The 55,322-nt window shown below is 67.8% G+C and carries 51 protein-coding genes and 1 riboswitch (2 of these 52 cut by a window edge); of the genes, 25 read left to right on the top strand and 26 right to left on the bottom strand.

Annotated features, from left to right (window positions below):
• The 3 genes from ACAW63_RS08875 to ACAW63_RS08865 form a co-directional block, all read left to right on the top strand.
• A protein-coding gene (locus ACAW63_RS08875) for a dihydrodipicolinate synthase family protein (protein WP_371233097.1) crosses the window boundary here: on the top strand, positions 1 to 848 show its 3' portion. It extends 70 nt beyond the left edge of the window; 848 of the gene's 918 nt are visible here — the last part of the coding sequence; its start codon lies off the left edge, out of view; it ends in the stop codon at positions 846 to 848.
• A gap of 149 nt (positions 849 to 997) precedes the next feature.
• The gene (abaF, locus tag ACAW63_RS08870; RefSeq protein WP_371233095.1) at positions 998 to 2,371 is read left to right on the top strand and encodes a fosfomycin efflux MFS transporter AbaF; all 1,374 of its coding nucleotides are present in this window, start codon (positions 998 to 1,000) and stop codon (positions 2,369 to 2,371) included.
• A 13-nt stretch (positions 2,372 to 2,384) separates the two neighbouring features.
• Complete coding sequence (locus ACAW63_RS08865; protein ID WP_371233092.1) at positions 2,385 to 3,971, top strand: aldehyde dehydrogenase (NADP(+)); 1,587 nt, start codon at positions 2,385 to 2,387, stop codon at positions 3,969 to 3,971.
• 176 nt (positions 3,972 to 4,147) lie between these two features.
• Here ACAW63_RS08865 and ACAW63_RS08860 read toward each other — a convergent pair whose 3' ends face one another.
• Positions 4,148 to 5,152, bottom strand: a complete 1,005-nt coding sequence (locus ACAW63_RS08860; RefSeq protein ID WP_371233090.1) for an Ldh family oxidoreductase — start codon at positions 5,150 to 5,152, stop codon at positions 4,148 to 4,150.
• A 254-nt stretch (positions 5,153 to 5,406) separates the two neighbouring features.
• On the opposite strand from ACAW63_RS08860, the gene dxs reads away from it, so the two are divergent.
• Positions 5,407 to 7,311: a 1-deoxy-D-xylulose-5-phosphate synthase gene (gene dxs, locus ACAW63_RS08855; RefSeq protein WP_371233088.1), complete on the top strand. Its 1,905-nt coding sequence runs from the start codon at positions 5,407 to 5,409 to the stop codon at positions 7,309 to 7,311.
• Between the two features lie 28 nt (positions 7,312 to 7,339).
• A riboswitch (cobalamin riboswitch) is annotated at positions 7,340 to 7,540 on the top strand.
• An 87-nt stretch (positions 7,541 to 7,627) separates the two neighbouring features.
• Positions 7,628 to 9,499, top strand: a complete 1,872-nt coding sequence (locus ACAW63_RS08850) for a TonB-dependent receptor domain-containing protein (RefSeq protein WP_371233086.1) — start codon at positions 7,628 to 7,630, stop codon at positions 9,497 to 9,499.
• A gap of 201 nt (positions 9,500 to 9,700) precedes the next feature.
• Here ACAW63_RS08850 and ACAW63_RS08845 read toward each other — a convergent pair whose 3' ends face one another.
• The 4 genes from ACAW63_RS08845 to ACAW63_RS08830 are packed head-to-tail and all read right to left on the bottom strand — an operon-like array spanning position 9,701 to position 13,344.
• The gene (locus ACAW63_RS08845) at positions 9,701 to 10,264 is read right to left on the bottom strand and encodes an HAD family hydrolase (protein ID WP_371234623.1); all 564 of its coding nucleotides are present in this window, start codon (positions 10,262 to 10,264) and stop codon (positions 9,701 to 9,703) included.
• Positions 10,265 to 10,296: 32 nt separating this feature from the next.
• A complete protein-coding gene (gene tesB, locus ACAW63_RS08840; RefSeq protein ID WP_275610116.1) occupies positions 10,297 to 11,166 on the bottom strand; it encodes an acyl-CoA thioesterase II in 870 nt (289 codons plus the stop codon).
• Between the two features lie 13 nt (positions 11,167 to 11,179).
• A complete protein-coding gene (locus ACAW63_RS08835) occupies positions 11,180 to 12,796 on the bottom strand; it encodes a nitroreductase family protein (protein WP_371233084.1) in 1,617 nt (538 codons plus the stop codon).
• Positions 12,793 to 13,344, bottom strand: a complete 552-nt coding sequence (locus ACAW63_RS08830) for a GNAT family N-acetyltransferase (RefSeq protein ID WP_371234621.1) — start codon at positions 13,342 to 13,344, stop codon at positions 12,793 to 12,795. The genes ACAW63_RS08835 and ACAW63_RS08830 overlap by 4 nt, the downstream gene beginning before the upstream one ends.
• 211 nt (positions 13,345 to 13,555) lie before the next feature.
• On the opposite strand from ACAW63_RS08830, the gene ACAW63_RS08825 reads away from it, so the two are divergent.
• Both ACAW63_RS08825 and ACAW63_RS08820 read left to right on the top strand, forming a co-directional pair.
• Positions 13,556 to 14,761 (top strand): MFS transporter, encoded by a 1,206-nt coding sequence (locus tag ACAW63_RS08825; RefSeq protein WP_371233083.1) that lies wholly within the window; start codon positions 13,556 to 13,558, stop codon positions 14,759 to 14,761.
• Between the two features lie 89 nt (positions 14,762 to 14,850).
• Positions 14,851 to 15,774 carry a histone deacetylase gene (locus tag ACAW63_RS08820; RefSeq protein ID WP_371234620.1) on the top strand — a complete coding sequence of 308 codons (924 nt, stop codon included), beginning with the start codon at positions 14,851 to 14,853 and terminating at the stop codon, positions 15,772 to 15,774.
• On the opposite strand, the gene ACAW63_RS08815 is transcribed toward ACAW63_RS08820, so the two are convergent.
• Positions 15,759 to 16,259 (bottom strand): hypothetical protein, encoded by a 501-nt coding sequence (locus tag ACAW63_RS08815; RefSeq protein WP_371233081.1) that lies wholly within the window; start codon positions 16,257 to 16,259, stop codon positions 15,759 to 15,761. The genes ACAW63_RS08820 and ACAW63_RS08815 overlap by 16 nt on opposite strands.
• Before the next feature lie 409 nt (positions 16,260 to 16,668).
• Between ACAW63_RS08815 and ACAW63_RS08810 the strand changes: the two genes are divergently transcribed.
• Both ACAW63_RS08810 and ACAW63_RS08805 read left to right on the top strand, forming a co-directional pair.
• Positions 16,669 to 17,844, top strand: a complete 1,176-nt coding sequence (locus ACAW63_RS08810; RefSeq protein ID WP_371234619.1) for a TIGR03862 family flavoprotein — start codon at positions 16,669 to 16,671, stop codon at positions 17,842 to 17,844.
• Positions 17,845 to 17,903: 59 nt separating this feature from the next.
• On the top strand, positions 17,904 to 18,509 hold the full coding sequence (locus tag ACAW63_RS08805; RefSeq protein ID WP_371233079.1) for a GNAT family N-acetyltransferase: 606 nt from the start codon (positions 17,904 to 17,906) through the stop codon (positions 18,507 to 18,509).
• A 420-nt stretch (positions 18,510 to 18,929) separates the two neighbouring features.
• On the opposite strand, the gene ACAW63_RS08800 is transcribed toward ACAW63_RS08805, so the two are convergent.
• The 9 genes from ACAW63_RS08800 to ACAW63_RS08760 all read right to left on the bottom strand — a co-directional run bounded on the left by ACAW63_RS08800 (position 18,930) and on the right by ACAW63_RS08760 (position 28,579).
• A complete protein-coding gene (locus ACAW63_RS08800; protein ID WP_371233078.1) occupies positions 18,930 to 20,402 on the bottom strand; it encodes an aldehyde dehydrogenase family protein in 1,473 nt (490 codons plus the stop codon).
• Positions 20,403 to 20,427: 25 nt separating this feature from the next.
• Positions 20,428 to 21,246: an ABC transporter permease gene (locus ACAW63_RS08795; RefSeq protein ID WP_371233077.1), complete on the bottom strand. Its 819-nt coding sequence runs from the start codon at positions 21,244 to 21,246 to the stop codon at positions 20,428 to 20,430.
• A 1-nt stretch (position 21,247) separates the two neighbouring features.
• A complete protein-coding gene (locus ACAW63_RS08790; protein ID WP_371233075.1) occupies positions 21,248 to 22,159 on the bottom strand; it encodes an ABC transporter permease in 912 nt (303 codons plus the stop codon).
• 120 nt (positions 22,160 to 22,279) lie between these two features.
• Positions 22,280 to 23,422 carry a PotD/PotF family extracellular solute-binding protein gene (locus ACAW63_RS08785; RefSeq protein WP_371233073.1) on the bottom strand — a complete coding sequence of 381 codons (1,143 nt, stop codon included), beginning with the start codon at positions 23,420 to 23,422 and terminating at the stop codon, positions 22,280 to 22,282.
• Positions 23,423 to 23,476: 54 nt separating this feature from the next.
• Positions 23,477 to 24,592 (bottom strand): ABC transporter ATP-binding protein, encoded by a 1,116-nt coding sequence (locus ACAW63_RS08780; protein ID WP_371233071.1) that lies wholly within the window; start codon positions 24,590 to 24,592, stop codon positions 23,477 to 23,479.
• A 334-nt stretch (positions 24,593 to 24,926) separates the two neighbouring features.
• Positions 24,927 to 25,745 carry a LuxR C-terminal-related transcriptional regulator gene (locus ACAW63_RS08775; RefSeq protein ID WP_331318432.1) on the bottom strand — a complete coding sequence of 273 codons (819 nt, stop codon included), beginning with the start codon at positions 25,743 to 25,745 and terminating at the stop codon, positions 24,927 to 24,929.
• 158 nt (positions 25,746 to 25,903) lie between these two features.
• Positions 25,904 to 27,274, bottom strand: coding sequence for a DEAD/DEAH box helicase (locus tag ACAW63_RS08770; RefSeq protein ID WP_371233069.1), 1,371 nt, complete (start codon positions 27,272 to 27,274; stop codon positions 25,904 to 25,906).
• Positions 27,275 to 27,324: 50 nt separating this feature from the next.
• Positions 27,325 to 27,801: an NYN domain-containing protein gene (locus ACAW63_RS08765; RefSeq protein WP_371233068.1), complete on the bottom strand. Its 477-nt coding sequence runs from the start codon at positions 27,799 to 27,801 to the stop codon at positions 27,325 to 27,327.
• A 91-nt stretch (positions 27,802 to 27,892) separates the two neighbouring features.
• On the bottom strand, positions 27,893 to 28,579 hold the full coding sequence (locus ACAW63_RS08760) for a DUF2076 domain-containing protein (RefSeq protein WP_371233067.1): 687 nt from the start codon (positions 28,577 to 28,579) through the stop codon (positions 27,893 to 27,895).
• Positions 28,580 to 28,722: 143 nt separating this feature from the next.
• Here ACAW63_RS08760 and ACAW63_RS08755 point away from each other — a divergent pair, with 143 nt between their 5' ends.
• Together ACAW63_RS08755 and ACAW63_RS08750 are read left to right on the top strand one after the other, a co-directional pair.
• Entirely contained in the window at positions 28,723 to 29,391 is a 669-nt protein-coding gene (locus ACAW63_RS08755; RefSeq protein ID WP_331318525.1) for a YciC family protein, read from the top strand.
• 90 nt (positions 29,392 to 29,481) lie between these two features.
• Complete coding sequence (locus ACAW63_RS08750) at positions 29,482 to 29,922, top strand: VOC family protein (RefSeq protein ID WP_371233066.1); 441 nt, start codon at positions 29,482 to 29,484, stop codon at positions 29,920 to 29,922.
• An 89-nt stretch (positions 29,923 to 30,011) separates the two neighbouring features.
• Here ACAW63_RS08750 and ACAW63_RS08745 read toward each other — a convergent pair whose 3' ends face one another.
• On the bottom strand, positions 30,012 to 30,848 hold the full coding sequence (locus ACAW63_RS08745) for an SDR family oxidoreductase (protein WP_371233064.1): 837 nt from the start codon (positions 30,846 to 30,848) through the stop codon (positions 30,012 to 30,014).
• 10 nt (positions 30,849 to 30,858) lie between these two features.
• Positions 30,859 to 31,098, bottom strand: a complete 240-nt coding sequence (locus tag ACAW63_RS08740) for a CDGSH iron-sulfur domain-containing protein (protein ID WP_371233063.1) — start codon at positions 31,096 to 31,098, stop codon at positions 30,859 to 30,861.
• Positions 31,099 to 31,221: 123 nt separating this feature from the next.
• Between ACAW63_RS08740 and ACAW63_RS08735 the strand changes: the two genes are divergently transcribed.
• The gene (locus ACAW63_RS08735; protein ID WP_371233062.1) at positions 31,222 to 32,304 is read left to right on the top strand and encodes an endonuclease/exonuclease/phosphatase family protein; all 1,083 of its coding nucleotides are present in this window, start codon (positions 31,222 to 31,224) and stop codon (positions 32,302 to 32,304) included.
• Positions 32,305 to 32,407: 103 nt separating this feature from the next.
• Entirely contained in the window at positions 32,408 to 33,172 is a 765-nt protein-coding gene (locus tag ACAW63_RS08730; RefSeq protein ID WP_371233060.1) for a substrate-binding periplasmic protein, read from the top strand.
• Between the two features lie 202 nt (positions 33,173 to 33,374).
• On the opposite strand, the gene hrpB is transcribed toward ACAW63_RS08730, so the two are convergent.
• The gene (hrpB, locus tag ACAW63_RS08725) at positions 33,375 to 35,906 is read right to left on the bottom strand and encodes an ATP-dependent helicase HrpB (RefSeq protein ID WP_371233059.1); all 2,532 of its coding nucleotides are present in this window, start codon (positions 35,904 to 35,906) and stop codon (positions 33,375 to 33,377) included.
• Positions 35,907 to 36,097: 191 nt separating this feature from the next.
• On the opposite strand from hrpB, the gene ACAW63_RS08720 reads away from it, so the two are divergent.
• The 3 genes from ACAW63_RS08720 to ACAW63_RS08710 are packed head-to-tail and all read left to right on the top strand — an operon-like array spanning position 36,098 to position 37,924.
• Positions 36,098 to 36,514: a polyribonucleotide nucleotidyltransferase gene (locus ACAW63_RS08720; protein ID WP_275610092.1), complete on the top strand. Its 417-nt coding sequence runs from the start codon at positions 36,098 to 36,100 to the stop codon at positions 36,512 to 36,514.
• A 1-nt stretch (position 36,515) separates the two neighbouring features.
• A complete protein-coding gene (locus tag ACAW63_RS08715; RefSeq protein WP_371233058.1) occupies positions 36,516 to 37,028 on the top strand; it encodes a DinB family protein in 513 nt (170 codons plus the stop codon).
• Positions 37,028 to 37,924: a cation diffusion facilitator family transporter gene (locus ACAW63_RS08710; protein ID WP_371233056.1), complete on the top strand. Its 897-nt coding sequence runs from the start codon at positions 37,028 to 37,030 to the stop codon at positions 37,922 to 37,924. Before ACAW63_RS08715 ends, ACAW63_RS08710 begins: the two co-directional genes overlap by 1 nt.
• On the opposite strand, the gene ACAW63_RS08705 is transcribed toward ACAW63_RS08710, so the two are convergent.
• A complete protein-coding gene (locus tag ACAW63_RS08705) occupies positions 37,917 to 39,071 on the bottom strand; it encodes a DUF6515 family protein (RefSeq protein ID WP_371233055.1) in 1,155 nt (384 codons plus the stop codon). The two genes, ACAW63_RS08710 and ACAW63_RS08705, sit on opposite strands and share 8 nt — an antisense overlap.
• A 439-nt stretch (positions 39,072 to 39,510) precedes the next feature.
• On the opposite strand from ACAW63_RS08705, the gene ACAW63_RS08700 reads away from it, so the two are divergent.
• On the top strand, positions 39,511 to 39,990 hold the full coding sequence (locus ACAW63_RS08700) for an Lrp/AsnC family transcriptional regulator (RefSeq protein ID WP_152220126.1): 480 nt from the start codon (positions 39,511 to 39,513) through the stop codon (positions 39,988 to 39,990).
• A 366-nt stretch (positions 39,991 to 40,356) separates the two neighbouring features.
• Complete coding sequence (locus tag ACAW63_RS08695) at positions 40,357 to 40,560, top strand: DUF2788 domain-containing protein (RefSeq protein WP_015475469.1); 204 nt, start codon at positions 40,357 to 40,359, stop codon at positions 40,558 to 40,560.
• 27 nt (positions 40,561 to 40,587) lie between these two features.
• Here the strand turns inward: ACAW63_RS08695 and ACAW63_RS08690 are convergent, their stop codons facing one another.
• On the bottom strand, positions 40,588 to 41,154 hold the full coding sequence (locus ACAW63_RS08690) for a pseudouridine synthase (RefSeq protein ID WP_371234617.1): 567 nt from the start codon (positions 41,152 to 41,154) through the stop codon (positions 40,588 to 40,590).
• Between the two features lie 147 nt (positions 41,155 to 41,301).
• On the opposite strand from ACAW63_RS08690, the gene ACAW63_RS08685 reads away from it, so the two are divergent.
• Positions 41,302 to 42,348, top strand: coding sequence for an MBL fold metallo-hydrolase (locus tag ACAW63_RS08685; RefSeq protein ID WP_371233052.1), 1,047 nt, complete (start codon positions 41,302 to 41,304; stop codon positions 42,346 to 42,348).
• A 98-nt stretch (positions 42,349 to 42,446) separates the two neighbouring features.
• Here ACAW63_RS08685 and ACAW63_RS08680 read toward each other — a convergent pair whose 3' ends face one another.
• The 3 genes from ACAW63_RS08680 to amn all read right to left on the bottom strand — a co-directional run bounded on the left by ACAW63_RS08680 (position 42,447) and on the right by amn (position 45,445).
• Positions 42,447 to 43,010 (bottom strand): hypothetical protein, encoded by a 564-nt coding sequence (locus ACAW63_RS08680; RefSeq protein WP_371233050.1) that lies wholly within the window; start codon positions 43,008 to 43,010, stop codon positions 42,447 to 42,449.
• A 115-nt stretch (positions 43,011 to 43,125) separates the two neighbouring features.
• Positions 43,126 to 43,902 (bottom strand): deoxyribose-phosphate aldolase, encoded by a 777-nt coding sequence (gene deoC / locus ACAW63_RS08675; RefSeq protein WP_371233049.1) that lies wholly within the window; start codon positions 43,900 to 43,902, stop codon positions 43,126 to 43,128.
• A gap of 58 nt (positions 43,903 to 43,960) precedes the next feature.
• Positions 43,961 to 45,445 (bottom strand): AMP nucleosidase, encoded by a 1,485-nt coding sequence (gene amn, locus ACAW63_RS08670; RefSeq protein WP_371233047.1) that lies wholly within the window; start codon positions 45,443 to 45,445, stop codon positions 43,961 to 43,963.
• 149 nt (positions 45,446 to 45,594) lie between these two features.
• Between amn and ACAW63_RS08665 the strand changes: the two genes are divergently transcribed.
• Positions 45,595 to 45,870, top strand: a complete 276-nt coding sequence (locus ACAW63_RS08665) for a type II toxin-antitoxin system Phd/YefM family antitoxin (protein ID WP_331318527.1) — start codon at positions 45,595 to 45,597, stop codon at positions 45,868 to 45,870.
• Complete coding sequence (locus tag ACAW63_RS08660) at positions 45,867 to 46,199, top strand: type II toxin-antitoxin system RelE/ParE family toxin (protein ID WP_371233044.1); 333 nt, start codon at positions 45,867 to 45,869, stop codon at positions 46,197 to 46,199. Before ACAW63_RS08665 ends, ACAW63_RS08660 begins: the two co-directional genes overlap by 4 nt.
• A gap of 35 nt (positions 46,200 to 46,234) precedes the next feature.
• Here ACAW63_RS08660 and ACAW63_RS08655 read toward each other — a convergent pair whose 3' ends face one another.
• Together ACAW63_RS08655 and ACAW63_RS08650 are read right to left on the bottom strand one after the other, a co-directional pair.
• Positions 46,235 to 47,884 (bottom strand): acyl-CoA dehydrogenase family protein, encoded by a 1,650-nt coding sequence (locus ACAW63_RS08655; protein WP_371233043.1) that lies wholly within the window; start codon positions 47,882 to 47,884, stop codon positions 46,235 to 46,237.
• A complete protein-coding gene (locus tag ACAW63_RS08650; protein ID WP_371233042.1) occupies positions 47,881 to 48,549 on the bottom strand; it encodes a TetR/AcrR family transcriptional regulator in 669 nt (222 codons plus the stop codon). Before ACAW63_RS08650 ends, ACAW63_RS08655 begins: the two co-directional genes overlap by 4 nt.
• Positions 48,550 to 48,931: 382 nt before the next feature.
• Here ACAW63_RS08650 and ACAW63_RS08645 point away from each other — a divergent pair, with 382 nt between their 5' ends.
• Positions 48,932 to 49,951 (top strand): branched-chain amino acid aminotransferase, encoded by a 1,020-nt coding sequence (locus ACAW63_RS08645; RefSeq protein ID WP_371233040.1) that lies wholly within the window; start codon positions 48,932 to 48,934, stop codon positions 49,949 to 49,951.
• Between the two features lie 67 nt (positions 49,952 to 50,018).
• Here ACAW63_RS08645 and ACAW63_RS08640 read toward each other — a convergent pair whose 3' ends face one another.
• The gene (locus ACAW63_RS08640) at positions 50,019 to 52,409 is read right to left on the bottom strand and encodes a 7TM diverse intracellular signaling domain-containing protein (RefSeq protein WP_371233038.1); all 2,391 of its coding nucleotides are present in this window, start codon (positions 52,407 to 52,409) and stop codon (positions 50,019 to 50,021) included.
• 208 nt (positions 52,410 to 52,617) lie between these two features.
• Here ACAW63_RS08640 and ACAW63_RS08635 point away from each other — a divergent pair, with 208 nt between their 5' ends.
• The 3 genes in view from ACAW63_RS08635 to hemL are tightly spaced (at most 46 nt apart) and all read left to right on the top strand, a layout consistent with a single transcriptional unit that may run on beyond the window.
• A complete protein-coding gene (locus ACAW63_RS08635; protein WP_371233036.1) occupies positions 52,618 to 53,415 on the top strand; it encodes a hydroxymethylpyrimidine/phosphomethylpyrimidine kinase in 798 nt (265 codons plus the stop codon).
• A gap of 28 nt (positions 53,416 to 53,443) precedes the next feature.
• Entirely contained in the window at positions 53,444 to 54,073 is a 630-nt protein-coding gene (gene thiE, locus ACAW63_RS08630) for a thiamine phosphate synthase (protein WP_371233035.1), read from the top strand.
• A 46-nt stretch (positions 54,074 to 54,119) separates the two neighbouring features.
• Positions 54,120 to 55,322 carry the 5' portion of a glutamate-1-semialdehyde 2,1-aminomutase gene (gene hemL / locus ACAW63_RS08625; RefSeq protein ID WP_371233034.1) on the top strand. It continues 84 nt past the right edge of the window, so only the first 1,203 of its 1,287 coding nucleotides appear in the window; it begins with the start codon at positions 54,120 to 54,122; its stop codon lies off the right edge, out of view.

The following is a 55,322-nucleotide window of genomic DNA, read 5'->3' as shown; positions in this document are numbered from 1 at the left end:
TCAACCTGGACGCCACCCACAAGGTGATCTCCAACCTGGTGCGCGACGGCGTGTCCGGGCTGGTGGTGTGCGGCAGCGTGGGCGAGAACACCTCGCTGACCATCGAGGAAAAGATGGCCGTGACCGAAGTTGCCAAGGATGCCTCCGGCGGTCGCGTGCCGGTGATCTGCGGTATCGCCGAGTTCACCAGCCAGGGCGCCTCCCAGGTGGCCAAGGCGGTGCAGAAGGTCGGCGTCGACGGCATCATGGTGATGCCGGCGCTGGTCTACTCCTCGAAGCCGCACGAGACCGCCGCGCACTTCCGCAGCGTGGCCACCAGCACCGACCTGCCGGTGATGGTCTACAACAACCCGCCGATCTACAAGAACGACGTCACCCCGGACATCCTCATCTCCCTGGCCGACTGCGAGAACATCGTCTGCTTCAAGGACAGCTCCGGCGACACCCGCCGCTTCATCGACGTGCGCAATGAAGTGGGCGATCGCTTCATCCTCTTCGCCGGCCTCGACGACGTGGTGCTGGAAAGCATCGCGGTGGGCGCCGAAGGCTGGATCTCCGGCATGTCCAACGTCTTCCCGCAGGAAGGCGAGACCATCTTCCGCCTGTGCAAGGCCGGTCGCTTCGAAGAGGCCATGCCGATCTACGAATGGCTGATGCCGATCCTCCACCTCGACGCCCGTCCGGACCTGGTGCAGTGCATCAAGCTCTGCGAAGAGATCGCCGGCCGCGGCACCGCCCTCACCCGCCCACCACGCCTGGCGCTTCAAGGCGCCGACCGCGAGCACGTCGAGCGGATCATGGCCAAGGCCCTGGCCACCCGGCCGAAGCTGCCTGACGTGGGCCTCTGAGTTCATTCGAGACAGCCCTCACCCTGGCCCTCTCCCAGAGGGAGAGGGGACTGTTCGTGCCGGCTTGGAGCCTTCACGAACACCCCCTCCCTCGGACAGGGCGAAGGAACCTCCCCTCTTCCACCGTGGACCAACGGAGCCCCACCGCCATGACCTCCACGACGACCGCCGCATCCCGTGATCTGCCCCGCGAAACCACCCACGCACCCGCCGGCCTGAAACGCGTGGTCGCCGCCGCCATGGCTGGCACCGTGGCCGAGTGGTACGAATTCTTCCTCTACGGCACCGCCTCGGCGCTGGTCTTCGGCCAGCTGTTCTTCCGCCAGACCGACAGCCCCATCGACGGCATCATCGCCGCGTTCGCCCTCTACGCCGTGGGCTTCCTCGCCCGCCCGCTCGGCGGCCTGGTGTTCGGCCACTACGGCGACAAGCTCGGTCGCAAGCACCTGTTGCAGATCAGCCTGATCGTGGTCGGCATCACCACCTTCCTCATGGGCTGCCTGCCCACCTTCGAGACCATCGGCTATGCCGCGCCGGTCCTGCTGGTGCTGCTGCGGCTGATCCAGGGCTTCGCCTTCGGCGGCGAATGGGGCGGCGCGATCCTGCTCGTCTCCGAACACAGCCCGGACGATCGCCGCGGCTTCTGGGCCAGTTGGCCGCAGGCCGGGGTGCCGGCCGGCAACCTGGTGGCGACCGTCGCCCTGTTATTGCTGTCCACCGGCCTGTCGGAACAGCAGTTCCTCGACTGGGGCTGGCGCGTGGCCTTCTGGTTCTCCGCGGTGGTGGTGCTGATCGGCTACTGGATTCGCAGCCGGGTCGACGACGCGCCGATCTTCAAGGAAGCCCAGGCACGCCAGCAGCACGTCCAGCAGGCCCAGCTGGGCGTGGTGGAAGTCGTCACCCGCCACTGGCGCGCCGTGCTGGTCGGCATCGGTGCGCGCTTCGCCGAGAACATCCTCTACTACACCGTGGTCACCTTCTCCATCACCTACCTGAAGCTGGTGGTGCACAAGGACACCTCGCAGATCCTCCTGCTGATGTTCGGCGCGCACCTGCTGCACTTCTTCATGATCCCGCTGATGGGCTACCTGTCCGACATCGTCGGGCGCAAACCGGTGTACCTGACCGGCGCGCTGCTCACCGCGCTGTGGGGCTTCGTCGGCTTCCCGCTGATGGACACCGGCAACGACTGGCTGATCATGGCCGCCATCGCCGTGGGCCTGGCCATCGAGTCGATGACCTACGCGCCCTACTCGGCGCTGATGGCCGAGCTGTTCCCCACCCACGTGCGCTACACCGCGCTGTCGCTGTGCTACCAGGTGGCGCCGATCTTCGCCGGCTCCCTGGCGCCGCTGATCGCCGTCAGCCTGCTCAAGCAATACAACAGTTCCACCCCGATCGCCTGGTACCTGGTCGGCGCCTCGCTCATCTCCCTGGTCGCCGTCGGCCTGACCCGCGAAACCCGCGGCAAGTCGCTGCGCGAAGTGGACGCCGAAGCCGCCGCCCGCCACGCCAAATCCTGATCCGGAGCACCCGATGACATCCGAACTCGCCCGCAACTTCATCGCCGGCCGCCGCAGCGGCGCCGGCAGCATCCGCCTGCAAAGCCTCGACGCCACCACCGGCGAAGCACTGCCCCGCGCCTTCCTGCAAGCCACACCCGAGGAAGTGGAAGCCGCCGCCCTCGCCGCCGAAGCCGCCTTCCCGCTCTACAGCAACCTGCCCGCCGAGCGCCGCGCCGCATTCCTCGACGCCATCGCCGGCGAACTGGAGGCGCTGGGGGACGACTTCATCGCCATCGTCTGCCGCGAGACCGCCCTGCCCGCCGCGCGCATCCAGGGCGAGCGCGGCCGCACCGCCAACCAGATGCGCCTGTTCGCCAGGGTGCTGCGCCGCGGCGACTTCCTCGGCGCCCGCATCGACCGCGCGCTGCCCGAGCGCCAGCCGCTGCCGCGCCCGGACCTGCGCCAGTACCGCACCGGCGTCGGCCCGGTGGCGGTATTCGGCGCCAGCAACTTCCCCCTGGCCTTCTCCACCGCCGGCGGCGACACCGCCGCCGCGCTGGCCGCCGGCTGCCCGGTGGTGGTGAAGGCCCACAGCGGCCATATGGCGACCGCCGAGCGGGTCGCCGAAGCGATCATTCGCGCGGCCGAAGCCACAGGGATGCCGGCCGGGGTATTCAACATGATCTATGGCGGTGGTGTCGGAGAGGCGCTGGTGAAGCACCCGGCGATCCAGGCCGTGGGCTTCACCGGCTCTCTGAAAGGTGGCCGCGCGCTCTGCGACCTGGCCGCCGCCCGCCCGCAGCCGATCCCGGTGTTCGCCGAGATGAGCAGCATCAACCCGGTGCTGGTCCTGCCAGCCGCACTGCAAGCGCGTGGCGAACAGGTCGCCCGTGAACTGGCAGACTCGGTGGTACTCGGCTGCGGCCAGTTCTGCACCAACCCCGGCCTGGTCATCGGCATCGCCTCGCCGGCCTTCAGCCTGTTCACCGCCCAGCTGATCGCCGAACTCGGCCAGCGCCCGGCGCAGACCATGCTCAACGCCGGCACCCTGAAGAGCTACGAGCAGGGCCTGGCGCGCCTGCACGCCCACCCCGGCGTGCGCCACCTCGCCGGACAGGCGCAGGAAGGCCGGCAGGCGCGGCCGCAATTGTTCCAGGCCGACGTCCGCCTGCTGCTGGAGGGCGACGAATTGCTGCAGGAGGAAGTCTTCGGCCCGACCACCGTGCTGGTGGAAGTCGCCGACGAGGCCGAACTGCGCCGCGCCCTGGCAGCCCTGCACGGCCAGCTCACGGCGACCCTGATCGCCGAGCCCGCCGACCTCGCGCACTTCGCCGCGCTGGTGCCGCTGCTGGAACGCAAGGCCGGCCGCCTGCTGCTCAACGGCTACCCAACGGGGGTGGAAGTCTGCGACGCGATGGTCCATGGCGGCCCCTACCCGGCCACCTCCGACGCTCGCGGCACTTCGGTGGGCAGCCTGGCCATAGACCGCTTCCTGCGTCCGGTGTGCTACCAGAACTACCCCGACGCGCTGCTGCCCGATGCGCTGAAGGACGCCAACCCGCTGGGCATCGCCCGGCTGGTGGATGGCGAGACGACACGGGAGCCGTTGTCCCGTTGAGGGTTCGTCGGTGAGGGAGTGAATGTCGGCCAGTCCCGCACCGACGATCAGCCCCGGCCTGGCGCCGGGGCTTTTTTATGCGTGGCTCTTTGTAGGAGCGAGCTTGCTCGCGAACCAACCACCGCTGCGGGCCCAGGTTCGCGAGCAAGCTCGCTCCTACGGAGAATGTACCCGCGTTACTCCAGCAGCCCGCGCAGATCGGCATACAGCGAATCGCTGATCGCCACACCCCCGGCCAAGCTGCGCTCACGCGCGGCGAAGCGGCGTTGCGAGGGCAGGCGCGCGCCCATGTCGACGATGGATTCGAACAGCGTCTCCGCCCGCGCCAGGTGCTGCGCGGCATCGGCGCCAAGGAAGCGCGTGGGGTCGATGGCGATCAGCAGTTCGCCGTGATAAGGCGACGACTTAGTCCCCGCATCGAAGACCGAGGACTCGGCACTGGTCAGGTCGCCAATCAAGGGCCCGGCGATCAGCTCGACCATGGTCGCCAACGCCGAGCCCTTGTGCCCGCCGAAGGTCAGCATGGCGCCCTCGAGCACGGCACCAGGGTCGGTGCTGGGGTTGCCGTCGGCGTCGATGCCCCAGCCCAGCGGAATCGCCTTGCCCTCGCGTTCATGCAACTGGATTTCCCCACGCGCCACGACCGTGGTGGCGAAATCGAAGACGTAAGGGTTCTGCCCGGCCCGCGGCCAGCCGAACGCGATGGGGTTGGTGCCGAACAACGGCCGCGTTCCACCCGCCGGCGCTACGTAGGCCTGGGCCGGCGTGACCGCCAGCGCCACCAGGCCGTGGGCGGTGATCCGCTCGATCTCCACCCAAAGCGCCGAGAAGTGCACGCAATGATTGATCGCCAGTGCGGCGATGCCCTGGCTGCGCGCCTTCTCCACCAGCTTCGGCAAGCCGAGATCGAAAGCGCACTGCGAGAAGCCGCCCTTGGCATCGACGCGCACCAGCGCCGGCGCGGGCTCCGACAGCTCCGGCACGGCATCGAGCGACACCTTGCCGGCGCGCGCCGTATGGATGCAGCCCAGCAACCGCCAGACGCCATGGGACGTACAGCCATCGCGCTCACCGGCCAGCACGGTGTCGGTCACTGCCTGCACGTGGGGTTCGCTGAAACCGTGGTGGCGCAGGATCGCCACCGACAGCTCGCGCAATTCTTCCAGGCTCAATCGGGTCACGCAGTCCTCCTCAATCCTTACCCGTCGTCTACGTCCGATGCGGCAATCCGCCGCCGGACCGTTCCGGCCTACAGTGGCCGCTCCGGCTTCCCACCGCTTGCGCACAATCGGCTAGCCCGACGACGATTTCGGCACAGTCCGCAACTGCGATCCGACCATCCGGTCAGCCGATGGATTGGCCCCACGTTGCTTGGGCCAATCCCAAGCATCAGGTAAACTCCCGCATCTTTTGCCTTCTCATAACGATCAGCCTGATGCCCACGACGTTCCACGAGATTCCCCGCGAGCGCCCCGCCACGCCCCTGCTCGACCGCGCCAGCACGCCGGTCGAACTGCGCCGGCTGGGCGAAGCGGAGCTGCTGACCCTCGCTGACGAACTGCGCCAGTACCTGCTGTACAGCGTTGGCCAGACTGGCGGCCATTTCGGCGCCGGGCTCGGCGTGATCGAGCTGACGGTCGCCCTGCACTACGTCTTCGACACCCCGGACGACCGCCTGGTGTGGGACGTCGGCCACCAGGCCTACCCGCACAAGATCCTCACCGGCCGCCGCGAGCGCATGGGCAGCCTGCGCCAGAAGGACGGCCTGGCCGCCTTCCCGCGCCGCTCGGAGAGCGAGTACGACACCTTCGGCGTCGGCCACTCCAGCACCTCCATCAGCGCTGCACTGGGCATGGCCATTGCCGCGCGCATGCAGGGCTCGAACCGCAAATCGGTGGCGGTGATCGGCGACGGCGCACTGACCGCCGGCATGGCCTTCGAGGCGCTGAACCACGCGTCGGACGTCAAGGCCAACATGCTGGTGATCCTCAACGACAACGACATGTCGATCTCCAAGAATGTCGGCGGCCTGTCCAACTACCTGGCCAAGATCATCTCCAGCCGCACCTATTCGAGCATGCGCGAGGGCAGCAAGAAGATCCTCTCGCGCCTGCCGGGCGCCTGGGAGATCGCGCGCAAGGTCGAGGAACATGCCAAGGGCATGCTGGTCCCCGGCACCCTGTTCGAGGAGCTGGGCTGGAACTACGTCGGCCCCATCGACGGCCACGACCTGCCGACCCTGATCGCCACCCTGCGCAACATGCGCGACCTGGACGGCCCGCAGTTCCTCCACGTGGTGACCAAGAAGGGCAAGGGCTTCGGCCCGGCCGAGATCGACCCCATCGGCTACCACGCCATTACCAAGCTGGAGCCGATCAAGGCCCCGGCGGAACCGAAGAAGCCCTCCGGGCCCAAGTACTCCAGCGTGTTCGGCCAGTGGCTGTGCGACATGGCAGCCCAGGACCCGCGCCTGGTCGGCATCACCCCGGCAATGAAGGAAGGCTCGGACCTGGTGGCCTTCGCGGATAAATTCCCGGACCGCTACTTCGACGTCGCCATCGCCGAGCAGCACGCCGTGACCCTGGCGGCCGGCATGGCCTGCGACGGCGCCAAGCCCGTGGTGGCGATCTACTCCACCTTCCTGCAGCGCGGCTACGACCAGCTGATCCATGACGTCGCGGTGCAGAACCTCGACGTGCTGTTCGCCATCGACCGCGCCGGTCTGGTGGGCGAAGACGGCCCGACCCACGCCGGCAGCTTCGACCTCTCCTACCTGCGCTGCATCCCCGGCATGCTGGTGATGACCCCCAGCGACGAGAACGAGCTGCGCAAGCTGCTCACCACCGGCCATCACTTCGAAGGCCCGGCGGCGGTGCGCTACCCGCGCGGCACCGGCCCCAACGCCCCCATCGAGGCGGCGCTGGAACCGGTCGAGATCGGCAAGGGCGTGCTGCGCCGCGAAGGCAAGGCCGGCAAGGTCGCCTTCCTGGTGTTCGGCGTGCAACTGGCCGAGGCGCTGAAAGTCGCCGAGCAGTTCGACGCCAGCGTCGCCGACATGCGCTTCGTCAAGCCGCTGGACGAGGAACTGGTGCGCCAGCTGGCCGCCAGCCACGACCTGCTGGTGACCCTCGAGGAAAACGCCGTGATGGGGGGCGCCGGTGCCGCCGTCAGCGAATTCCTCGCCCGCGAGAGCATCCTGCAGCCGATCCTGCACCTGGGCCTGCCGGACTACTACGTCGAGCACGCCAAGCCCGCGCAGATGCTCGCCGAGTGCGGTCTTGACGCTGCCGGCATCGAACGCTCGGTGAGCGCTCGCCTGGAGGCGCTCGGCAACCGCTGAGCGCATGCCTCTCCCGGAGTATTGCCAGTGACGGGCGCACCTACTAAGGTGCGCCCGTTTTCGTTCGAGGTAACGGGAAGCAGGTGAAAGACCTGCGCTGCCCCCGCAACGGTAACCGACCGCAGGCCCCGGCCTGCCGCGCTGCGAACCGCCACTGTGCATCCGCATGGGAAGGCCGCAGACGTGAGTGTCGGCAGCCCGGAGACCGCCCTCGTACGCCCCGACAGGTGTTGCGGAGGGCCGCACCGTCAAGTGCGGCCCGCCGCCCTTGCCACGCCCTCCTCGAAAGTCATCCGACCGCTTTTGAGGACGATCCATGAAACTGACCCGACTCGCCCTGGCCACCGGCCTGCTGCCCGGCCTGGCCTTCGCCGATGCCGCCGTTCCGACCGACGACGTCTACGCCCTGCCCGCCCTGGTGATCACCTCGGGCCGCCACGTCCAGCCGCGCGCCCAGGCCACCGCCGCCAACAGCGTATTCACCCGCAAGGACATCGAACGCCTGCAGGTACGCAGCGTGCCCGAACTGCTCAAGCGCGTGCCCGGTGTGCAGATGGGCAGCTCCGGCGGGGTGGTCTCCTACTCCGTTCGCGGCACCAGCACCGCGCAGACGCTGGTCCTGGTCGACGGCCAGCGCGTCGCCTCGGCCAGCACCGGCATCGCCCGCCTGGACTACCTGAGCATCGACAACATCGAACGCGTCGAAGTGACCCGCGGCCCGCGCTCGTCCCTGTACGGCGCCGACGCCATCGGCGGCGTGATCCAGATCTTCACTCGCCGTGGCGAGGCCGGGCTGCACCCGGAACTGCGCCTGGCGGCCGGCAGCCACGGCACCTTCGAACGCAGCGTGAATCTCTCCGGCGGCGACGAGCGCACCACCTTCAACCTGGGCGGCAGCCTCGACGAGAGTGATGGCTGGGACCGCACCAGCGACAACGTCGGCGCCGACAGCGACGACGACGCCCAGCGCAACAAGGCCGTACACCTGAACCTCGACCACCGCTTCAACGAGGACTGGAAGGCCGGCCTGAACCTCAACGACCAGCGCGGCAAGAACGAATACGACGACGCCTACAACTTCGAGCCGGGCCTGCCGCGCGACGAATTCCGCGTCAGCAGCTACAGCGGCTACCTCGAAGGACAGCTCACCGACATCTGGAACAGCCGCCTGGAACTGGGCCGCAGCTTCGACCGCAACAAGGCCGTGGGCGCCGCCGACAGCTGGAACAACGGCACCCTGGAAACCACCCGCCACTCGGCCGGCTGGATCAACCGCCTGCAACTGGACGCCGCCAACCAGCTCGCCCTGGGTGCCGACTGGTACGAAGACCGGGTCGAAGGCAGCACCGAGTTCGCCCAGGACCAGCGCGAGAACCACGCCTTCTTCGCCCAGCACAGCTTCAAGGGCGAACACTTCGGTACCGAACTTGGCCTGCGCCACGACGACAACCAGGTCTACGGCACCCAGAACAGCTGGAACGCCGCCTTCAGCCTGCCGGTGGGCGACAACCAGAGCTGGATCGCCAGCTACGGCGAAGGCTTCCGCGCGCCGACCTTCAGCGACCTCTACTACCCCGGTGCGGGCAACCCCAACCTCAAGCCCGAGACCTCGAAGACCTACGAGCTGCAATGGCGCGGCGACTTTTCCGGCACCCATCTGGAAGCCTCGCTGTACCGCACCGACGTCGACGACCTGATCGCCTGGGACAGCACCAGCAACCAGCCGGAAAACATCGCCAAGGCGCGCATCAATGGCTTCGAGGCCAGCGTCGCCCGCGAAGTGCTGGGCTGGCAGGCGAACCTGGGCCTGAGCCTGATCGACCCGCGCGACCGCGACACCGGCCACACCCTGCCCACCCGCGCGCGCCGCACCCTGAGCCTGGACCTCGACCGCCAGTTCGGCGCCTACGGCGTCGGCGGCTCCTGGCGCGCGGTCAGCCAGCGTTATGACGACGCCGCCAACACGCGCGAACTCGCAGGCTACGGCGTACTCGACCTGCGCACCAGCTGGCTGGCCAGCGATGAGATTCGCTTCGACCTGAAGCTGGATAACGCCCTGGACCGCAATTACGCCCTGGGCGACTACCTGCGCCCGACCAGCCCGATGGACTTCACGGGCGAAGCGAGCCCCTACCGCGAACCGGGACGCACCGCGCTGCTGGCGGTGACCTGGACGCCGGAGCTGTAAGGCGTAGTGCTTTTGTAGGATGGCGTGGAGCGAAGCGATACCCATCCTACGTTCGAGGCTCCCTGGATTTGCAGCAGCGGTGCCAATGGCTGTTCGCGAGCAAGCTCGCTCCTACGAAGAGCAGCCCGGCACACTCCGAAGCTTCAGTGTAAGCAAGACCTGTAGGAGCGAGCTTGCTCGCGAACCCGCACAACCACGGGCTTAGACCAGAACCCCCGCCATCCGCCCCAACTCCGCGCAATCCTGCGCGTGCCAGTCGCTCAGCTCGGGCCAGGGATTGTCCGGCAGGTTCACCAGCGCACTGTACGCACCAGCCGCGCGGGCGCAGTCGAGGTCGAAGCGGTAGTCGCCGACCATCAGCATCCGCTGCGGCGCCACATCCCAACGAGCGGCGAGACGCAGCAGACCATCCGGGCTCGGCTTGGGATCGGCCTCGCCGCGCCCGAGGATGTCCTCGGTGAGGAAGCAGTCACCAATGCCGATGGCGTCCAGGGTGATCAGCGCCAGCTCATGGGCGTTGCGGGTCAGGATACCCAGGCGATAGCCCGCGCCATGCAGCGCCCGCACCAGCGCCACCGCACCGGGCGCTGCGGTGGAGGCCACCGCCAGCTCGCGCTCGTGCTCCAGCAGCCAGGCATGCTTGGCTGCCGCCTCGTCCTCCGGCAGTGCCGCGAGATGGGAGAGGATGTCGTGCTCCTGGGGAATGCCCAGGGCCCGCTTGATCGCTGGAAAATCGTGAACCGCCAGGGTCAGGGTGCCGTCCATGTCGAACACCCAGTGGCGTATCTCGTCGAGTCTCACGACCAATCCTCGCGGTGGCGGATCAGGCCTTCCTGGGTCGCCGAAGCGACCAATTGGCCGTCACGGTTGAACACGCTGCCGCGCACGAAGCCACGGCCATTGCCGGCCCAGGGGCTGTCGATGGCGTAGAGCAGCCACTCGTCCGCGCGCAGGTCGCGGTGGAACCACACGGAATGGTCGATGGTGGCGACCTGCATGTCCTTCTGCCACACCGAGCGGCCATGGGGCAGCAGCGAGGTGGTGAGGAAGCCGAAGTCCGAGGCGTAGGCGAGGATGTACTTGTGCAGCGCCGGCACGTCCGGCAGCTTGCCGTCGGCACGCAGCCAGAGGTACTTGATCGGCTCGCCGACCACCGGGTCATAAGGGTCGTTCTGAGTGACCGGGCGGATTTCGATGGGCTTGGGGTACAGCAGCTTGTCGCGGATGCGCTCGGGGAACTGCTGGGCGCTGCGCTGCTTGAGCTCGAGGTCCGTCGGCAGGTTCTCCGGGCCGACCACGTCGGGCATGGTGATCTGGTGTTCGAAGCCCCCTTCGTCAGTCTGGAACGAGGTGCTCAGGGCAAAGATCGGCTGGCCCTTCTGGATCGCGGTGACGCGGCGGGTGCTGAAGGTGCCGCCGTCGCGCACGCGGTCGACCTGGTAGACGACCGGCTTGCTGGCATCGCCCGGACGCAGGAAGTAACCGTGCATCGAGTGTACGTGGCGCTCGGGATCGACGGTCTGGCTGGCCGCCGACAGCGCCTGGCCGAGCACCTGTCCGCCGTAGAGCTGGCGGAACCCGAGGTCCTGGCTCATGCCGCGGAACAGGTTCTCTTCGATCTGCTCCAGGCTCAGCAGAGCCACCAGGTTGTCCAGGATCTGGGTCATGCGCGTTGTTTCCTCAATTGCGGTCTTGCTGAAGTGGGAGTCGGCGCGGCGCGCTGTAGGCGGGAAGGCTGGTGAGGCGTTCGTCCCAGACCGCGCGGCCGATGGTGAAATGATAGAGGCTGACCGGGCAGTCCGGACCGCCACCGAGCAATTCGTCCAGCGCCGGATCGAAATAGCAGCCGATGCCGGTGCCCGACAGGCCCGCCGCCTCGGATTCCAGGTAGAGCAACTGGCCGACCTGCCCGGCTTCCCAGTACAGGCGCGGGTAGGTCCAGGCGCCCTCGGCCAGCGCGGCCTCGAGATCAGCGAGCATGGCGAAGGCAACGCAGCCGTCGCCAGCGATGTCCTGCCCGCAGGACAGGAAGGCCGACAGCCCGCGCGCATCGCCGGACAGCAGGCGGTACAGCAGCACACCGCTCTCCGTCACCGGCTGCCACAGGTAATCCTCACGCAACCCGCCTGGCGCGCGACCACTGCGGCCCAGCCAGTACAGCCCCGGCTCCAGGCCCTGGACGCGGTGGACGAAGATCAGCAGGTCGATGCGCGTCGGCTCTCCCGTGCAGGCGAAGGGCACCGGCGAGCGCTCCGGTAGCAGGCGGCGCAGCCAGGCATACAGCAGCTCGGCGTGAATGCCGCTGCGGCCGTCCATGGACTGCGCGCTGCGGCGGCGATGCAGGATCGGGCGCAGCGGCAGGCCGGGGTTATCCACAGCCGGATCGGCGTTCGCGGCGCGCCATTGGCGCGCGGGCAACATCGGCGCGCGACACAGCTGGTGCACGCGCTCCAGCTCCGGCCAGTGCCGATACTCCCGCGACAGGCGATTCGGCACGCCGGCCAGCGGCAGCTCGGCGAGGCCTTTAAGCAGGGCCTTGGGCAGCGGGAACTCGGCCGCCTGTGTCGGGCCGATCCACAACAGCGCGTCGGCGCATTCGCGTTCGCTGAAGCCTTCGCGGTCCAGGCCGATCAGCGCATCCAGCCGCGACTCGGCCATGCCTCGCAGCAGGCGAACCTCCCAGCCCTGGATCGCCGCGGCGATGCTCAGGCAGGCCAGCGCGTGGCCAAGGTCGTGATTGCAGTAGCGGTAGGCGCGCTCGCCGTACTTCCAGGCCTCGCGCCAGGGAATGCTGGCCAGCGCCAGCAGGAAACCGCCGGTGGGCAGCGCGGCCTCAAGTTGCTCGGCCAGGGGCGCGGGCAGCTCGGCGCGCACCTCCAGCACATGCTCGTCGGCGCTGTAGTGCGCCAGCAGCGCGGCGTTGTCCACAGCCCCGGAAGGCAGCAGCAGATAGGCTTCGGTCGGGTGCAGGTTGCCGCTGGACGGATTGACCCGCAGCGCCCAGCGACTGCCGCCGGCCTCTTTCCAGGCGGAGATCGCCAGGCTGTCGTAGAGCAGTTGCGAGACGCCCTGGAGACTCAGCGGCGCCGGCTGGCCGATGGGCCCGGCGAACACCTCGTCGTAGCCGGGCGATTCCTCCTGCGGCCGGTGCAGCAGTTCGATGAGGCGGGCTCCGGCATAGCGGCGAAACGGCGCCGGCTGGGTCGCCCAGTCGAGCTGGCCGGGGCCGGGGGCGAAGCGCTCCGGACGGTGCCGGCTCAGTTCGTGGTAGGCGCGCACGCCGTCTTCAGGAGTCATGCCGCATCTTCCCGGCGGATTCGGTACAGCACGTGCTGACGCAACGCGTGGCCTTCCGGCAGGCGCGGATGTTCGAAGTCACCGGCCTCATCGCGCTGCATGCCCAGGCGCTGCATCAGCCCCTGGGACGGCAGGTTGGCCGGCACGGTGAAGGCCACCACTTCCTCCAGCCCCAGTCGCTCGAAGGCGAACGCCAGCGCCGCGCGGGCCGCTTCCAGCGCGTACCCCTGACGCCAATAAGCGGCGTTGAAGCGCCAGCCGATTTCCACCGCCGGGGTGAAGGGTGCGTCGAAGGACACTCGCGCCAACCCGAGCACGCCGATGAAGGCGCCGTCCTCGCGGCGCTCGACGACCCACTGGCCAAAGCCGTGCTCGTCGAAGTGCAGCAGGATGCGCGCGGCCAGCAGGTCGCTGTCCTCGCGGCTCAGGCAGGCCGGGAAGTGCCGCATCACCTCGGCGTCGGCGTTCAGCGCGGCGAAAGCCGGCAGGTCGGCGGCGCGCCAGGGTCGCAGTAGCAGGCGCTCGGTGGTCAGGCTGGGAATATCCATCGACGGGCCTTCGGTTTTCATCGGGAGCCCCATGATACCCGCAGACATGTCTGACAGACGCAGTCCGTCCGGCCAGCGCAATCGATTCAGCACAGCCCCGCCCGCTTCTGGTATTTTTGTCGCACCCTCGCTGTCGGTCATTGCCTTGACCGTGCCCTGAGCAGACAGCCGCGCCGCCACGGCGCACCTCGAAAAAGACCAAGGAAACCCCATGACCACCTCCACCACCGGACTGCCTCGCAGTACGGCCCTGGTGCTTTTCGCCCTTGCCGTCGGCGGCTTCGCCATCGGCACCACCGAATTCGCCACCATGAGCCTGCTGCCCTACTTCGCCCCGGCCCTGGGCATCGATGCCCCGACCGCCGGCCATGTGATCAGCGCCTACGCCCTGGGCGTGGTGGTCGGCGCGCCGCTGCTGGCGGTGCTCGGCGCGCGCCTGCCGCGGCGCACCCTGCTGGTGCTGCTGATGGCGCTGTTCGCCCTCGGCAATGGCCTCAGCGCCCTGGCGCCGACCTACCACTGGATGCTGCTGTTCCGCTTCATCAGCGGCCTGCCCCACGGCGCCTACTTCGGCATCGCCGCGCTGGTCGCCGCCTCCGTGGTGCCGCCGCACCGGCGCACCGTGGCGGTCGGGCGGATGTTCCTCGGCCTCACCGTCGCCACCATCATCGGCGTGCCGCTGGCCAACTGGCTGAGCCAGGCCGTGGGCTGGCGCTGGAGCTTCGCCCTGGTCGCCGCCCTGGGCGTCGCCACCATGATCTGCGTGCGCCTGTTCGCCCCGTACTCGCCGGCCGAGCCAGACTCCAGCCCGCTGCGCGAGCTGGGTGCGCTCAAGCGCGGGCAGGTCTGGCTGACCCTGGGCATCGGCGCCATCGGCTTTGGCGGGCTGTTCGCGGTGTATACCTACCTGGCCGACATCCTCGGCGCCGTCACCCACGTCTCGCCGAGTGTCGTGCCGCTGGTGATGGCGGTGTTCGGCGTCGGCATGACCCTGGGCAACCTGTTCATCCCGGTGCTCGCCGACCGCGCCGTGATGCCCACCGCCGGCGGCCTGCTGGTGTGGAGCGCGGTGGTGCTGGCGATCTTCCCGTTCACCGCCGGCAACATCTGGACCATCGCCATCTGCGTGTTCTTCGTCGGCTTCGGCGGCGCCCTGGGCACCGTGCTGCAGACCCGCCTGATGGACGTTGCCGAAGACGCCCAGGGCCTGGCCGCGGCGCTGAACCACTCGGCGTTCAACTTCGCCAACGCCCTGGGCCCGTATCTGGGCGGCCTGGCCCTGGCCGCCGGCTATGGCTGGACCTCGCCGGGCTGGGTCGGCAGCCTGCTGGCGATTGGCGGCTTCGTCCTGTGGTCGGTCTCGGTGGCCACCAGCCGCAGTGCGCGCCGCAACACGGCGCTATCCAGCGAAGGCTGAAGGCAAGAGGGCCGGCGCTTCGCCGGCCCTTTCGTCTGCACACTCCGGCGACGTACCCTGTGACGCATCGCCCCTGCCCCACCGACGCCATGCCGCTGCCCCTGGTCTACCACGACGACTACAGTCCGCCCTTCCCGGACAACCACCGCTTCCCCATGGAGAAGTTCCGCCTGCTGCGCGACCACCTGGTGGACAGCGCGCTGGTGGAAGACTCGCAATTGCTGCGTCCGGAACTCTGCCCGGTGGACATCCTCGCCCTGGCCCACGACCGCGCCTACATCGAGCGCTATTGCAGTGGCGAGATGAGCCGTGAGGAGCTGCGCCGCCTCGGCCTGCCCTGGAGCGAGGCGTTGGCACGGCGCACCGTGCGCGCGGTCGGCGGCTCGCTGCTGAGCGCGGAGCTGGCCTTGCAGCACGGACTGGCCTGCCACCTCGCCGGCGGCACGCATCACGCGCACTACGACCACGCCTCGGGTTTCTGCATCTTCAACGACCTGGCGGTGATCAGCCTGTACCTGCTGGAAAGCGGCAAGGCCAACCGCGTGCTGATCTTCGACTGCGACGTGCACCAGGGCGATGGCACCGCGCGCATCCTGGAGAACGTGCCGGACGCGGTGACGGTGTCATTGCATTGCGAGAAGAACTTCCCCGCGCGCAAGGCGCAGAGCGACTGGGACATTCCCCTGCCGCTGCACCTGGGCGACGCCCAGTACCTGAAGGTGGTCGAGGAGGCGCTGGACTACCTGCTGCCGCTGTACCAGCCGGATATCGTGCTCTACGACGCCGGCGTGGACGTGCACAAGGACGACGCCCTGGGCTACCTGCAACTCACCGATGCCGGGCTGGCCGCGCGTGACGAGCACGTCATCCGCCGCTGTCTTTCCGGCGACATCCCGGTGGTCGGCGTGATCGGTGGTGGCTACGACAAGGACCGCCAGGCCCTGGCGCGGCGCCATGGCATCCTGCACCACAGCGCCAGCCGGGTGGCGGCGGAGTTTCAGCTCACGCGGTAGCGCGAGTTGTTGGTGCACATGCGCATGGGCAGGCGCTGCTGCTCCCAGCGCGTCAGCTCCTGCTCGGAGAACCCCAGCAGGACCGCCGCACGCTGCCGGGCATCCGCGCCAAAGACCTTCTCGCAGACGCCCAGCACCTGTTCCGGCACATGGTGCTTGAGCAGTTCCTGGGCCCGCAGCGGTCCGGCGTAATCCAGATAACGCGGCAGGAAACGGCTCCAGTTGGTGAACACATAGAGGTTGTGCAGCGCCACCTGCAGGGAGATACGTTCGAGCAGCTTCTGCTCGAACTTCAGCTTCGACGGCCGGATGTTCTTTTCCAGACGCACCAGCATGTGCGCCACGGCTTCGTTCAGCAGGCCGCGAATCTCATCGCTGGGCAGCCGTCGAATGACGATATCGACGCCATTGACGCGCACTCGGGTATCGTTGCCCTCACTCCACAGGTGAGCTTCATGGGAACGGAGGTAATCACGCACTTTCATCGACAGACAGGACCGTTTTTGCAACAGGCCGGCATGCTGATGGATTCACAAAAGCGCCAGAACTAGGCGCCCTCCCGATCCCTTGTAGGAATTCTCGTAATCACCTCCAACTGAGAACCACGGAACGGCGAAGCGCGCCACTTCCATGGATGATCCGCTTCCCTCCACACGCCCGTGGTTGTCCACGGCAACTGTGGAGCAGCCTGTGGATAAGCTGCGGGAAAGCGCGTGCAGCGCCGATGCGCCCGGCATTCGGCGGCACTGGCTGGAAAATGTTCAGCCGCCGGGCGAGGCCGCTGCGCTAGAATTGCGCCCCGATCGCACCTTCCCGCCTGGCCACCGCATGACCCACACCCCAGCCCCCGCTCCCCGCACCGCAGCCATCATCGGCGGAGGCCCCGCCGGCCTCATGGCCGCCGAAGTCCTGGCCGGCGCCGGCGTGAAGGTCGAGCTGTTCGATGCCATGCCGTCGGTCGGGCGCAAGTTCCTGCTGGCCGGCGTGGGCGGCATGAACATCACCCATTCGGAGGCGCGCGAGCCTTTCCTCTCGCGCTACGGGAAACGCGCGCAAACCCTCGCGCCGCTGATCGATGCCTTCGACAACCAGGCGCTGTGCGCGTGGATTCACGGCCTGGGCATCGACACCTTCGTCGGCACCTCGGGCCGCGTCTTCCCCACCGACATGAAAGCCGCGCCGCTGCTGCGCGCCTGGCTCAAGCGCCTGCGCGACGCCGGCGTGGTTATCCACACCCGCCACCGCTGGCTGGGCTGGGCTGCCGAGGGCGCCCTGCTGCTCGACAGCCCGGAAGGCCAGCGAAGTGTCAGCGCCGACGTCGTCGTGCTCGCCCTGGGCGGCGGCAGCTGGCAGCGCCTGGGCTCTGACGGCGCCTGGGTACCGCTGCTGGCCGAGCGCGCTGTGGATATCTCGCCGCTGCGCCCGACCAACTGCGGCTTCGAGGTGGAAGGCTGGAGCGAGTTCTTCCGCGACAAGTTCGCCGGCGCGCCGGTCAAACCGGTAGCCATGTCCATCGCCGGCAGCGAACCCCGCCAGGGCGAATTCGTGGTCACCGCCGGCGGCATCGAAGGCAGCCTGGTCTATGCACTGTCCGCCGCGATCCGCGAGCGCATCGAACAGCACGGCCGCGCCACGGTGCATCTCGACCTGCTGCCCAACCGCAGCCAGGAGCAGGTGGCGAAGGCAGTAGCGCAGCCGCGCGGCTCCAAGTCCATGGCCAACCACCTGCGTGGCCGCCTCGGCCTGGACGGCGTGCGCGCCGGGCTGCTGCGGGAGTTGTCCACAGCCGCCGACTATGCCGATCCGCAGCGCCTGGCCACGCTGATCAAGGCCCTGCCGCTGACCGTGGTTCGCCCCCGTCCGCTGGACGAGGCCATCAGCAGCGCCGGTGGGGTGACCTTCGAGGCGCTGGACGAAAACCTGATGCTCAAGGCACTGCCGGGCGTGTTCTGCGCCGGCGAAATGCTCGACTGGGAGGCGCCCACCGGCGGCTACCTGCTCACCGCCTGCTTCGCCAGCGGCCGCGCCGCCGGGCTCGGCGCCCTGCGCTGGTTGCAGCAGGAAAACTGAGCACTGCACAACTGGAACGATAGTGCTAGATTGCAGACTCCCACCCAGGAGTCGCCTGCATGCCACTGACCTTCCGCCGTGCCTGCCCTGCCGACGTCGACGCCGCCATCCCGTTGATCTACAGCTCCGGCCCCGACGCCTTCGACTACGCCTTCGCCCGCCCCGGCCGCAACAGTGCCCAGGACTTCCTGCGCTACGCCTTCCTCCAGGGCGGCGGCCAGTTCGGCTGGCGACAGCATTGGGTCGGCGAGCGCGACGGTGACGTGGTGGCGGCGGGGACGGTGTTCGGCGGCGAGGTGAACCTGGGCTACATGCTCGCGGCGACACGGCAGATATTCGGCTACTTCGGGCTGGGCGCGCCGAAGGTGATAGTGCGGGGCCTGCAACTGGAACGGATCATCTGCCCGCCACCCCGCAAGACGCTTTACCTCGCGCACCTGGGCGTCTCCGCAGGCTTGCGTGGCGAAGGGCTGGGCAGCCAATTGATCGATCACTTCCTGCAATGCGGCCGCCACGCCGGCCTGCCGACGGCAGCGCTGGATGTGTCGGTGGCCAACCCCAGGGCCCAGGCGCTCTACGAACGCTTTGGCTTCAGCGTGCAGGTGGAGCGCATCTCGACACTGCCGGGCGTTGCCAGCCATCGCTATATGCAACGGCCGCTGTAACAGCCCTATAACAGCAGAGGAATCTCAGGCGCGCGCAGAGTCCCGTCAGGAGGCCGAGTGGAGGTATTGCGCAGAGGGGCGAGCGGCATGGATGCCGCGAGAGGCGTAAAGGGCCAGGGATGGCCCTTGTACGCCGACCCTCGGAGCGATACCGGAAGGAGGGAAGTCTGAGCGAAGCGAAGACCCGGATGCCGGGACGGGCCCTTTTGGTTCCTTTTGGGGCCCCAAAAGGGACTCGCCCGAGGGGGCGAAACAAGAAATATCCGAGCACACCGAAGCGGCGCAGAAACACCGAACAAGACGGCGGATAACGCCTCAGGCGTTATTCGCCCTACGTTCGTGACCAAGGTCGACCGCGAGCGAGCCGTGGCCAAGGTCAAACGGCGTATAACGCGGAGCGTTATACGCCCTACGCTCGCCCTATTTCAGGTACCACCCCCACGGCTGGCCGGAGACGTACTCGGTCACCTGCTTCACCTCCAGGTAGTTCTCCAGCCCCCACACGCCCAGCTCGCGGCCGATGCCGCTCTGCTTCATGCCACCCCAGGGCGCCTGGGTGAAAGTCGGTTGCGAACAGTTGACCCAGACGATCCCCGCACGCAGCCCGTCGGCCACCCGCGCGGCACGCTGCGGGTCGCCCGACATCACCGCCCCGGCCAGGCCGAAGCGGCTGTCGTTGGCCAGGCGCAGGGCCTCGGCTTCGGTCTTGAAGCGCTTCACGCAGAGCACCGGGCCGAAGATTTCCTCGCGCCAGATCAGCGCGTCCTCCGCCGGCTCGTCGAAGATCGCAGGTTCCATGAACCAGCCCTGCTCCAGCCCCGTCGGGCGCTTGCCGCCGGTAAGCAGCCGGGCGCCACCGGCGCGGCCCTTCTCGACGAAGCCCAGCACCTTCTCATGCTGCCCCTGGCTGACCAGCGGGCCGAGCAATACGCCCGGCTCCAGGCCATTACCGATGGTGATGGCGCGGGTCGCCTCCACCAGACGCTCGATCAGGCGCGGGGCGATGCCCTCCTGCACCAGCAGGCGCGAGGTGGCGCTGCACACCTGGCCCTGGTTCCAGAAGATGCCGAACAGAATCCACTCCACCGCCGCTTCGACATCGCTGTCGTCGAAGACGATGAAGGCCGACTTGCCGCCCAGCTCCAGGCTGACGTTCTTGATGTCCTGGGCGGCCGCCGACATGATCCGCGAGCCGGTCGGCACGCTGCCGGTGAAGGCCAGCTTGTCCACGCCCGGATGCTGGCTGAGCGGCCCGCCGGCTTCCGCGCCGAGGCCCGGCAGCACGTTGAGCACGCCCGCCGGCAGGCCCACGGCATCCGCCGCAGCGGCCAGCTCCAGTGCGCTCAGCGGCGTCAGCTCAGAGGGTTTGAGCACGCAGGTGGCGCCCGCCGCCAGGGCCGGGGCGACCTTCCACGAAGCCATCAACAGCGGGTAGTTCCAGGGAATGATCTGCCCGGCCACGCCCACCGGTTCCTGACGAATACGGCAGCGGAAGCGCTCGTCGGGCAGCGCCAGCACCTGGTCCTGGCGCTGGTCCAGCTCCCGCGCCAACTCGGCGTAGTAGCGGAAGCAGCCGATGGCGTCGGCCACGTCCCATTGCGCCTCGGGCAGCGGCTTGCCGTTGTCGCGCACCTCCAGTTCGGCCAGCGAGTCCTGGTTGCGTTCCAGTTCAGCGGCGAGCGCTTCCAGCCATTCGGCGCGCTCGGCGCCACGGCTCTGGCCCCAGCCGCGATTGAACGCCGTGCGGGCCGCACGTACCGCGTGGTCGATGTCTTCCTCGGTCGCCGCCGGCACTTCCTGCAGGGGCTGGCCGGTGGCGGGGTCGAAGCTGGTGAAGCGGCCGCCCAGGTCCGGCCTGACCCATTGCCCGTTGATGTAGAGCTGGTCGCGCATCCTCGAGTCTCCTTGAAGTCGGCCCTCAGGCGGCCTGAACGCCGGTGCGGCGGTTCTGCAGGTAGCGGGAGGTGAACAGCAGCGCCAGCGAGGCGCAGATGATCACCGTGGAGATGGCGTTGATCTCCGGCGTGATGCCCCGGCGGATCGACGAGAAGATGTAGATCGGCAGCGTGGTCTCGGAGCCGGCGACGAAGAAGGCGATGATGAAATCGTCGAAGCTGAAGGTGAACGCCAGCAGGAAGCCGGCGAGGATGGCCGGGGCGATCTGCGGCAGGGTCACCCGCCAGAAGGTGTCCAGCGGCGGCGCGTAGAGGTCGGCGGAGGCTTCCAGCAGCGACTTGTCCATGGCCTCGACGCGGGTGCGGACGATCACCATCACCAGCGCCATGGTGAACAGCGAGTGCGCCGCCACCACGGTGCCGAAGCCCATGTTGAGTTTCGGCAGGCCGATGTCCAGCAGCGCCAGCAGCGGGTTGAGCACGTCGAACAGGGTGATGAAGGCGATCAGCGTGGCGATGCCGATGACGATGCCCGGCACGATGATCGCGCAGTAGGTCAGTGCGTCGAACAGCAGGCGCACGCGCTTGCCGACCCGCTGCAGGCCGAACACCGCGAGGGTGCCGAACAGCGTGGCGATCAGCGCCGAGCAGGTGGCGATCATCGCGCTGTTGCCCAGCGCTTCCATGATGAACGGGTTGCCGAAGGCGCGGCCGAACCACTGCACCGAGCAGCACTGGAAGCTCAGGCCGCTGCGCCCGGCGTTGAAGGCGAAGAGCATGATCAGCGCGATGGGCGCGTAGAGGAACAGGTAGACCGAGGTGGAGTAACTGCGCAGCCACATGTCAGAGCACCCCGTCGTTGCGCGATCCGCCGAAGCGGGCCACGAGTTTCAGGTAGACGCCGATGATCGCCAGCATCATCGCCACCAGGGTCATCGCCACCGCGCTGCCGAACGCCCAGTTGCGCGATTGCAGGAACAGGTCGACCAGGGCGTTACCGACGAAGAACACCTTGCCGCCGCCGAGGATCGCCGGGATCAGGAACTCGCCCATGAGCAGGATGAACACCAGCATCACGCCGGTGATCACCCCCGGTGCGGACAGCGGCAGGGTGACCCGGCGGAAGGTTTCGAAGGCGCTGGCGCCGAGGTCGCCGGAAGCCTCCAGCAGGCGTTTGTCGAGCTTCTCCAGGGTCACGTAGATGGGGAACACCATCAGCGGCAGGTAGCCGTAGACGATGCCGATCAGCACCGCGTAGGGCGTGTTGATCAGGCGCACGTCGGCGATGCCGAAGGTCTCCAGCAGCGCCGGGATGCCGCGGCCGCTGAGCAGGAAGATCCAGGCGTAGGTGCGGATCAGGAAGCTGGTCCAGAACGGCACGATGACCAGCGTGAGCAGCAGCGACTTGTTGCGCCGCACCTTCACCGCGAGGAAGTAGGCCAGCGGATAGGCCGCCAGCAGGCACGCCAGGGTGCCCAGTGGCGCCAGGGTCAGGGTGTTCCAGAAGGCCTGGGCGCGGGAGCCGAGATTCAGGTAGTTCTCCAGCGTCAGGCCTCCACCGTAGCCGCCCACGGCGCTGCGTTCGCCGAAGCTGAAGACCAGGATGATCACCAGCGGCATCAGCAGCAGTAGCAGGAACCATAGTGTGGACGGCAGGAGCAGCAGGAGCGTGACGCGGCGGCCGAGGCTTTTCGCACGCAAGGCCGTGGGCGTCGCCCGGGTCTGCGGCAACGGGGCGCTGACAGCGATGTTCATGTTCGATTCCCTACGCATGGGGTTACGCAGTTCCCCTGTAGGAGCGGGCCTGCTCGCGAACGCGTTCCCCGGCGGATCAGAGGCGGGGCGGGTTCGCGAGCAAGCTCGCTCCTACAGTTCTCAAGCGGCCTTGAACCGCGCCATCAGTTCGGCGCGCGCCGGGCTGGTGAGAGTCGCCGCGGCGCCGAATTCCAGCGGCGCCAGACGCTCGGCCGCCGGGTACATGATCGGGTCGTCGAGCATCGACTGGGACAGCAGCGCATCGACGCGCTTGTCCCCGCTCGGGTAGCCGTGGGCGAGCACCTCCAGCTTGTTGTGCTGCGGGTCGAGCAGGTAGTTGATGAACGCGTAGGCGGCGTCCTTGTGCTCGGCGCCCTTGGGAATGGCGAAGAAGTCGCTCCAGATCTCGCCGCCTTCCTTGCCCAGCACGAAGGTCATGTCCGGGTTGTCGCGGTGCAGTTGCGAGGCGTCGCCGGTCCAGGCCATGGCCATCCAGGCGTCGCCATTACGCAGCGAAGGCTGGATGTCGGAGTTGATCGCGAACAGGTGCGGCTTGGCCTGGATCAGCAGCTTCTCGGCTTCCGCCAGCTCCTTCGGGTCGAGCGAGTTGAAGCTGTAGCCGTAGTACTTGAGTGCGTTGCCGATGGCGGTGAGCTGGTAGTCGTGGACGATGGTGCGGCCGGAGGCGCTGGTCAGCGTCAGGTCCCAGAACTGCTTCCAGGAATCCGGAGCGCCCTTGACCTTGCTGGCGTCGTAGACGATGCCGGTGGTGCCCCAGTTCTTCGGCACCGCGTAGACCTTGCCGTCCACCGTGCCCTGGGCCATGAAGCGCTCCTGGAAGGCCTTGGGATCGAAGTTGGGGATGCGCGAGAGGTCCAGCGGCTCGATCAGCCCGAGCTTCACGTAGGTGCTGATGGTGTAGTTGGTCGGCACGAAGACGTCCCAGCCGCTGCCGCCGGCCTGCAGCTTGGCGAGCATCTCCTCGTTGGAGCCGAACACGTTCATCTGCACCCGCGCGCCGGTGGCCTTGGCGAAGGCGTCGAAATTTTCCTGGCTGTGGTAGTTCGGCCAGGTGGCCAGGGCCAGGCGGTCGCCGATGGCGGTGCTCTCGCCGGCATAGGCCTTGCCGGTCAGCAGACCGGGGGTGTTGGCGGCGACCACCGCCATCGCCAGCCCGAGGCCGGTCTTGCCGAGAAAGTCTCGCCGCGTGATGGAGCCGTTTTCCCAGCTGCGCATCGTCTTGATGAAGCTTTTCTTGTCCATCGTCACTCCCCGCCTGTCTGCTGATTTTTTGTCGTTAGGATTGGATCGTTGAACTCACAGGGCCATGGCCAGGCCGCTGGCCTGGTTCCAGCCGACCTGCACCGGCGCGCCATGTTCGAAGCCACCGCCAGCACCACCGGCCTGGCGCGGCACGCGCACGCAGACGATGCCGAAGGCGTCGGTGCGCACGCGGTATTCGGTGAGGTTGCCCAGGTAGATGCGGTCCTCGACACGGCCCTTCAGGCGTACCTCGCGCGGCAGGTCCGAATCGGCGGCGGCTATGCCGACCAGTTCGGGGCGCACCGCGATGCAGCCCTCGGCCTGGGGCGCCAGCGAGGGGCCGGTGGGTGTCGGTGGGCTGCTCAACTCCAGGCCAGCCGAGGTGCTAAGCACCACACGCTCGCCCTCGAAGCGGCGCACGGTGCCGGAGAACAGGTTGGATTCGCCGATGAAGTCGGCCACGTAGCGGCTCGCCGGGGTTTCGTAGAGCGCTTCGGGGGTGGCGGTCTGGATGATCAGGCCGTCCTTCATGATGCTGATGCTGTCGCTCATCGACAGCGCCTCTTCCTGGTCGTGGGTAACCAGCACGAAGGTGATGCCGACCTCGCGCTGCAAGCGCAGCAGCTCGGACTGCATCTCCTTGCGCAACTTGCGATCCAGCGCAGCCAGTGGCTCATCGAGCAGCAGTACGGTGGGCTTGTTCACCAGCGCGCGAGCCAGCGCCACGCGCTGCTGCTGACCGCCGGAAAGCTCGTGCGGCTTGCGCGTGCCGAAGCCGGACAGGCGCACCATCTCCAGCGCCTCGTCGGCCATGCGGCGCTGCTGCGTGCGGTCCGGGCGCGGCGTGCGGTAGCGCAGGCCGTAGGCGATGTTCTCCGCCACCGTCAGGTGCGGGAACAGCGCGTAATGCTGGAACACCATGTTCACCGGGCGCTGGTGCGCCGGGACGCCGGCCACCGCCTTGCCGGCCAGCAGCACCTCGCCTTCGCTGGGCTGCTCGAAGCCGGCGATCATCCGCAGGGTGGTGGTCTTGCCGCAGCCGGAGCTGCCGAGGAAGGAATGGAAGGCGCCGCGCTTCACCCTGAAGCTCAGCCCGTTGACCGCCGGCACGCTGCCGTAGCGCTTGACCACGTTACGGAATTCGATATCGAAGTCCTGACCGCTTTCCATCACTGCGCTCCCACTTTGTTCTTGTTGGTGGTCACGCTAGCAATGGGGCTTTCGGGGTGTATATATCCCTCGGGGGATAGATGGCGGGATTGGAGCTCCCATGGCAGATCAAACGCCCCTCTCCGGACAGAGCGAGCTGTGACAACGGCACGGGATATCCCTGTAGGAGCGAGCTTGCTCGCGAACGGAATCCCCGGCCGCTCCAGTGTTGAGCGGTTCGCGAGCAAGCTCGCTCCTACAAAAGATAGCCGTCGGCAGCTCGGGCGCTGGCCCGCCACGAGCAACGCAGCCAGAGGCAACGGCGGATAACCGCGAACGGTTATTCACCCCACGGTCAGCCGACCGCGCGCATCCCGCCCGCCCCATCCCGCCCCGCCAGCTCGCGGATGAACAGCCCGAGCAACTCGGACTGGCTGCCAATGCCGAGCTTGGCGTATATGTTCTTGCGGTGGATCTTCACCGTGCCGGGGCTGATGTCCAGTTGCTCGGCCACCGAGGCGCTGGAGTGGCCGCGCAGCAGCAGCTGGACGATTTCCTGCTCGCGGGCGGTGAGCACCTGGGCGCCGAACTGGTCGAAGGCCTCACGGATCTGGTAGTCCAGGTCCTGCGCCGGGCGCGGTTGCGCACGCCGCAGCTCCCAGGCCTCGCGCACCACCTGCTCGACCACCGGGCGCGCGCACTCCAGCAACTGCATCTCGTCGCGGCTGTAGGCGGGGCTGGAGGTCTTGCGCATCAGCGAGAGCACCGCCGTGGCGCCGTCGGCCAGATCGACGAAGAAGGCGATCTCCTCGGTCAGGCCGGTCTGCTGGTAGTAGGTCTGGTAGTACTCGCCCAGATAGAAGTGGTCCGGTGCGAACTGGCGCAGGCGCCATAGCCCCGGCGCCTGGTTGCGGGTGCAGGCGAGGTAGAAGGGATCGAGCAGGTAGGGGCCGACCTGGTAGTCCTCGACATAGACATGGCGAACATCGGCCGGGAAGGTGTCGAACAGGTCCAGCGGCCGGTGGTTGCCTTCGTAGACGAAGAGCACGAAATTATCCACCGCGCAGACCTGTTGCAGCCACTGGCTGAGGCCGAGCAGACGCGGGCGACCGGGGGCCAGCGGGAGCAGGTGGGCGACTCCGCCGGTCCAGGCTTTGAGTTCCTTGTGGCGCATGGGCTGTCGTTCTTGTTGTGTGCGCGATGGGCACACTATAGGCGTTCGGGATTCCACACGGAAATGCAGCTTTTGCGCCACACCACCGAACGCCACGAATTTCCCGGACTCAGCCCCCTGCTTCGCACCGCGATGGAGCAGGCGCGCGCCTTATCGGCTCACGGGCGGCGACCGCCCTTGCCGCCACCCGCTTTCCCGCCCGGCGCCTTGCCACCGGCAGGCTTGCCGCCCAGCCCGAACCCCGGCGCCTTGCGCACCGCCTTGACCTGCGGCTTGTCATCCAGCAGCGAGCCCAGGTGCACCTTGCCCGGCTTGCCGTCCGGCACCTTGGGTTGCTTGGGCTTCTTCGGCTTCTTCAGCACCTGGCCGCCCGGCGCGGTGACCGGCACCCGGTGGTCGGGCTCGAAGCCGTCCTCGCCGCGGCGCTGAAGGGTCTGGCCGATCAGCGTCTCGATGGCCGCCAGTTGCTGTACTTCGTCAGCACAGACCAGCGAGATCGCCTGCCCCGTGGCGCCGGCGCGGCCAGTACGGCCGATGCGGTGCACGTAGTCCTCGGGGACGATGGGCAGGTCGAAGTTGACCACCAGCGGCATCTCCTCGATGTCCAGGCCGCGGGCGGCGACGTCGGTGGCGATCAGGAAGTCCACCTCGCCGGCCTTGAACCGCGCCAGGGCGCGCAGGCGCGCCGGCTGCGGCTTGTCGCCGTGGATCGAGTCGGCGCGTATGCCCTCCTGCTGCAACAGGCCGACCAGTTCGTCGACGCCCTTGCGGGTCTTGGCGAACACCAGCGCCTGGCGCCAACCCTGCTCGCGCAGCAGGTGCAGGAACAGCTCGGCCTTGCGCTTCTTGTCCACCGTGACCAGATGCTGCTTCACCGTCCTGGCCGCCGTGTTGCGCGGCGCCACGTCGATGGTCAGCGGGTCGCGCAGCAGATTGCGCGCCATCTGGCGGATGGCGTCGGAGAAGGTCGCGGAGAACAGCAGCGTCTGCCGGCGCTTGGGCAGCGCGGCGAAGACTTCATCCAGTTCGCGGGCGAAGCCCAGGTCGAGCATGCGGTCGGCTTCGTCCAGCACCAGGGCCTGGAGCTGGGTGAACTTCAGGGCGTTCTGCCGATAGAGGTCGAGCAGGCGGCCGGGAGTCGCCACCAGCACATCGACGCCCTTGCGCAGCTTCATCATCTGCGGGTTGATGCTGACCCCGCCGTAGGCCACGGCGGTGCGCAGCGGCACGTGCTGGCCGTAGGCGCGGAAGCTCTCGTGCACCTGCTCCGCCAGCTCGCGGGTCGGCACCAGCACCAGCGCGCGGATCGAGTTGGCCGCCACCTGCGGGCCTTCCTGCAACAGCTTCTGCAGCAGCGGCAGGGCGAAACCGGCGGTCTTGCCGGTGCCGGTCTGGGCGGCGGCCAGCAGGTCGCGGCCCTTGAGCACGGCGGGGATGGCCTGGGCCTGCACCGCCGTCGGGTTCTGGTAACCGAGCCCGTCGAGGGCGCGCAGGAGGGGATCGATCAGGCCGAGGGTGGCGAAGGTCATGGAGCGCTCGAAAAAAATGTTCGGAATGGGCGGCATTGTAGCCGCAAGGGTCAGGAACGCAGCAGCAGCGCGCCTTCGATGGGCACGTAGCGGCTGGCCGCGCGGATCAACGCCTGGGCGGTGAGGCCCGGCACGCCGTAGGCGGTGGCGTCGGTGCCGCCGGCACGAACGCGGTCGAGCAGCAGGTCGAAATCGCCGTCGCCGGAGGCCAGGACGATCTCGTCCACGTTCGGCGCGGCATCCAGGATGTCGATGGTGATGCCTACGTCCCAGTCGCCCTTGGCCGAGCCGTCGGCGCGCTGGATGTAGGGCTTGAGCTTCACGGTGAAGCCGAGCTTGCGCAGGATCTGCTGGAACTGCTGCTGGCGCGCGTCGCCCCGGTCGATGGCGTAGGCGTAGGCCTGGACGATGTTGCCCTGGGCGCGCAGCTCGGCCCACAGCGCGGCGTAGTTGAAGTGGCAGCCGTAGGCCTGACGCACGGTGTAGTAGAGGTTCTGCACGTCGGCGAACAGGGCGATGGTCTTCAACGGTGACTCCGGGACACGAACAGCGGGGGCGCATTATCGGCACAGTGCGCGGCCCCCGCCAGTCCCGGCGGGCGGGACAGTTCAGTCCCGATCAGCTGAACATGTCGCCGTCGTCGTCGAAGAAGCTGGTGTCGTCGCCATCGTTGTAGTTGTCGCCGTTGTCCGCGTAGCGATCGCCTTCGCCCAGCGAGTCATCGAAGTTCGACGGCTCCGGCTGCACCGGCGCCTGCTCCTGGATCACCTCGACGATTTCCTGCGGCAGGTTGTGGTGGAACATGCTGGTCAGCAGGTCCGCCACCATCACGCCGCCGGCCACGCCAGCCGCGGTCTGCAGCGCGCCGCGCAGGAAGCCGCCGCCCTGGGGCGCGGCCTGGGCAGGCTGGGCCGGGCGGAAGTCGTTGGGGTTGCTGGCGTAGCTGGCGCTGCCGCCGGGCTGGGAGAAACGCGTCTGCCCCCAGCCGTCGGGTCGCTGCTGGGTTTGCGCCGGCCGCGGCTCCTGGCTCTGGCCACCGCCGAACAGGCCGGCGAGGAAGCCGCCGCTGCTCGGACGACTCTCCTTCGCCTGGGCTTCCAGCTCCTTGACGCGCTGGTCCAGGCGCTTGATTGCCGCTTCCTGGATCAGCATCGCCTGGGCCATGTAATAGGGCGCCGCCGGCTGCTGCACCAGATGCCGGTTGATCTGTGCCTCGGCCTGGGCGTCGCGCGGCGCGGTCTGCGCCTCGGCGTCGCGCAGGCGGGCGAACAGACCGTCGATCAGGGATTGCTCTTCGGAATTCATGGCGGGCCTCGAGTGAGCGGGGTGTTGAACAGAAGATTGGATCGGGACGGCAAAAAACAAGTTCCGGTGACGGAAATGTCCTACCTTCAACTGAAGGTTTGCTTAAGTTAGAGTCGAGGCCCGTCGATCCGTCTCCCATGCCGATGAATCCCATCTCAGTCCTGCGCGACACCTGGTTCTTCTTCTCCCGTCACATCGGCAAGCTGCTACCGCTGTGCCTGCCGTGGATCATCGTGGAAACGCTGGTCCAGCAGCAGATCGACGTCAACGTCGACTCGCAGAACTTCGCGCCCTGGGGCATGGCCGCCGGGCTGGTGTTCTATCCGCTGTACACGGCCAGCCTGATCCTCTTCATGATCGATGCCGGCGAGGGGCGCGAGCGGGGCGTCCGCGAGCTGTGGAATGCGGCGCTGCGGTTGTGGCCGGCGTTCGCCCTGCTCTCGGCGCTGAGCTCGCTGCTGATCCTGGTGGGCCTGGCGCTCTACGTGCTGCCGGGGCTGTTCTTCATGGTCAAGATGACCTTCTCCGAATTCCTCCTGGTGCAGCGCGGCAACTCGCCCATCGACGCCATGCGCGAGAGTTTCCGCCTGACCACCGGGCACTTCTTCCTGCTGCTCACCACCACCCTGGTGATCCTTGCGCCGGTCTGGATGGCGGAGGGCTGGATCAGCCAGGTCGCCCAGGACTCGCCCGGCCTGGGCGTGCTGTTGCACTCGCTCAGCGGCTTCTTCCAGCTGCTGGTGACGGTGGCGGCCTACCGCATCTTCATCCTCGGCCCCGGACGCGAGGAAAACGAAGGGCGCGAGGCCTGAGGCCCGCAGCAATCGGCAACACTTCCCCACGGCGAACGGTTCGTTCGCCTTCTACGCTGGAGCCTCCCGCCTTTTGACTGGAGACGCCCCGTGAGCGACCAACCGAGCTATCCGCCCAGCTGCCTTTCGCACATTTCCATCGGCACCAACGACTACGCCCGCGCCAAGGCGTTCTACGACGCGGTGCTGCCCAGCCTGGGCTGCCGGATCATCATGGAGCACCCCGGCGCCGTGGCCTACGGCCGCGAATTTCCGGAATTCTGGGTACAGACACCGATCGACGGACGCCCCGCCAGCGTCGGCAACGGCACCCACTTCGGTTTCATCGCCAATACCCGCGAGGCGGTGGACGCCTTCTACCAGGCCGCGCTGGCCGCCGGCGCCACCGGTGACGGTGCACCCGGCCCGCGCCCGCTCTATGGCGAGCCCTACTACGGCTGCTTCATCCGCGACCTGGACGGGCACAAGATCGAGGCGGCGTTCTGGGACATGGAACTGGCGGGCAACGCCCACGACTCGCACGCGCACTGAACGGCTCTACCTGTAGGAGCGAGCTTGCTCGCGAACAGCGCCAACAGGCGCTCCAAAAGCTTCGCGAGCAAGCTCGCTCCTACAAAGAGCTAATGCCCCGGCTTGAGCCCCGACATCTTCGGCACCAGCAGCTTCTCGAACAGCTGCGGGAAGAACCTGGCCAGCACCCGCGCCCGCCAGTTGACGTTGGACAGCACCAGCAGCCGCTTGCGGCGCAGCGCGCCCTGGTAGATCGCCTCGGCCACGTCGCGCGGCGAGGCCACTTCGGCGCCCAGCACCAGCGCCGGCTGGCGGATCACCGAGCCGTCGCCCACCAGCGCGTTCTTGCGCAGGTCGGTGGCGGTGAAGCCCGGGCACGCCAGGGTGATCGCCACGCCCGTGCCGTCGAGTTCCATGCGCAGCGTGTCGAACAGCCCATGCAGCGCATGCTTGCTGGCGTTGTAGGCGCTGCGGTAGAGCAGCGGCGCGAAGCCGGTCAGCGAGCTGAGCACGACGATCTGCCCGCGCCGCGCCAGCAGGCTGGGCAACGCCGCCTGGGTGCAATGCAGCGCCCCATAGAAATTCACCGCCATGACCCGCTGGAACACCGCCAGGTCCGTGTCGGCGAACTGGCTGCGATGGGTGATGCCGGCGTTGTTCACCAGCACGTCGATGCCGCCGAAGCGCTCGATGGCCAGCGCCACGCAGCGGCGCACCGCTTCGGCATCGGCAATGTCGCAACGCAGCCCGAGGGCCTCGACGTTGTGATGCTCGCGCAGGTGCTGGACCAGGCTGTCCAGCGCCGCCTGGTCGAGGTCGAGGATCACCAGGTGCGAGCCGGCCTGGGCGAAGCGCAACGCCAGGGCGCGGCCGATCCCCGAGCAGCCGCCGGTGACCAGCACCACCTTGTGCCGATAGGCCTGGTGGGTGAAGAGTTTGCGCGGCATGCCAGTCTCCTCAGAGGGATGCGTGGGTCCCATCGCAGCACGGCGGCGTACGGGTGTGCTTGCAGCCGCAGAAGAACAGCAGCTCGTCCCGCGGCGCGTGGTACTTCAGCGGAAACAGGCCGGTGCCCTTGTGCGAGCCGTCGCAGAACGGCTGGCTGGCGCTCCGGCCGCAGCGGCACCAGAAATAGTCTTCGCCGGCGTGGACTTCCACCGCATAGGGTCCGCGCTGGGCGATCAGCGCCTCGGTCATGGGACGAACCTCCCGGCGCTCTCGCGCCTCAAGGTACAGAATGCCTGGCGGAGGAAACGCGCAGGTGAAATGCGCGGTCACAAACACTATCCTCTCGCACATCAAGGATAGTCCCTAGGCTGTATGAACCTCTCGCTGCCGCGCCGCATCCTGCTCCTGCTGCTCATCCTCCTGCTGCTCGCCGCGACCGCCGGCGCCTGGCTGCTGGCCTGGCGTCCCGCCGAGCGAGAGACTGTCGCCGCGCAATGCCGCGCACCGGCGCCGCAGCTGCAACCGGGGCAGATGCTCAAGGTGATGACCTGGAACGTCCAGTACCTGGCCGGCAAGCGCTACATCTTCTGGGACGACCTGCCCGACACCGTCGGCCCGGACGACAAGCCCAGCGCCGAGGACATCGCCTACAGCCTCGACGAGGTGGTGCGGGTGATCCGCGAGGAGGCGCCGGACATCGTGCTGCTGCAGGAGGTCGACGACGGTGCGACGGCCACCGGCAAGCAGGACCAGCAGGCGCTGATCGGCGACCGCCTGACCGACCTCTACCCCTGTTCCACCGCCGCCTTCGACTGGAAGGCGCGCTTCGATCCCAACCCCCACGTATTCGGCAGCGCCGGGCGCAAGCTGGTGACCTTCAGCCGCTTCCAGATCGCCGGCGGCGAGCGCATCGCCCTGCCGCAGCGCTCGTCGATCCCTCTGCTACGCCTGTTCGCCCCGCAACCCGCGCTGCTGCAAAGCGCGCTGCCGATCCGTGGCGGCGGCCAGCTCACGGTGATCAATACCCGCCTGGAACGCCCCAACGGCGACGACACCCCGCAGCGCCAGGTCGAAGTCCTGGAAGCCCACCTCAACGCCCTGCAGACCACCGGCAACCCCTGGCTGCTGGGCGGCGACCTCGGCCTGCTGCCGCTGGGCCAGTACCCTTACCTGCCCGAGGTGCTGCGCGCGCCCTACCGCGCCAACAGCGAGCTGAACCTGCTGGCGGCGCGCTACCCGGTGATCCCGGCGGTGCAGGAATCCAGCGGCGCCGAGCAGGCGCAGTGGTACACCCACTTCCCCAACGACCCGCGCGTGCACAACCCCGACCGCACCCTCGACTACCTGTTCTACAGCCCCCGCCTGAGCCGCCTCGACGCCAGCGTGCGGCGCAACGACACCCTGCGCATCTCCAACCACCTGCCGCTCAACGGGCGCTTCCTGCTGCCGCACTGAGTGTTGCCGCACGCCCGCGCCGGCCGGTGCTGGACAGCGCGCCGGCACCGACGCATGCTGCGCCAGCCGCGCACAATAACGACAAGCCCCACCGCAGGTAGCCATGCTTTTTCGCCGTATCGCCTGGCTGTTCGCCATGCTGTTCTGCCTACACGCCAGCGCCAGTGGCCTTCCGACCCTGGCCGACCGCCTGCCGCGCCCACTGCCGGTGCTGGACGTCGGCTACTACGAATTCCCGCCCTACACCTACACCGCCCCGGACGGCAGCACCCGCGGCAGCGGCGCCGACCTGGTCCGGCGCATCCTGCTCAAGGCCGGCTACCGCGCCAACTTCCGCTCGCTGCCCAGCGCGCGCCTGTACCTCGGCCTGCAGGACGGCAGCGTGCAGCTGTGGGCCGGCGCCCCTGGCAAGCCCGAACTGGTCGGTAGCACGCTGGAGTGCGAGCGCACGCTCGGCCACGTCGACCTCAACCTCTACCGCCTGCCATCACACGCCGCACCGCAGCTGCCACAGGGGCTGACCGGCAGCCGGATCATCCTGATCGGCGGCTACAGCTACTGGAAGCCGATCACCGACCTGCTGGACGACCCACACCTGAAACTGGAGCTGCACCGCACCAGCACCCATGCGGCGGCGCTGCAGATGCTCGAGCGTGGCCGCGGCGACTACCTCATCGACTATCAGGCGCCGGTGGAGCAGGCCCGCCGGGGGCTGAACATGGCGCCGCTGGCCTTCGACACCCTGTACAGCGTGCCGACCAAGCTGATCGTGTCCCGCCACGCGCCCGATGCCGAACGGCTGCGCGAACAACTGGACCACGCCTACGACGAGTTGCAGGCAGCGGGTTATGAGATGCAGTTGCCGTAGGGCGTACAACCGTTCGCGGTTGTACGCCGATTCACCTTGTCCCGAGGCTGGTGCCGGGGCTGAACTCGGAGAGCCCTGATATCAAGGTCAAACGGCGTATAACGTCGAACGTTATACGCCCTGGCTTGAACCGCATCATCCGTCGGCACGGACAGCTCCCTCCGGGAGAGGGCTGGGGTGAGGGCAACCCCGTGCGCCAATCTCACCCCTTGCGCGGCTTCGCCCTTGCCGTCGGCTCGGCGATCAGCGGATCGTCCGGCCAGTAATGCTTCGGATAGCGTCCCTTCAGGTCCTTCTTCACCTCGGCATAGGTGCTGCGCCAGAAGTTGGCCAGGTCCTGGGTCACCTGCACCGGTCGCTGCGCCGGCGACAGCAGGTGCAGCTTCACCGCCACCCGGCCATTGGCGATGCGCGGCGTGTCGGCCAGGCCGAACAGCTCCTGCAATCGCACCGCGAGCACCGGCGGGAATTCGGTGTAGTCCAGGCGGATGTTCGACCCGGACGGCACCTGCAAGGTTCGCGGCGCCAGCTCGTCAAGGCGCTGTGGCAGTGGCCAGGGCAATACGCTGTGAAGAATCCCGGCCAGTTCCAGGTTGGCGAAGTGCGCCAGCCGCGAAACCTTGCCCAAATACGGCAACAGCCAATCCTCCAGCGAGTCCAGTAGCACGGCATCGCTGACGTCCGGCCACTCGCTCTCGCCCTTGCCTTCCATATCCAGTCGACGCAGCAGCCCGACCCGCGCCTGCCACTGGCGCAGCTCCGGCGTCCACGGCAGCAGTTCCAGACCCTTGCGCCGTACCAGTCCGAGCAGCGCACGACTGCGGGCCTCCTCGTCAAGCGAGGGCAAGGCTTCGCTGGCCAGCACCAGCTCGCCGACCTTGCGCTGGCGCTCGGCCCGCAGCACGCCTTCGCGCTCGTCCCAGTCCAGTTCGTCGTGGACGCTGACCTGCTCCGCGAGAATCGACTCGAACAGCGCCGGCTCCAGCGCCGCCGCCAGATAGATGCGCTCCTCGCGCTGCCCCTGGCGGCTGCCCAGGTCGGCGATCACCAGCCAGGGCTCCTTCATCAGCGCGTCCGGCTCGCCGAACTGCGCGGCGCGGCCGTTGGCCAGGCGGTATTCGCCACCGCCGGCGCGGCGCTGGCGGGCAATGCGGTCCGGGTAGGCGAAGGCCAACAGGCCGCCGAGCCAACGGGGATGATCGGGATCGCTCACCGGCTCGCGGGCCGGGCCACGCAGGTAGCCCTTGAACTGCCGAGACAGCTGCCGCACCCGCTGCACCGCACCGCGACTGGCGCGCGGGGCATTCTGCTCGCCGGCCAGCAGGGCGATGCGGTGGTGCAGGTCGGCGTCGTTGCCGCGCAGGATGTCACGCTCGCCGAGCAGCGCGGCGAGATCGCAGGCCAGCGCGCCCAGCCCCAGCGCATGGCCGCGCAGCAGCAGATGGGCGATGCGCGGGTGCGCCGGCACCTCGGCCATGGCCTGGCCGTGGGGCGTCAGGCTGCCGCCACCGGCGCAGGAGGCGAGCGCGCCCAGGCGCTCCAGCAGGTCGAGCGCCTGGGCATAAGCGGCCGCCGGCGGCAGGTCGAGCCAGGCCAGCTCCTGCGGGGCGACACCCCAGCGCACCAGTTGCAGGGCCAATCCGGCGAGGTCGGCCTGGAGGATTTCCGCCGTGCCATAGGCCGGCAGTTGCTCGTGCTGGGCTTCGGACCACAGCCGGTAGCAGGCGCCCGGTTCCAGTCGCCCGGCCCGGCCGGCACGCTGGGTGGCGGAGGCGCGGGAGATACGCTGGGTATCCAGGCGGGTCATGCCGCTGCCCGGGTCGAAGCGCGGCACCCGCGCCAGCCCCGCGTCCACCACCACGCGCACGCCGTCGATGGTCAGGCTGGTCTCGGCGATGTTGGTCGCCAGCACCACCTTGCGTTTGCCCGCCGGCGCGGGCTCGATGGCGGCGCGCTGGGCGTCGAGATCGAGCTCGCCATGCAGGGGACAGATCAGAGTTTCCGGGCGACCGGCCAGCGCCTCGCCCAGTTGCTCGGCCACCCGGCGAATCTCCGCCTGGCCGGGCAGGAACACCAGCAGGCTGCCGCTCTCGTCGGCCAGCGCCTGCTGCACCGTCTGCACCACGCGCGGCTCGATGAACTCGCCGGCCTGCCAGGGACGGCCCCAGCGGATATCCACCGGGAACATGCGGCCCTCGCTGCGCACCACCGGCGCGTCGTCGAGCAACGCGGACAACCGCTCGCCTTCGAGCGTCGCGGACATCACCAGCACCTTCAGCGCCGGCTCGTCGCGCAGCAGTGCGCGGCCGTTGAGGGTCAGCGCCAGGGCCAGGTCCGCGTCGAGGCTGCGTTCGTGGAATTCGTCGAAGATCACCAGGCCGACGCCGTCCAGCGCCGGATCGTCCTGCAGGCGGCGGGCGAGGATGCCTTCGGTGACCACTTCGATGCGCGTCTTCGGGCCGACCTTGCTGTCGAGGCGGATACGGTAGCCGACGGTCTCGCCGACCTTCTCGCCCAGCTCGGCGGCCAGGCGCTCGGCGGCGGCGCGGGCGGCCAGGCGGCGCGGCTCCAGCATCAGGATCGACTGCCCGGCCAGCCACGGCTCATCGAGCAGCGCCAGCGGCACGCGGGTGGTCTTGCCCGCGCCGGGTGGCGCTTCCAGCACCACCTCGTGGCGCGCGGCCAGTGCCTGGCGCAGCTCGGGGAGGACGCTGTCGATGGGAAGGGCGTTCATGCCGGCTCCTGATTCAAGCTTTCACGGTGCGGTAACCCGGCTGACGCGGGGGCCGGCGATTATACCGGGCGAACCGCAAGGTCGACTCGACAGTCTTAGAAGCAACGGGCCCGCCACAGCGTGCGAATCCACCAGCAATGGCCATGGGCTCGTTGATATAGTTATTCGCATCATCCTCCCGGAGGTTCTCCATGCGTCTCGCCACCCGTGTGTCCTGCGCGGTTCTTTGCGCCACCCTGTTCAGTCAGCTGACGGCCTGCGGCACCCTGTTCTACCCCGATCGCCGCGGCCAGATCGACGGTCGTGTCGACCCGGCCATCGTCGCCTTCGACGCCATCGGTCTGTTGTTCTACATCATCCCGGGCCTGATCGCCTTCGGCGTAGACTTCGCTACCGGCGCCATCTACCTGCCCGATGCCAAGTACTCGGTCGCGCCGGAAAAGCTCAAGGATGCCGTGAGTGAAGACGGCACCGTCGACAAGGCTAAACTCAAGGCGATCCTCGAGCGTGAAACCGGCCGCAGCCTGCCCCTGGACGACCCGCGTCTGATCCAGCGCAGCGGCAGCCTCCAACAACTCGCCAGCCTGGGTCTGCACCCGGAGGCCTGATATGCACGGCGCTCTCGCTTCACACCTTCGTCAACTCCTGGCGTACCACCAGTGGGCCTACGACCGCATCCTGGAGGCCGTCGCGTCCCTGGACGAGGCGGCCTACCGCGCGCCACGCGGGCTGTTCTTCGACAGCCTGCACGGCACCCTCAACCACCTGGCGGTGGTCGATCGCATCTGGTTCGCCCGTGTGCAGCGAGAGCCCTGGCAGTTCGAGCGGCTGGATGCCGAGGCGGCACCCGACCGCGACGGCCTTACGGCATTCCTCAAGGAAGGCGTCGACGCCTGGCGGCTGTGGCTCGACAAGCAGACCGACGCCACCCTCGGCAGCGCGCTGGACTACCGCAACATGGCCGGCCAGGCGCACCGCCAGAGCCTGGCCAACATCGTCCAGCACCTGGTCAACCACGGTACCCACCATCGCGGCCAGATGAGCGCGGCGCTGACCGCCATGGGCCAGAAGGCACCACTGCTCGATTACATCTATTTCCTGCCCAACCGTATGGACACCTGATGCTCAAGTACGCCAGCCACTCCCACCTCATGCGGCTGGCGACCTTTGCGTCGCTCGGCGTGGCCATCACCCTGGTGGTGGCCAAGGCCATCGCCTGGTGGTTCAGCGGCTCGGTCAGCCTGCTCGCCGGCCTGACCGACTCGCTGCTCGACGGCGCTGCCTCCTTCCTCAACCTGCTGGCGGTGCACTACGCCATCCGCCCGGCGGACGACGATCACCGCTACGGCCACGGCAAGGCCGAATCCCTTTCGGGGCTGGCCCAGGCACTGTTCATCGCGGTGAGCGCGGTGCTGGTCGGCACCCAGGCGATCGATCGCCTGCAACATCCGCAGCCGGTGGAAGCGGCCGGCTGGGGCATCGCGGTGATGCTGCTGTCCCTGGCGCTCACCGCCGCCCTGCTGATAGTGCAGGGGCATGTGGTGAAGATCACCGGCTCCAACGCCATCCGCGCGGACTCGCTGCACTACCGCTCGGACCTGCTGCTCAACGGCAGCATCCTGGTCGCCCTGCTGCTGGCGCAATTCGGCTGGCAGCAGATGGACGCGATCTTCGGCCTGGGCATTGCCCTGTACATCCTCTGGAGTTCCTTCCAGATCGCCCGCGAATCCGTTGCCGTGCTGATGGACGAGGAGCTGCCGCCGGATGTCAGCACGCGGATGCTCGAACTCGTGCGCGAAGTGCCCGGCGTGCTCGGCGCCCACGACCTGCGCACGCGGATTTCCGGCACCCACTGGTTCGTCCAGTTGCACCTGGAACTGCCCGGCGAGCTGACCCTGTCCAAGGCGCATCAGCTGTGCGACGAGGCGGTGCTGGCGATCCACAAGGAATTCCCGCGAGCCGAGGTGCTGGTGCACGCCGACCCGCAGGAAGTGGTGGGCAAGGAGACCATCAGTTGATGCTGTAGCCGCGCCCGCTCAGGCAGGCGCCCAGGGCGCGGCGGTAGTTGTCGGCGACATAGGCCGGCGGCGCGTAGGTCGCCGAGGCCGGGTCGAAGCCGCTCTGGCTGGCGGCCCACTGGTGGCATTCGTAGCGGTCGCGATTCTGCTGTTCCGGCCCCTGGCCATACAGCGGGTAGGCGATCACGTCGTAGGACGACTGCGCCACCAGCGGCTGCTCCATCGGCGGCGCCACCACCTCGTACTCCTGCGAACCGGCCTGCCACAGGTAATAGGTCCCCGCCACCAGGAAGTAGCCGATGCTGCCGATCCACACCTGCTCGGCGTAGGACGGCAGGTAGCGCACCCGCACCCCGTAGGGTGGCGTTACCACCACGTAGCGCGAGCCATAAGGGCGATACCAGTAGCCGTCGCCGAAGAAGTAGTCGGCACCGCGATAGGGCACCCGGTAATGCCCCGCCGGCACGCTGTTCACCACGTAGCCCGGACGCCAGTACGAGGGATGCGGGCCCCAGTTGCCATGGGACGGCGGCGGACGCCCCTGCCAGCCACCGGGAGGCGGACGCGAGCCCCCTTGCCAGCCCGGCCGGTCGGAATGATCGCCCTGCCATTGGGTGGTGCCTGCGCCGATGGGACGGCCTTTCCACTGGTCGTTGCCGCTGGGCGGGGGAATCCCCGGATTGGCGTTATTGACCGGAGGACGCCCCGACCATTGCCCACCGTTGCTGCCCGGAGGGTTGCCATGCCAGTCATGATCCCCCCTGGGATTGCCCTGCCATTGGCCGCCATTGTTGACGGGGGGACGGCCCTGCCATTGGCCGTTGCCATTCCACTGGGGGTGGCCCTGCCACTGACCATTGCCATTCCATTGGGGATGACCTTGCCACTGGCCATTGTTCCCTTGAGGACGTCCCTGCCACTGCCCGCCGGAGTTCTCCGGCGGCCGCTGCTGCCAATTGCCCATGGGCCGGCCCGGCCCCTCATGGGACATGGTCGTGCGCCCGCCCCCGGCATTGTTGCCCTGGCCGGCGGCAGGCCGCCCCTGGGACTGACCTGAGAGGTCCGGCGGCTCGGCTGCCAACGCCTGGGCAGCAATGGCCAGGGAGAGCATGGCAACCCCGGCGAACGGCCAGATGCCCGACTTCATGGAACCCTCACTTCGGCCTCGGCCGAAAACAGTGATGCGACAATGCCATAGACCACGGCACAGGCCGCGTATTGCAAGGCGCTGAGTAAAGTCAGGGTAAAGATGGCAGAGAAATCGCGGGCAAGAAAAAAGGGAGGCTCGTCAGCCTCCCTTTCGGAATCTCGTCCTGCTCGTCGCTGTTGGCGCCGGCTCACCTCGCTCCGCCTTCTGGGCAGTGCGTAGCCCGGTGGCCGGCGCGATCCTGTTGGGTCGGCGGGCCGCGAAACGCCTGATTGGGCGTATCGCAGGGGACGTGATGTCCGGGCTGTGAATCTGGAAGAAATACTACGGCGACAGAGCAGGGAAATGATTGCTAAGATTGCTCATACAGGCGCTACCTTAGCAACAAATAGCTAAAAATTACGCCATGAGCGCAATTTAATAGATACACGAGGCTTCCATGGACAAGCTGGACCGCTACGACCTGCGCATTCTTGCCGAACTGCAACGCGACGCGCGCATCTCCAACCAGGAGCTGGCCGAACGCATCGGCCTGTCGCCCTCCCCCTGCTCGCGGCGGGTCAAACAGCTGGAAGACGACGGCTACATCGTCCGCCAGGTCGCCCTGCTCGACAGCAAGAAACTCGGCCTGAGCCTCACCGCCTTCGTCCTGATCGGCATGGACCGCCACACTCCGGAGCGCTTCGAGCACTTCCAGCAGATCATTGGCAAATGCCCGGAGGTGCTGGAGTGCAGCCTGGTGACCGGGATGGACGCGGACTACCAGCTGAAGGTGATGGTGCCGGACATGGAACGCTACCAGCACTTCCTGCTCGGCACATTGACCCGCATCGAAGGGGTGACCAGCGTGCGATCGAGCTTCGTGCTGCGCAATGTGCTGGCCAGCACCGAGTTGCCGTTGGATCACTTGCGGGTTTGATCGCAGAGTTGACGCTTTTCGTAGGAGCGAGCTTGCTCGCGAACCGCACTGCCCAGCGCCAATCGCGGACGGAGACAAATCCAGCGCCAGCCCCTTCGCGAGCAAGCTCGCTCCTACAACATATCCCCCTGCGACACAGCAGCGCACCCCGCGTCCCGCAAGACCACTCCATTACCGGAAATTTCCCCGCCAGCCGCGCCGCAGCGGGAATTTTCGGGGCGCTCCACCCCACCCACAGCAAGAACTGATCAATTTCTGAACACCCCTGATCATCAAACAACCAGATGCGTATAATGCGCGCCTTCTCCACCACCACCCTCAGCCCCGGCGTCCCTCGGACAACCTCCGTACCGGGCAGGAGCAGCAATGAACGAAAGTTTCGAAGACTGGATGATGTACGGCCTGGTCACCGGCCTGATCCTGTTCATGGCCTTCATCGTCTGGGATCTGGCGAAGAAGTCCAAGGCCGGCCGCATGGGCACCATGGTGCTGTTCTTCGCCCTGGGCCTGGGTGTACTGGGTTTCCTGATCAAGTCCGTCGTAGTCGCGGGGCTCGAAGGCGGCTTCTGACGCCCGCTCCCGCGCCCGCCCCGGTCGTCAGAGATCGGGGCTGACTTCCCGCCACTGCCCCGGCTGCAGGCCGTCCAGGCTCCACGGCCCGATCCGCACGCGCACCAGACGCAGGGTCGGCAGGCCAACGGCCGCCGTCATCCGCCGCACCTGGCGGTTGCGGCCCTCACGGATCACCAGTTCCAGCCAGGCCGTGGGCACCGACTTGCGGAACCGCACCGGCGGGTTGCGCTCCCACAGCTGCGGCTCCTCCAGCCGCCGCGCTTCGGCCGGCAAGGTCGGGCCGTCGTTGAGTTGTACGCCCTTGCGCAGTTGTTCCAGCTGCTCGTCGCTCGGCTCCCCTTCCACCTGCACCCAGTAAGTCTTCGGCAGCTTGTGCCTGGGATCGGCGATGCGCGCCTGCAGGCGGCCGTCGTTGGTCAGCAGCAGCAGGCCTTCGCTGTCGCGGTCCAGCCGTCCGGCGGGATAGACGCCCGGTACCTCGACGAAATCCTTCAGGGTCGCCCGGCCCTCGCTATCGTTGAATTGAGTCAGCACGTCGAACGGCTTGTTCAGCAGGATCAGCCGTGGCTGTGCCGGCGGCGCCTTGGCCACGCGGCGCGGCGCAGGACGGGGAGCGGGACGACGGGAAACCGGGCGAGGCGGACGGGGCATGGCGAAAAGACTGGTAACCGGAGATGGGGGTGAAGCGATTGCCCGGCATGCTAGGTTGTGCCGAGCCCTCCCTGCAAGAGCACGCCCATGAGCCACCCCACCTGGCTGATCACCCTGCGCAATCTCAGCGGCCGCCTCGGCGCCCGTTACCGTGGCCCGCAAACCGCGAACTTCGACGGCCAACGCTTCCACAACCTCGACCGTCAGCCGCACCACGGCCTGCGCGCCTTCCTCAAATGGCAGCGCGAGCGCGGCCGGCAGACGCCCTGGATCGACCAGCCGGGACCGGCCACACGGCCGGATGTACAGGCCCAGGTCAGCGGCGAGGAATTGCGCGTCACCTACATCAACCATGCCACCCTGCTGATCCAGCATCGCGGGCTGAACATCCTCACCGACCCGCTGTGGTGCGAACGCACCAGCCCGTTCAGCTTCATCGGTCCGCGCCGCCATCACCCGCCGGGACTGGCGCTGGACGAACTGCCGCCGATCAACCTGATCCTGGTCAGCCACAACCACTACGATCACCTGGACATCGGCAGCCTGCGCGAACTGGCGCGGCGCTTCCCGGAGGCAAAGGTGGTGACCGGCCTGGGCAACGGCGAACTGATCCGCGCCTGCGGCTTCAATGACGTGTCGGAGCTGGACTGGTGGCAAAGCCTGCCGCTGCCCGAAGGCATGCTGCTCACCGGCGTGCCGGCGCAGCACTGGTCAGCCCGCTCGCGGCGCGACACCAACCGCACCCTGTGGCTGGGCTTCGTGCTGGAATCGCCGGACGGCCCGGTGCTGTTCCCCGGTGATAGCGGCCTGGGCGAAGAGTTCAAGCTGATGCACCAGCGCTTCGGCCCGATGCGCTTCGCCGCCCTGCCCATCGGTGCCTACGAGCCGCGCTGGTTCATGCGCCACCACCACATGAACCCGGATGACGCCGTGCAGGCGCACCAGCAGCTCGACTCGCAGTGCAGCATGGCCATCCACTTCGGCACCTTCCGCCTGAGCGACGAAGGGCAGTTCACGCCGGTCAGCGATCTGGCGCGGGCGCTGGAGCAGCACGGCGTTGCGACCGAGCGCTTCCGGGCGCCCAAGCCGGGGGACCAGTGGCACATAGCACCGCTGCCGTGGGTGACATTGTAGGACCGAGGGGGACGCCCAGTCCTTGCTCGCGAACCGCACAACGCCGCAGCCGCCGGCAAGTTCGTTCGCGAGCAAGCTCGCTCCTACAAAGAGCCGCCTCAGCTCTCGCGCACCCGCTTGCTGCAACAACTGCGATAGCGTTTGCCGCTGCCGCACGGACACGCCTTGTCGCCCCGGCCGCCCAGCTCCAGCCAGCTTTCCAGACGCTGACGCATGCCCTCGCGGACTTCCCGGCGCTCGTCGTCGAGCTGGTTGCGCGCCAGTTCGCGGCAGAGCCAGAGGTAGTCCTCCAGCAGCTCGTCACGCTCCAGGGCGTGGAACTGCTCGGCCAGCGGCACACCTGCGTAACGGCGTTTCGGATCGGGCAGGAAGGCGATCGCCCCACCACCGGGCAGCACGTTCCACAGTCGTCCCTGGGCATCGCGCCAGCAGGCGCTGAAACGGGCGCGCAGGGCCAGGCCCGGCCACTCTTCCAGGCACCAGCCGTCGACGCGCTCGCCGCCGAGGCCTTCCACCGCCTTGCCCACCGAGAACCAGGGCTCGCCGGCCAGGCTTTCCGGCAGCGGCAATGGCGCGGCGACTTCCGGGGTGCCGCCTTCCACCAGCCGGCGGGCGAATCGGCGCAAGGGATTGGTGAGATGCGAAGGGGCGCAGAACGACATGGGATCACCAGCAAAAGGGTCGGCGAAGGTCCGACCGGAGGGCCGCGCCACGGTTCCCCATGGCGCGCGAGGCGAGCATTCTAGGCACGCCCCGAAACTCGTCAACGTACGCCGATCAATAGTTACGAGTGGACACGGGCTGCGCATCCACACCCAGCTCGCGCAGCAGATCATCCAGCAGCGACGAGGCGCCGAAGCGCAGGTGCTCCGGGGTGATCCAGGCAGCGCCGAAGCGCTCCTCCACCAGCGCCCGGTAACGCTGCGCATCGGCCAGGGTGCGCAGGCCGCCGGAAACCTTCAGGCCCACCTTGCCACCAGCTTCCCCGATGCATTCGAGCATCACCCGCACCGCTTCCGGCGTAGCGTTCACCGCCACCTTGCCCGTGCTGGTCTTGAGGAAATCGGCGCCGCCGGCGATGGCCTCGCGGCAGGCCGTGCGGATCAGCTCCGGATCGGCCAGCTCGCCGGTTTCGAGGATCACCTTGAGCCGATGATAAGGTCCGCACAACGCCTTGCAGGCGCGGATCAGGTCCACAGCGCCGGAGGGGCCGCCCGCCATGAGTCGGCGCCACGGGTAGACCAGGTCGATCTCGTCGGCGCCCTCGGCCAGCGTCTTGCGCACCTCCTCCACCACCTCGGCCAGCGGCGCGCTGCCGGCGGGGAAGTTGCACACGCTGGCGACTTTCACACCACGCCCGCCCAGGGTATTGAGCGTACGCCGCGCAACATGCACCAGCTTCGGCCAGACGCACACCGCCGCCACCTCGCCATAGGGCGTCAGAGCCCGGCGGCAGAGGTCGACGGTGCTTTGCAGGTCATCGCCATCGTTCAGCGAGGTCAGGTCCAGCAGGGCGAGCACGCGGCCCGCCGGGGTCTTGCGAGGATCGGTCATCGGCAGCCACCTCCTGCGGCTGGCGGCGGGGCAAGCGGTGCCCCGCCGCGCTTTGGGATCAGCGGAACGGCGGCTCGTCGAAACTGCGCAGCTTGCGCGAGTGCAGCGAGTTGAGCTGGGTACGCAGCAGGTCGACGGCGGCGATGCCGATGGACAGGTGCTGGCTCACCGCGCGCTGGTAGAACGCCGTGGCCGCGCCGGGCAGCTTGATCTCGCTGTGCAGCGGCTTGTCCGAGACGCACAGCAGCGTGCCGTAGGGCACCCGCAGGCGGTAACCCTGGGCGGCGATGGTGCCGCTCTCCATGTCCACGGCGATGGCCCGCGCCAGGTTGATCAACGGGCGCTCCTGGGCCCAGTGCAGTTCCCAGTTGCGGTCGTCGTAGGTCAGCACTGTGCCGGTGCGCAGGCGGCGCTTGAGCTGGTCGCCACGCTCGCCGGTCACCAGGGCGGCGGCTTCCTGCAGCGCCAGCTGCACCTCGGCCAGCGCCGGAATCGGGATATGCGGCGGCAGCACGCGGTCGAGGATGCCGTCACGGCGCATGTAGGCATGGGCCAGCACGTAGTCGCCGATGGTCTGCGACTGCCGCAGGCCGCCGCAGTGGCCGACCATCAGCCAGCAGTGCGGACGCAGCACCGCCAGGTGGTCGGTGATGTTCTTCGCGTTGGACGGGCCGACGCCGATGTTCACCAGGGTCACACCATCGCCGTCCTCGGCGATCAGGTGGTAGGCCGGCATCTGGAAACGGTGCCATTCGACGCCGGCGACTATGGCATTGGCCTCGCCCTCGTCCATGCCGCGTTCGACGATCACGTTGCCCGGCAACACCATGCGCACGAAGCGCGGATCGTCGCGCAGGCGCTCCAGTCCCAGGTGGATGAACTGGTCGACGTAGCGGTGGTAGTTGGTCAGCAGGATCCACGGCTGCACATGGCGCCAGTCGCTGCCGGTGTAGTGCACCAGGCGGCGCAGGGAGAAGTCGGTGCGCGCGGCGTGAAACAGCGCCAGCGGCATCGGGTCGGCGCCCTCCCACTCGTAGAGGCCGTCGGCGATGCCATCGGAGGTGGCGGACAGGTCCGTGCTGGGGAACACCCGCGCCAGCTCCGCGGCCGTAACCCCGGAACCACCCAGCTCGTCGCCCTGCTCCACCACGTACGGGTAAGGAATGTTCTGGTCGCTGACACCGACCTCGACCCGCACGGTGAAGTCCTCCATCAGCGGGCGCAACTGCTCCAGCAGGTATTTGCGGAAGGCCTTGGGTTGGGTGATGGTCACCGCGTAGGTACCGGGCACCTGGACCTTGGCATAGGCGCGGGTGGTGGAAGGCACCTCGCCCTGGCACAGGTAGATCACCCGCAATTCCGGGTAGCGGAACAGGCTGCGCTGCTCGGCGTCGGGTACCACGCGCTCCTTCAGGTAGCGCTTGAGCGCCTGGTTCAGGGCGCCGGTGGCCCGCTCGTGCAGCACGGCCAGTTGGTCGACGGCCTCTTCGGCGGTCTGGGCGACGAAGCGTTCGTCGCCAGTCGAAAGACTCATGGTGGGCATCCTGTCTGAACGATCAGCTCCATCTTGCCTGCTTCCGTCACGGAAAGGGATGACAGATTTCGCCCTTGATCTTCCGTCTGACCAGCGACACCATAGGATAATCGGACCTTATAAAGTCCTTATTCGATCCTTACTTGCAGGTACACAGCGTGCGCTACTCCAGCCAGGTCAAACCCATCAGCTACCTGAAAGCCAACGCCGCCGAGGTACTCAAGCAACTCGGGGAGCAGCAGGAACCGCTGATCATTACCCAGAACGGCGAGGCCAAGGCGGTGATCCAGGACGTGCGTTCCTATGAGGAAACCCAGGAAACACTGGCTCTGCTGAAGGTGCTCGCACTGGGCAACCAGGAGATCGCAGCGGGAGCGACCAGCTCGATCGACGATGTGGCCGAGCGCCTGCGCAAGCGCCGCCAGCAATCGTGAGCGTCGAGAGCTATGAGGTTCTGCTGACTCGCGGCGCGGAGCGGGACCTGGAAGGTATCCACGACTACATCAGCGATTTCGACTGCCCCGAGAACGCCGATTACGTACTCGACCGGTTGCTGCAGACCATCGCCGATCTGCGCCAGCAACCTCAGCGCGGCAGCCCCCCTCGGGAACTGATGAAGCTGGGAATTCAGGAATACCGTCAGGTCTTATTCAAGCCCTACCGAGTCATCTATCGCATCAGCGGTCGGACAGTTCACGTCTATCTGGTGATCGATGGGCGGCGCGATTTCCAGCAGCTACTGAGCAGGCGCCTGCTGGGCTGAGCGGCGGGACGCAACCGCCCCGCCGCTTCCAGGTGTCACGCCAGATGCGGCGTCGAGCGCGCCACCAGAGCAGCCACATCCACCCCGCGCGGCAGTGTGCCGTAGACCCGACCGCCATCGCTCAGGCGACTGGCGATGAAGGCATCGGAGACCGTCGCGTTACCCGCCTCCAGCAACAGCTTGGCCTGCAGGGCGACCGCCACGTTTTCGGTGAGCTGGCGGGCGCGGTACTGGATGTCGTGGGTGTCGGCGAAGGACGCCTTGAGGTTGCCAATAAAGGACGCGAGCCGCGCATCACCGTGGCCGTCGCCCAGTTCGGCGAACAGCGCGTCGAGCACGCCGGGCTCCTTGGACAGGGCGCGCAGCACGTCCAGGCACTGCACGTTGCCCGAGCCTTCCCAGGTGGAGTTGACCGGCGCCTCGCGGTACAGGCGCGGGAGGATGGTGTCCTCGACGTAGCCGGCGCCGCCCAGGCATTCGGCGGCTTCGTTGATCATCGCCGGGGCGCGTTTGCAGATCCAGTACTTGCCCACGGCGGTGACCAGGCGGGCGAACTTGCCTTCTTGCTCGTCGTGCAACCGGTCCAGGGCGCGGCCCATGCGCATGGTCAGGGCCAGCGCGGCTTCGCTTTCCAGGGCAAGATCGGCCAGCACGTTCTGCATCAGCGGCTGCTCGGCCAGCACGCGGCCGCCGACCTGGCGGTAGGCGCAGTGGTGCGCGGCCTGGGTCAGCGCCTGACGCATCAGCGAGCTGGAGCCGATCATGCAGTCGAAGCGGGTCATGGCGACCATTTCGATGATGGTCGGTACTCCGCGGCCTTCCTCGCCGATCATCCAGGCCAGCGCACCGCGGTATTCCACTTCGCTGGAGGCATTGGACCAGTTGCCCAGCTTGTTCTTCAGGCGCTGGATGTAGAATTCGTTGCGGCTGCCGTCCGGGCGGTGGCGCGGCAGCAGGAAGCAGGTCAGGCCCTTGTCGGTGTAGGCCAGGGTAAGGAAGGCGTCGCACATGGGCGCCGAGCAGAACCACTTGTGGCCGACCAGTTCGTAGGCCTGCCCCGGGCCGGGAATGCCCACCGGGTAGGCGCGGGTGGTGTTGGCGCGCACGTCGGTGCCGCCCTGCTTCTCGGTCATGGCCATGCCGATGGTCACGCCGGCCTTCTGCTCCATGGGCAGGTTGCGCGGGTCGTACCGGGTGGAGAGGATCTTCGGCAGCCACTTCTCGGCGATGTCCGCTTGCAGGCGCAGGGCCGGTACGCTGGCGAAGGTCATGGTCAGCGGACAGCCGGTGCCGGCCTCGGCCTGGCTGTGCAGGTAGCTGAGGCCGGCGCGGGCGACCTGGGCGCCGGCGCGCGGATCGGTCCAGGGCATGGACGGGATGCCGGCCTCGATCGAGGCCCGCATCAGTTCGTGGTAGGCCGGGTGGAATTCCACCAGGTCGATGCGGTGGCCGTAGCGGTCGTGGGACTTGAACACCGGCTTGTTCTCGTTGGCCAGGAAGCCCGCCGCCATCAGCGGACCGCCGGCCAGCGCGCCATAGGCGTCGAGCTTCTGCTCGGCCCAGCCGCCTTCGTAGCGGCGCACCCATTCCTGCAGCGGCAGGTCGACGCGGTAGAGGTTGGCGCCGTCCAGAGGCGGCACCTGGTTGGTCACTTCGTGGGTTTCGGCGTACTGGTGCAGGCTCATGGCTGATCCTCCTTGGCAGGCGTTTGCATAGCGGAAAGGCACGCACCGACGGCGCGCAGGCAGAAATGGACGAGGGCGTCGCTGACTTCCGCCAGCGACGCACCGGGCTGGCCGGCATCCCGCGCGGCGCGCGCCGGCGGCGACAGCGGCCCGACCAGGGCTTCGGCGATGGCCCCGACCAGGCAGGCGGCGACCAGGTGAACGGGCTGGGCCGGGAATTCACCCTGGGCGATGCCCTGCTCCAGCAATTGCACGAACAGCGTCGCGTAGGCTTCGCGGTAGATCAGGCGCTGCTCGTCGACTTCGGGATCGACCGGTTCGGCGATCAGCGCGAAGGCCAACTGGCGGCTGCCCCAGGCGCGCGCGGCAAACTGGCGCAGACCGTGTTCCAGGCGTCTGGCGGCCTTATCAGGCACATGGAGTACCTCGGCCAGGGCATCGACCTCATGCTGGCTGGCGCGGGCGAAGACCTCGGCGGCCAGCTCGCCCTTGCCGCGAAAGTGCCGGTAGAGGCTACCGGTGGCGATTCCGGCGTCTTCGGCCAGGGTCTGCATGGTCAGCGCGGCGAAACCACCGTCGGCCACGCGGGCCAGCGCCAGGGAAAGAATCCGCTCGCGCTCCTCGACGTCTCGGCGCAGGCGCGCTTCGGTGACACGGTAGGCCATGTTCTGAACCCGGATTCAGGACTTTCAAGCAGTGAACCATGCTTCATGGCTTGGCCAAAGGGGCAAAAGCGCCAGCGGTAGCGACTATCAGGACAGCCCCACGCAACGTCCGATCGGAGGTGTCGCTCGGTTCCCGATGCGACTGATGGCAGGGATATTCGCCTGCAAGTGCCCACAGCCACGAATATCGCCGGTATCATGGCAAGTCTTGGTGGAGTCCTGGTGGTGACCATCAAGCGGAGGACGCCGTTCCCGCCGCGCAGCCGAATCCTGGTCGATTCAGGCCGCGCCCGCCGCCAGGGTCCCGAAATCATCTGTCCGGATGCTCGCCTGCCGCTCCCTTGCAGGCGAGCATTCGGTAATCCCATTGAATGAGGCAACCATGGAACAAAAAGACATCGATTGGGGCTCGCTCGGATTCGATTACATCAAGACCGACTTCCGCTACATCTCCCATTGGCGCGATGGTCTGTGGGACGACGGCAAGCTGACCGAGGACAACACCCTGCACATCAGCGAGGGTTCCACGGCTCTGCACTACGGCCAGCAGTGTTTCGAAGGCCTGAAGGCCTACCGTTGCAAGGACGGCTCGATCAACCTGTTCCGCCCGGACCAGAACGCCGCGCGCATGGCACGCAGCTGCGCCCGCGTGCTGATGCCGCAGGTGTCCGAAGAGCAGTTCATCGACGCCTGCAAGCAGGTCGTCCGCGCCAACGAGCGCTTCATTCCGCCGTACGGCTCCGGTGGCGCCCTGTACCTGCGTCCGTTCGTGATCGGCGTCGGCGAAAACATCGGCGTGCGCCCGGCCCCGGAATTCATCTTCTCGGTGTTCTGCATCCCGGTCGGCGCCTACTTCAAGGGCGGCATGAAGCCCCATGACTTCATGATCTCCACCTACGACCGCGCCGCACCCCACGGTACCGGTGCCGCCAAGGTCGGTGGCAACTATGCCGCCAGCCTGCTGCCGGGTTCCCAGGCCAAGAAGGCCGGTTTCGCCGACTGCATCTACCTCGACCCGGCCACTCACAGCCGCATCGAGGAAGTGGGTTCGGCCAACTTCTTCGCCATCACCCACGACAACGAGTTCGTCACTCCGCGCTCCAGCTCGGTGCTGCCGGGCATCACCCGCCTGTCGCTGATGCAGCTGGCGGCCGACCGCCTGGGCCTGAAGGTGATCGAGGGCGACGTGCAGATCGACGACCTGGCGCGCTTCAAGGAAGCCGGCGCCTGCGGCACCGCCGCGGTGATCACTCCGATCGGCGGCATCCAGTACAACGACAAGCTGCACGTGTTCTACAGCCGCGAAGACGTCGGCCCGGTGACCCGTCGTCTCTACGAAGAGCTGACCGGCATCCAGACCGGCGACGTGGAAGGTCCGGAAGGCTGGGTCGTCAAGGTCTGAGCCTGACCCGCAGTCCAGATGAAAACGCCCGGCAGATGCCGGGCGTTTTCATTTCGGGCGAGGTACTTCATGCCGGGCTGGGCAACGCCGGCTGGCACAGCAGCCAGTCGTGCAGCAGCGTCTGCAACTCCTCGAACTTCACCGGCTTGGCCAGGTAGTCGCTCATCCCGGCGGCCAGGCAGCGCTCGCGGTCGCCGCTATGGCTGTGGGCGGTGATCGCCAGCACCGGCAGGTCGGCGCAGCGCGGCAGGGTACGCAGGGCGCGGCAGGTGGCGAAGCCGTCCATCACCGGCATCTGGCAGTCGAGCAACACCGCGTCGACGGCCTCGCGGCGCAGCAGTTCGATGGCTTCGGCGCCGTTGTCGGCGGTGCGCACGCGGTAGCCGAGCTTGAGCAGCATGCCGCGAATCACCAACTGGTTGATGGCATTGTCTTCCACCACCAGCACGGTGCACTGTTCCGGGCCGCGCAACGCCTGCCCACCTGCGCGACGCGGCGGCGGGGCGATGCTCTGCACCGGCTGGCCGACCTGCAGGGTCAGGCTGAAGCAGCTGCCCTGGCCGGGCGCGGATTGGTGGGACAGCTCGCCGCCCAGCAGGGCAACCAGTTTGCGGCACAGCGCCAGACCGATGCCCAGGCCGCCGTACTCGCGGGTCAGCGAACCGTCGAGCTGGTAGAAACGCTGGTAGAGCGCCCCATCCGATGGCGTGGCGAAGCCGATCCCGCTGTCCTGGACCTCCAGGCGCAGCGCCAGCCCTTCCGCATTGGGCTCCCCGCTGACGCGCAGGCTGACCCCGCCGTGGTGGGTGAACTTGATGGCGTTATCGATCAGGTAGCCCAGCGCCTGGGCCAGCTTGCCGGCGTCGCCTTCGAGGGTATCGGGCAGGCTCTCGTCCAGTTGCAGCACGAAGCGCAGCCCGCGCTCCTCGGCGCGCGGCGCGTACTGGGCACGCAGACCATCGCACAGGCCGCGCAGGCTGAACGGCTCACGGCGCGGGTAGAGCTTGCCGGCCTGCAGTTCGAGCAGCGCGAGGATGTCGTTGACCATGCGCATCATGTCCCGCGCCGAACCGGTGGCGGTCTTGTGGTACTGGGCTAGCTCGATGTCCATCGGCACCGTCTGCATCAGCTCCAGCGAGCCGATCACCCCGCTCATCGGTGTGCGCAGTTCATGGGTTACGGTGGCGAGGAATTCGTCCTTCAGGCGGTTGCTGCTGGCCAGCTCCAGGTTCAGTTGCTCCAGCTTGCGGCTGGTTTCCTGGAGGATGCGGGTGCGTTCTTCCTTCATGGCGTTGATGCGGTCCGCCAGCGCCAGGGACAGCAGGCCGACCTCCAGCGCCGAACCGATCTGGCTGGCGTACATGGTGAGGAAGACGTTGGGCAACAGGCCGAGCACCATCAGCGTGTTGACCACGCCGCCGAGCAGGAAGGCGCTCCAGGCGAAGATGAAATAGCGCGCCACGCGCATGCCGCGCAGCCAGGCGAGGATGCCGGCGGTGAAGATCACCACGGTGAAGGCCAGCGCCAGGTAGGTGGCCAGGCGCAGGGCGACGGCGTAGCTGACGGTCAGCGCCAGGGTCATCACCAGCGCCCCAACCCCCATCAGCACCAGCAGCAGGCGGTCGATCCACAGGCTGTGCTCGCGGGTGTGCAGGAAGCTGCGCGCGAACTGGCAGCCGAACAGCCCGGCGGAGCCGATCAGGAAGGGCGTGGAAGCGTTGGCCCACCAGGGGCTGTCGGGCCAGAAGTACTCGATGCCGGCGCCGTTGACCGAGACCTGGTAGAGGCCGAACGAAGCGATATAAAGGATGTAGTAGAGGTAGCTGGTGTCGCGGACGCTGAGGAAGATGAACAGGTTGTAGATCAGCATCACCAGCAGCACGCCGTAGATGATGCCCAGCACGTAGATGCGCCCCGGCTGTTCTTCCAGGTAGGCCTTGGGCGACCAGAGCGTCAGCGGCGCCTGGATCGAGCCCTGGCTTTCCAGGCGCAGGTACGCCCGCAGCGGCTTGCCGGGCTCCAGCTTGAGGTCGAACAGGTAGTTGTTCTGGCGGATCGGCCGGCTGGCGAAGGGCAGGGTGTCGCCGGTGCGTTGCGCCAGCTGGAACCCTCCCTTGCCGTCGGGCAGGTAGAGGTCGAGCTTGTCCAGCGGCGGGTAGGCCAGCTCCAGCAGCCAGTTGGCGGGGTCACGGGAAGCCTGGGGCTGGTAGTCCAGGTCCAGGCGCAACCAGAACACCGAACGCGAGTAGCCGGCGTTGAGCACGTCGCGCTCGTGCCGGCGGAAGCTGGCGGCCAGCGCCGGAGAGCTGATCTCCGAGATATCGGCCGTGCCACGCACGTCCTCGAAGACATCCATTGCCCGGCCCAGGGGCAATTGCCCGACATGCTCGTCGAAGCTGATGGCGCTCGCCACTGGCGAGAGGATGAGAAGGATCAGGAAGATCAGCCAATGCCGCATGATGCCCCGCAGTGCCACCGACAGCCACGCCTGGGAGCCCCATCTCCCGTTATGGCGCGCCGTAGAGGCGTTGTGTTGGAATCGGCGAACTCTAGCACAGGCCTTGTGCCACGTGGCATTCGACCCTCCGGCCAGGGTTTGGCCGGGCGATGCGGATCGGACCGCTCGGTCAGCTCAAGGCCACGTTTTGGTGATAAGCTCCCGCGCCATGAAAAAGCCAACCTCCCGTCCCGTAGTGCTCTGCCTGTCCGGCCACGACCCCAGTGGCGGTGCCGGCCTGCAGGCCGATATCGAAGCCCTGATCGCCCAAGGCTGCCACGCGGCGCCGACCGTCACCGCACTGACCGTTCAGGATACCGTCAACGTTTCCGACTTCCGCGTGCTCGACCGCGAGTGGGTGCTGGCCCAGGCTAACGCCGTGATCGCCGACATGCCGGTGGCCGCGGTCAAGCTGGGCATGCTCGGCTCGGTGCAGATGGTCGACACGGTCGTAGAGATCATGCAGTCCCTGCCGGGCGTGCCGCTGGTCTGCGACCCGGTACTGCGCGCCGGTGGCGGCGGCTCACTGGGCAAGGACGACGTCGGCTATGCCATGCGCGAGCGGCTGCTGCCGATCGCCGCCATCGCCACGCCCAACCTGCCCGAAGCGCGCATCCTCGCCGAACTGCCCGAAGGCACGGCGGACGAGTGCGCCGAGAAGCTGCTGCCTTATATCCAGCATCTGCTGATCACCGGCGGCCATGGTGACGAGTCCGAAGTGCACAATCGCCTCTACACCCGCGACGGCCAGCGCCACACCTTCACCTGCCAGCGCCTGCCCGGCAGCTACCACGGCTCCGGCTGCACCCTGGCGAGCACCCTCGCCGGCCGCCTGGCCCTCGGCGAGGAACTGGTGAGCGCGGTGCGCAGCGCCCTGGACTACACCTGGCGCACCCTGCGCGACGCGGAAGCACCCGGCCACGGCCAGTACGTGCCGCGCCGCCTGCCGCTGGACTACTGCAACTGATCCACCGCACCAGAAGATCGAGGCCTTGATGAAACTGCGCGGACTCTACGCCATCACCGACAGCCAGCTGCTCGACGGCGGCCGCCTGCTGCCCTACGTCGAAGCCGCCCTGAAAGGCGGCGCACGGCTACTGCAGTACCGCGACAAGTCCACCGACGCCTCGCGCCGCCTGCGTGAAGCCGAGGCCCTGCGCGAACTCTGCGCACGCTACGGCGCCACGCTGCTGATCAACGATGACGCCGAACTGGCCGCGCGCCTGGGCGTCAGCGTGCACCTGGGCCAGACCGACGGATCGCTGGCCGCCGCCCGCGCCCTGCTCGGCCGCGATGCGGTGATCGGCGGCACCTGCCATGCCAGCCTGGAACTGGCCGAGCAGGCCATCGCCGAAGGCGCCAGCTACGTCGCCTTCGGCCGCTTCTTCGCCTCCCAGACCAAACCCGGCGCCTCCGCCGCCAGCGTCGAACTGCTGGAACAGGCCAAGGCCCGCTTCAACGTGCCGCTGGTGGCCATCGGCGGCGTGACCCTGGACAACGCGCCCGAGCTGATCGCCCGCGGCGCCGACATGATCGCCGTGATCCACGCCCTGTTCGCCGCCGACTCCCCGGCCGAGGTCGAACAGCGCGCGCGCGCCTTCAGCCAACTCTTCGAAACCCGCTGAGCGCGCCATCCGCGCCCGGCACCCGACAGCTTCGCGAGGTACACCCATGTCCCGTTCCGAAACGCTTTTCGCCAATGCCCAGAAACACATCCCCGGTGGCGTGAACTCGCCGGTGCGCGCGTTCAAGAGCGTCGGCGGCACCCCGCTGTTCTTCAAGCACGCGGAAGGCGCCTACGTGGTGGACGAGGATGACAAGCGCTACGTCGACTACGTCGGCTCCTGGGGCCCGATGATCCTCGGCCACAGCCACCCGGACGTGCTCGACGCCGTGCGCAGGCAGCTCGACCACGGCCTTTCCTACGGCGCACCGACCGCGCTGGAAGTGGAAATGGCCGACCTGGTCTGCTCCCTGGTTCCGTCGATGGACATGGTGCGCATGGTCAGCTCCGGCACCGAAGCCACCATGAGCGCCATCCGCCTGGCCCGTGGCTACACAGGCCGCGACAGCATCATCAAGTTCGAAGGCTGCTACCACGGCCACTCCGACAGCCTGCTGGTAAAAGCCGGCTCCGGCGCCCTGACCTTCGGCGTGCCGAACTCCCCGGGCGTGCCGGCGGCCTTCGCCAAGCACACCCTGACCCTGCCGTTCAACGACATCGCCGCGGTCGAGAAGACCCTGGCCGAAGTCGGCAAGGACGTGGCGTGCATCATCGTCGAGCCGGTCGCCGGCAACATGAACTGCGTGCCGCCGACCCCGGGCTTCCTCGAAGGCCTGCGCAGCCTGTGCGACCAGCACGGCGTGGTGCTGATCTTCGACGAAGTGATGACCGGCTTCCGCGTTGCCCTGGGCGGCGCCCAGGCCCACTACGGCATCACCCCGGACCTGTCGACCTTCGGCAAGATCATCGGTGGCGGCATGCCGGTGGGCGCCTTCGGCGGCAAGCGCGAGATCATGGAGCAGATTTCCCCGCTCGGCCCGGTCTACCAGGCCGGCACCCTGTCGGGTAACCCGCTGGCCATGGCCGCCGGCCTGACCACCCTGCGCCTGATCAGCCGCCCGGGCTTCCATGACGAGCTGACCACCTACACCACCCGCATGCTGCAAGGCCTGCAGGAGCGCGCCGACGCCGCCGGCGTGCCTTTCGTGACCACCCAGGCGGGCGCCGCCATGTTCGGCCTGTACTTCACCGGCGCCGACGACATCGTGACCTTCGAGGACGTGATGGGCAGCGACGTGGAACGCTTCAAGCGCTTCTTCCACCTGATGCTGGACGCGGGCGTGTACCTGGCGCCGAGCGCCTTCGAGGCC

The organism is Pseudomonas sp. QE6 (assembly GCF_041379005.1).
In the GTDB taxonomy this organism is placed as follows: Bacteria; Pseudomonadota; Gammaproteobacteria; order Pseudomonadales; family Pseudomonadaceae; genus Pseudomonas.
This window is presented reverse-complemented; position numbering and strand designations above follow the sequence as displayed.

What these genes read in the sequence shown, in the direction of transcription:
- abaF (WP_371233095.1), top strand. Translation starts at nt 998, where the DNA reads ATGACCTCCACGACGACCGCCGCATCCCGTGATCTGCCCCGCGAAACC.
- ACAW63_RS08865 (WP_371233092.1), top strand. Translation starts at nt 2,385, where the DNA reads ATGACATCCGAACTCGCCCGCAACTTCATCGCCGGCCGCCGCAGCGGC.
- dxs (WP_371233088.1), top strand. Translation starts at nt 5,407, where the DNA reads ATGCCCACGACGTTCCACGAGATTCCCCGCGAGCGCCCCGCCACGCCC.
- ACAW63_RS08850 (WP_371233086.1), top strand. Translation starts at nt 7,628, where the DNA reads ATGAAACTGACCCGACTCGCCCTGGCCACCGGCCTGCTGCCCGGCCTG.
- ACAW63_RS08845 (WP_371234623.1), bottom strand. Translation starts at nt 10,264, where the DNA reads ATGGACGGCACCCTGACCCTGGCGGTTCACGATTTTCCAGCGATCAAG.
- tesB (WP_275610116.1), bottom strand. Translation starts at nt 11,166, where the DNA reads ATGACCCAGATCCTGGACAACCTGGTGGCTCTGCTGAGCCTGGAGCAG.
- ACAW63_RS08835 (WP_371233084.1), bottom strand. Translation starts at nt 12,796, where the DNA reads ATGACTCCTGAAGACGGCGTGCGCGCCTACCACGAACTGAGCCGGCAC.
- ACAW63_RS08830 (WP_371234621.1), bottom strand. Translation starts at nt 13,344, where the DNA reads ATGGATATTCCCAGCCTGACCACCGAGCGCCTGCTACTGCGACCCTGG.
- ACAW63_RS08825 (WP_371233083.1), top strand. Translation starts at nt 13,556, where the DNA reads ATGACCACCTCCACCACCGGACTGCCTCGCAGTACGGCCCTGGTGCTT.
- ACAW63_RS08820 (WP_371234620.1), top strand. Translation starts at nt 14,851, where the DNA reads ATGCCGCTGCCCCTGGTCTACCACGACGACTACAGTCCGCCCTTCCCG.
- ACAW63_RS08815 (WP_371233081.1), bottom strand. Translation starts at nt 16,259, where the DNA reads ATGAAAGTGCGTGATTACCTCCGTTCCCATGAAGCTCACCTGTGGAGT.
- ACAW63_RS08810 (WP_371234619.1), top strand. Translation starts at nt 16,669, where the DNA reads ATGGCCGCCGAAGTCCTGGCCGGCGCCGGCGTGAAGGTCGAGCTGTTC.
- ACAW63_RS08805 (WP_371233079.1), top strand. Translation starts at nt 17,904, where the DNA reads ATGCCACTGACCTTCCGCCGTGCCTGCCCTGCCGACGTCGACGCCGCC.
- ACAW63_RS08800 (WP_371233078.1), bottom strand. Translation starts at nt 20,402, where the DNA reads ATGCGCGACCAGCTCTACATCAACGGGCAATGGGTCAGGCCGGACCTG.
- ACAW63_RS08795 (WP_371233077.1), bottom strand. Translation starts at nt 21,246, where the DNA reads ATGTGGCTGCGCAGTTACTCCACCTCGGTCTACCTGTTCCTCTACGCG.
- ACAW63_RS08790 (WP_371233075.1), bottom strand. Translation starts at nt 22,159, where the DNA reads ATGAACATCGCTGTCAGCGCCCCGTTGCCGCAGACCCGGGCGACGCCC.
- ACAW63_RS08785 (WP_371233073.1), bottom strand. Translation starts at nt 23,422, where the DNA reads ATGGACAAGAAAAGCTTCATCAAGACGATGCGCAGCTGGGAAAACGGC.
- ACAW63_RS08780 (WP_371233071.1), bottom strand. Translation starts at nt 24,592, where the DNA reads ATGGAAAGCGGTCAGGACTTCGATATCGAATTCCGTAACGTGGTCAAG.
- ACAW63_RS08775 (WP_331318432.1), bottom strand. Translation starts at nt 25,745, where the DNA reads ATGCGCCACAAGGAACTCAAAGCCTGGACCGGCGGAGTCGCCCACCTG.
- ACAW63_RS08770 (WP_371233069.1), bottom strand. Translation starts at nt 27,274, where the DNA reads ATGACCTTCGCCACCCTCGGCCTGATCGATCCCCTCCTGCGCGCCCTC.
- ACAW63_RS08760 (WP_371233067.1), bottom strand. Translation starts at nt 28,579, where the DNA reads ATGAATTCCGAAGAGCAATCCCTGATCGACGGTCTGTTCGCCCGCCTG.
- ACAW63_RS08755 (WP_331318525.1), top strand. Translation starts at nt 28,723, where the DNA reads ATGAATCCCATCTCAGTCCTGCGCGACACCTGGTTCTTCTTCTCCCGT.
- ACAW63_RS08745 (WP_371233064.1), bottom strand. Translation starts at nt 30,848, where the DNA reads ATGCCGCGCAAACTCTTCACCCACCAGGCCTATCGGCACAAGGTGGTG.
- ACAW63_RS08740 (WP_371233063.1), bottom strand. Translation starts at nt 31,098, where the DNA reads ATGACCGAGGCGCTGATCGCCCAGCGCGGACCCTATGCGGTGGAAGTC.
- ACAW63_RS08735 (WP_371233062.1), top strand. Translation starts at nt 31,222, where the DNA reads ATGAACCTCTCGCTGCCGCGCCGCATCCTGCTCCTGCTGCTCATCCTC.
- ACAW63_RS08730 (WP_371233060.1), top strand. Translation starts at nt 32,408, where the DNA reads ATGCTTTTTCGCCGTATCGCCTGGCTGTTCGCCATGCTGTTCTGCCTA.
- hrpB (WP_371233059.1), bottom strand. Translation starts at nt 35,906, where the DNA reads ATGAACGCCCTTCCCATCGACAGCGTCCTCCCCGAGCTGCGCCAGGCA.
- ACAW63_RS08720 (WP_275610092.1), top strand. Translation starts at nt 36,098, where the DNA reads ATGCGTCTCGCCACCCGTGTGTCCTGCGCGGTTCTTTGCGCCACCCTG.
- ACAW63_RS08715 (WP_371233058.1), top strand. Translation starts at nt 36,516, where the DNA reads ATGCACGGCGCTCTCGCTTCACACCTTCGTCAACTCCTGGCGTACCAC.
- ACAW63_RS08710 (WP_371233056.1), top strand. Translation starts at nt 37,028, where the DNA reads ATGCTCAAGTACGCCAGCCACTCCCACCTCATGCGGCTGGCGACCTTT.
- ACAW63_RS08705 (WP_371233055.1), bottom strand. Translation starts at nt 39,071, where the DNA reads ATGAAGTCGGGCATCTGGCCGTTCGCCGGGGTTGCCATGCTCTCCCTG.
- ACAW63_RS08700 (WP_152220126.1), top strand. Translation starts at nt 39,511, where the DNA reads ATGGACAAGCTGGACCGCTACGACCTGCGCATTCTTGCCGAACTGCAA.
- ACAW63_RS08695 (WP_015475469.1), top strand. Translation starts at nt 40,357, where the DNA reads ATGAACGAAAGTTTCGAAGACTGGATGATGTACGGCCTGGTCACCGGC.
- ACAW63_RS08685 (WP_371233052.1), top strand. Translation starts at nt 41,302, where the DNA reads ATGAGCCACCCCACCTGGCTGATCACCCTGCGCAATCTCAGCGGCCGC.
- ACAW63_RS08680 (WP_371233050.1), bottom strand. Translation starts at nt 43,010, where the DNA reads ATGTCGTTCTGCGCCCCTTCGCATCTCACCAATCCCTTGCGCCGATTC.
- deoC (WP_371233049.1), bottom strand. Translation starts at nt 43,902, where the DNA reads ATGACCGATCCTCGCAAGACCCCGGCGGGCCGCGTGCTCGCCCTGCTG.
- amn (WP_371233047.1), bottom strand. Translation starts at nt 45,445, where the DNA reads ATGCCCACCATGAGTCTTTCGACTGGCGACGAACGCTTCGTCGCCCAG.
- ACAW63_RS08655 (WP_371233043.1), bottom strand. Translation starts at nt 47,884, where the DNA reads ATGAGCCTGCACCAGTACGCCGAAACCCACGAAGTGACCAACCAGGTG.
- ACAW63_RS08650 (WP_371233042.1), bottom strand. Translation starts at nt 48,549, where the DNA reads ATGGCCTACCGTGTCACCGAAGCGCGCCTGCGCCGAGACGTCGAGGAG.
- ACAW63_RS08645 (WP_371233040.1), top strand. Translation starts at nt 48,932, where the DNA reads ATGGAACAAAAAGACATCGATTGGGGCTCGCTCGGATTCGATTACATC.
- ACAW63_RS08640 (WP_371233038.1), bottom strand. Translation starts at nt 52,409, where the DNA reads ATGCGGCATTGGCTGATCTTCCTGATCCTTCTCATCCTCTCGCCAGTG.
- ACAW63_RS08635 (WP_371233036.1), top strand. Translation starts at nt 52,618, where the DNA reads ATGAAAAAGCCAACCTCCCGTCCCGTAGTGCTCTGCCTGTCCGGCCAC.
- thiE (WP_371233035.1), top strand. Translation starts at nt 53,444, where the DNA reads ATGAAACTGCGCGGACTCTACGCCATCACCGACAGCCAGCTGCTCGAC.